The organism is Bradyrhizobium sp., assembly GCF_035309285.1.
Taxonomy (GTDB): Bacteria; Pseudomonadota; Alphaproteobacteria; order Rhizobiales; family Xanthobacteraceae; genus Bradyrhizobium.
Window position 1 is genome coordinate 1 of record NZ_DATGFH010000069.1, and the last position, 57,671, is coordinate 57,671.

46 protein-coding genes, 1 tRNA gene, 2 pseudogenes and 1 riboswitch (1 of these 50 running past the window's edge) are annotated in these 57,671 nt (G+C 63.0%); of the genes and pseudogenes, 12 read left to right on the forward strand and 37 right to left on the reverse strand.

All coding sequences use genetic code 11. The features are described 5' to 3' along the window. Together kdpA and VKR55_RS13155 are read right to left on the reverse strand one after the other, a co-directional pair. Nucleotides 1–1,450 (reverse strand): potassium-transporting ATPase subunit KdpA (gene kdpA, locus VKR55_RS13150; RefSeq protein WP_324403866.1); only part of this gene is annotated, 1,450 nt, incomplete at its 3' end. A gap of 47 nt (nt 1,451–1,497) precedes the next feature. Continuing rightward, on the reverse strand, nt 1,498–1,587 hold the full coding sequence (locus tag VKR55_RS13155) for a K(+)-transporting ATPase subunit F (RefSeq protein WP_324403868.1): 90 nt from the start codon (nt 1,585–1,587) through the stop codon (nt 1,498–1,500). Between the two features lie 545 nt (nt 1,588–2,132). On the opposite strand from VKR55_RS13155, the gene VKR55_RS13160 reads away from it, so the two are divergent. After that, a complete protein-coding gene (locus VKR55_RS13160) occupies nt 2,133–2,939 on the forward strand; it encodes a Crp/Fnr family transcriptional regulator (protein ID WP_324403870.1) in 807 nt (268 codons plus the stop codon). 34 nt (nt 2,940–2,973) lie between these two features. Here VKR55_RS13160 and fdhF read toward each other — a convergent pair whose 3' ends face one another. From fdhF to mobB, 10 genes are all read right to left on the reverse strand, one after another. After that, nucleotides 2,974–5,739, reverse strand: coding sequence for a formate dehydrogenase subunit alpha (fdhF, locus tag VKR55_RS13165; protein ID WP_324403872.1), 2,766 nt, complete (start codon nt 5,737–5,739; stop codon nt 2,974–2,976). Continuing rightward, entirely contained in the window at nt 5,736–7,439 is a 1,704-nt protein-coding gene (locus tag VKR55_RS13170; RefSeq protein WP_324403874.1) for an NADH-ubiquinone oxidoreductase-F iron-sulfur binding region domain-containing protein, read from the reverse strand. The genes fdhF and VKR55_RS13170 overlap by 4 nt, the downstream gene beginning before the upstream one ends. Nucleotides 7,440–7,673: 234 nt before the next feature. Beyond that, nucleotides 7,674–7,949: a hypothetical protein gene (locus VKR55_RS13175; protein ID WP_324403876.1), complete on the reverse strand. Its 276-nt coding sequence runs from the start codon at nt 7,947–7,949 to the stop codon at nt 7,674–7,676. A 96-nt stretch (nt 7,950–8,045) separates the two neighbouring features. Then, the gene (locus VKR55_RS13180; protein ID WP_324403878.1) at nt 8,046–9,704 is read right to left on the reverse strand and encodes an OFA family MFS transporter; all 1,659 of its coding nucleotides are present in this window, start codon (nt 9,702–9,704) and stop codon (nt 8,046–8,048) included. Nucleotides 9,705–10,699: 995 nt separating this feature from the next. Beyond that, entirely contained in the window at nt 10,700–11,041 is a 342-nt protein-coding gene (locus tag VKR55_RS13185) for a DUF190 domain-containing protein (protein WP_324403879.1), read from the reverse strand. Between the two features lie 2 nt (nt 11,042–11,043). Next, a complete protein-coding gene (gene crcB / locus VKR55_RS13190; RefSeq protein ID WP_324403880.1) occupies nt 11,044–11,475 on the reverse strand; it encodes a fluoride efflux transporter CrcB in 432 nt (143 codons plus the stop codon). 5 nt (nt 11,476–11,480) lie between these two features. Next, nucleotides 11,481–11,894: a fluoride efflux transporter CrcB gene (crcB, locus tag VKR55_RS13195; protein ID WP_324403882.1), complete on the reverse strand. Its 414-nt coding sequence runs from the start codon at nt 11,892–11,894 to the stop codon at nt 11,481–11,483. Between the two features lie 230 nt (nt 11,895–12,124). After that, nucleotides 12,125–12,185, reverse strand: a riboswitch (Fluoride riboswitch). Nucleotides 12,186–12,397: 212 nt separating this feature from the next. Continuing rightward, a complete protein-coding gene (locus VKR55_RS13200; protein WP_324403884.1) occupies nt 12,398–12,652 on the reverse strand; it encodes a sulfurtransferase TusA family protein in 255 nt (84 codons plus the stop codon). A gap of 12 nt (nt 12,653–12,664) precedes the next feature. Next, on the reverse strand, nt 12,665–13,918 hold the full coding sequence (locus tag VKR55_RS13205; RefSeq protein WP_324403886.1) for a molybdopterin molybdotransferase MoeA: 1,254 nt from the start codon (nt 13,916–13,918) through the stop codon (nt 12,665–12,667). 4 nt (nt 13,919–13,922) lie between these two features. Continuing rightward, nucleotides 13,923–14,444: a molybdopterin-guanine dinucleotide biosynthesis protein B gene (gene mobB / locus VKR55_RS13210; protein WP_324403888.1), complete on the reverse strand. Its 522-nt coding sequence runs from the start codon at nt 14,442–14,444 to the stop codon at nt 13,923–13,925. Between the two features lie 192 nt (nt 14,445–14,636). On the opposite strand from mobB, the gene VKR55_RS13215 reads away from it, so the two are divergent. From VKR55_RS13215 to VKR55_RS13230, 4 genes are all read left to right on the forward strand, one after another. Next, the gene (locus VKR55_RS13215) at nt 14,637–15,527 is read left to right on the forward strand and encodes a formate dehydrogenase accessory sulfurtransferase FdhD (protein ID WP_324403890.1); all 891 of its coding nucleotides are present in this window, start codon (nt 14,637–14,639) and stop codon (nt 15,525–15,527) included. Then, complete coding sequence (gene mobA / locus VKR55_RS13220; protein ID WP_324403891.1) at nt 15,517–16,137, forward strand: molybdenum cofactor guanylyltransferase MobA; 621 nt, start codon at nt 15,517–15,519, stop codon at nt 16,135–16,137. The genes VKR55_RS13215 and mobA overlap by 11 nt, the downstream gene beginning before the upstream one ends. A gap of 16 nt (nt 16,138–16,153) precedes the next feature. Beyond that, on the forward strand, nt 16,154–16,891 hold the full coding sequence (locus tag VKR55_RS13225; RefSeq protein WP_414642357.1) for an SDR family NAD(P)-dependent oxidoreductase: 738 nt from the start codon (nt 16,154–16,156) through the stop codon (nt 16,889–16,891). A gap of 92 nt (nt 16,892–16,983) precedes the next feature. Continuing rightward, nucleotides 16,984–17,877 carry a helix-turn-helix transcriptional regulator gene (locus VKR55_RS13230; RefSeq protein ID WP_324403892.1) on the forward strand — a complete coding sequence of 298 codons (894 nt, stop codon included), beginning with the start codon at nt 16,984–16,986 and terminating at the stop codon, nt 17,875–17,877. Between the two features lies 1 nt (nt 17,878). On the opposite strand, the gene VKR55_RS13235 is transcribed toward VKR55_RS13230, so the two are convergent. Next, complete coding sequence (locus VKR55_RS13235) at nt 17,879–19,828, reverse strand: molybdopterin biosynthesis protein (protein ID WP_324403893.1); 1,950 nt, start codon at nt 19,826–19,828, stop codon at nt 17,879–17,881. A gap of 8 nt (nt 19,829–19,836) precedes the next feature. After that, nucleotides 19,837–20,910 (reverse strand): molybdopterin-binding protein, encoded by a 1,074-nt coding sequence (locus VKR55_RS13240; protein ID WP_324403895.1) that lies wholly within the window; start codon nt 20,908–20,910, stop codon nt 19,837–19,839. A 175-nt stretch (nt 20,911–21,085) separates the two neighbouring features. Here VKR55_RS13240 and VKR55_RS13245 point away from each other — a divergent pair, with 175 nt between their 5' ends. Further along, entirely contained in the window at nt 21,086–22,297 is a 1,212-nt protein-coding gene (locus VKR55_RS13245; RefSeq protein WP_324403897.1) for an ABC transporter substrate-binding protein, read from the forward strand. 134 nt (nt 22,298–22,431) lie between these two features. On the opposite strand, the gene VKR55_RS13250 is transcribed toward VKR55_RS13245, so the two are convergent. Continuing rightward, nucleotides 22,432–23,376 (reverse strand): TAXI family TRAP transporter solute-binding subunit, encoded by a 945-nt coding sequence (locus VKR55_RS13250; RefSeq protein ID WP_324403900.1) that lies wholly within the window; start codon nt 23,374–23,376, stop codon nt 22,432–22,434. Between the two features lie 148 nt (nt 23,377–23,524). Between VKR55_RS13250 and VKR55_RS13255 the strand changes: the two genes are divergently transcribed. The 3 genes from VKR55_RS13255 to VKR55_RS13265 all read left to right on the forward strand — a co-directional run bounded on the left by VKR55_RS13255 (nt 23,525) and on the right by VKR55_RS13265 (nt 26,643). Beyond that, nucleotides 23,525–24,499 (forward strand): Bug family tripartite tricarboxylate transporter substrate binding protein, encoded by a 975-nt coding sequence (locus VKR55_RS13255; RefSeq protein ID WP_324403902.1) that lies wholly within the window; start codon nt 23,525–23,527, stop codon nt 24,497–24,499. A 99-nt stretch (nt 24,500–24,598) separates the two neighbouring features. Continuing rightward, nucleotides 24,599–24,674: transfer RNA gene (locus VKR55_RS13260), tRNA-Ile, on the forward strand. A gap of 451 nt (nt 24,675–25,125) precedes the next feature. Beyond that, a complete protein-coding gene (locus VKR55_RS13265; RefSeq protein ID WP_324403904.1) occupies nt 25,126–26,643 on the forward strand; it encodes an FAD-dependent monooxygenase in 1,518 nt (505 codons plus the stop codon). Between the two features lie 79 nt (nt 26,644–26,722). Here VKR55_RS13265 and VKR55_RS13270 read toward each other — a convergent pair whose 3' ends face one another. The 10 genes and pseudogenes from VKR55_RS13270 to VKR55_RS13315 all read right to left on the reverse strand — a co-directional run bounded on the left by VKR55_RS13270 (nt 26,723) and on the right by VKR55_RS13315 (nt 39,535). Then, a complete protein-coding gene (locus VKR55_RS13270; RefSeq protein ID WP_324403906.1) occupies nt 26,723–28,051 on the reverse strand; it encodes a tetratricopeptide repeat protein in 1,329 nt (442 codons plus the stop codon). Nucleotides 28,052–28,066: 15 nt separating this feature from the next. Then, nucleotides 28,067–28,504: pseudogene (locus VKR55_RS33080) on the reverse strand (adenylate/guanylate cyclase domain-containing protein); the annotation flags it as partial. A 323-nt stretch (nt 28,505–28,827) separates the two neighbouring features. Continuing rightward, complete coding sequence (locus VKR55_RS13280; RefSeq protein ID WP_324403910.1) at nt 28,828–30,210, reverse strand: FAD-binding oxidoreductase; 1,383 nt, start codon at nt 30,208–30,210, stop codon at nt 28,828–28,830. 190 nt (nt 30,211–30,400) lie between these two features. After that, complete coding sequence (locus VKR55_RS13285) at nt 30,401–30,694, reverse strand: SAM domain-containing protein (RefSeq protein WP_324403912.1); 294 nt, start codon at nt 30,692–30,694, stop codon at nt 30,401–30,403. A 411-nt stretch (nt 30,695–31,105) separates the two neighbouring features. Next, nucleotides 31,106–34,246, reverse strand: a complete 3,141-nt coding sequence (locus tag VKR55_RS13290) for an efflux RND transporter permease subunit (RefSeq protein ID WP_324403914.1) — start codon at nt 34,244–34,246, stop codon at nt 31,106–31,108. Continuing rightward, nucleotides 34,243–35,376: an efflux RND transporter periplasmic adaptor subunit gene (locus VKR55_RS13295; protein WP_324403916.1), complete on the reverse strand. Its 1,134-nt coding sequence runs from the start codon at nt 35,374–35,376 to the stop codon at nt 34,243–34,245. Before VKR55_RS13295 ends, VKR55_RS13290 begins: the two co-directional genes overlap by 4 nt. 404 nt (nt 35,377–35,780) lie before the next feature. Further along, the gene (locus tag VKR55_RS13300; protein ID WP_324403918.1) at nt 35,781–36,980 is read right to left on the reverse strand and encodes an adenylate/guanylate cyclase domain-containing protein; all 1,200 of its coding nucleotides are present in this window, start codon (nt 36,978–36,980) and stop codon (nt 35,781–35,783) included. Nucleotides 36,981–37,125: 145 nt separating this feature from the next. Then, a complete protein-coding gene (locus VKR55_RS13305) occupies nt 37,126–37,506 on the reverse strand; it encodes a cupin (RefSeq protein ID WP_324403920.1) in 381 nt (126 codons plus the stop codon). Nucleotides 37,507–37,522: 16 nt separating this feature from the next. Next, nucleotides 37,523–38,995, reverse strand: coding sequence for a 4-hydroxyphenylacetate 3-hydroxylase family protein (locus VKR55_RS13310; RefSeq protein WP_324403922.1), 1,473 nt, complete (start codon nt 38,993–38,995; stop codon nt 37,523–37,525). 21 nt (nt 38,996–39,016) lie between these two features. Beyond that, entirely contained in the window at nt 39,017–39,535 is a 519-nt protein-coding gene (locus VKR55_RS13315) for a flavin reductase family protein (protein ID WP_324403924.1), read from the reverse strand. A gap of 151 nt (nt 39,536–39,686) precedes the next feature. On the opposite strand from VKR55_RS13315, the gene VKR55_RS13320 reads away from it, so the two are divergent. Beyond that, nucleotides 39,687–40,295 carry a MarR family winged helix-turn-helix transcriptional regulator gene (locus tag VKR55_RS13320; RefSeq protein ID WP_324403926.1) on the forward strand — a complete coding sequence of 203 codons (609 nt, stop codon included), beginning with the start codon at nt 39,687–39,689 and terminating at the stop codon, nt 40,293–40,295. A 6-nt stretch (nt 40,296–40,301) separates the two neighbouring features. Here VKR55_RS13320 and VKR55_RS13325 read toward each other — a convergent pair whose 3' ends face one another. From VKR55_RS13325 to VKR55_RS13360, 8 genes and pseudogenes are all read right to left on the reverse strand, one after another. Further along, entirely contained in the window at nt 40,302–41,561 is a 1,260-nt protein-coding gene (locus VKR55_RS13325) for a Glu/Leu/Phe/Val family dehydrogenase (protein WP_324403928.1), read from the reverse strand. Nucleotides 41,562–41,604: 43 nt separating this feature from the next. Continuing rightward, nucleotides 41,605–45,247: pseudogene (locus VKR55_RS13330) on the reverse strand (hydantoinase B/oxoprolinase family protein). Between the two features lie 111 nt (nt 45,248–45,358). Continuing rightward, nucleotides 45,359–46,063 carry an ABC transporter ATP-binding protein gene (locus VKR55_RS13335; RefSeq protein ID WP_324403971.1) on the reverse strand — a complete coding sequence of 235 codons (705 nt, stop codon included), beginning with the start codon at nt 46,061–46,063 and terminating at the stop codon, nt 45,359–45,361. After that, nucleotides 46,056–46,790 carry an ABC transporter ATP-binding protein gene (locus tag VKR55_RS13340; protein ID WP_324403930.1) on the reverse strand — a complete coding sequence of 245 codons (735 nt, stop codon included), beginning with the start codon at nt 46,788–46,790 and terminating at the stop codon, nt 46,056–46,058. Before VKR55_RS13340 ends, VKR55_RS13335 begins: the two co-directional genes overlap by 8 nt. Further along, a complete protein-coding gene (locus VKR55_RS13345) occupies nt 46,787–47,797 on the reverse strand; it encodes a branched-chain amino acid ABC transporter permease (RefSeq protein ID WP_324403932.1) in 1,011 nt (336 codons plus the stop codon). Before VKR55_RS13345 ends, VKR55_RS13340 begins: the two co-directional genes overlap by 4 nt. After that, nucleotides 47,797–48,678: a branched-chain amino acid ABC transporter permease gene (locus VKR55_RS13350; RefSeq protein WP_324403934.1), complete on the reverse strand. Its 882-nt coding sequence runs from the start codon at nt 48,676–48,678 to the stop codon at nt 47,797–47,799. The genes VKR55_RS13345 and VKR55_RS13350 overlap by 1 nt, the downstream gene beginning before the upstream one ends. 57 nt (nt 48,679–48,735) lie before the next feature. Next, nucleotides 48,736–49,980, reverse strand: a complete 1,245-nt coding sequence (locus VKR55_RS13355) for an ABC transporter substrate-binding protein (RefSeq protein ID WP_414642358.1) — start codon at nt 49,978–49,980, stop codon at nt 48,736–48,738. A 53-nt stretch (nt 49,981–50,033) separates the two neighbouring features. Beyond that, a complete protein-coding gene (locus tag VKR55_RS13360) occupies nt 50,034–50,837 on the reverse strand; it encodes a putative hydro-lyase (RefSeq protein WP_324403936.1) in 804 nt (267 codons plus the stop codon). Nucleotides 50,838–50,971: 134 nt separating this feature from the next. Between VKR55_RS13360 and VKR55_RS13365 the strand changes: the two genes are divergently transcribed. Further along, a complete protein-coding gene (locus VKR55_RS13365) occupies nt 50,972–51,874 on the forward strand; it encodes a LysR family transcriptional regulator (RefSeq protein ID WP_324403938.1) in 903 nt (300 codons plus the stop codon). A 194-nt stretch (nt 51,875–52,068) separates the two neighbouring features. Here VKR55_RS13365 and VKR55_RS13370 read toward each other — a convergent pair whose 3' ends face one another. Both VKR55_RS13370 and VKR55_RS13375 read right to left on the reverse strand, forming a co-directional pair. Next, the gene (locus VKR55_RS13370) at nt 52,069–54,105 is read right to left on the reverse strand and encodes a methyl-accepting chemotaxis protein (RefSeq protein ID WP_324403940.1); all 2,037 of its coding nucleotides are present in this window, start codon (nt 54,103–54,105) and stop codon (nt 52,069–52,071) included. 195 nt (nt 54,106–54,300) lie between these two features. Continuing rightward, nucleotides 54,301–54,558, reverse strand: coding sequence for a helix-turn-helix domain-containing protein (locus VKR55_RS13375; RefSeq protein ID WP_324403942.1), 258 nt, complete (start codon nt 54,556–54,558; stop codon nt 54,301–54,303). Nucleotides 54,559–54,866: 308 nt separating this feature from the next. On the opposite strand from VKR55_RS13375, the gene VKR55_RS13380 reads away from it, so the two are divergent. Next, nucleotides 54,867–56,165 carry a diguanylate cyclase domain-containing protein gene (locus VKR55_RS13380; protein WP_324403944.1) on the forward strand — a complete coding sequence of 433 codons (1,299 nt, stop codon included), beginning with the start codon at nt 54,867–54,869 and terminating at the stop codon, nt 56,163–56,165. A gap of 160 nt (nt 56,166–56,325) precedes the next feature. On the opposite strand, the gene VKR55_RS13385 is transcribed toward VKR55_RS13380, so the two are convergent. Together VKR55_RS13385 and VKR55_RS13390 are read right to left on the reverse strand one after the other, a co-directional pair. After that, nucleotides 56,326–57,420: a J domain-containing protein gene (locus tag VKR55_RS13385; RefSeq protein WP_324403946.1), complete on the reverse strand. Its 1,095-nt coding sequence runs from the start codon at nt 57,418–57,420 to the stop codon at nt 56,326–56,328. A 14-nt stretch (nt 57,421–57,434) separates the two neighbouring features. Then, nucleotides 57,435–57,671 carry the 3' end of an Hsp70 family protein gene (locus VKR55_RS13390; protein WP_324403948.1) on the reverse strand. The gene runs 1,452 nt beyond the window's last position, so only the last 237 of its 1,689 coding nucleotides appear in the window; its start codon lies off the right edge, out of view — the gene reads right to left on this strand; the stop codon is at nt 57,435–57,437.

The window sequence follows — 57,671 nt, forward strand, 5'->3', positions numbered from 1 at the left end:
AGAAGAAGGTGTTGCCGGACAGGCCGCCAAACGCCGAGCCGTTATTGCCGGTGGCCGACGTGTAGGCGTAGAGCACTTCGGTGAAGCCATGCGGCCCGGCATTGTTCATCGCCGCAACCGTCGAGGGCAGCGCCACCGCAACGGCGGTCCAGCCGAGATACATCAAGGGCAGCACCAGAATGGCAAGCATCGCCATCTTGACCTCGCGCGCCTCGATCTTCTTGCCAACATATTCCGGCGTGCGGCCAACCATCAGGCCTGCCACGAAGATCGAGAGCACGACGAACAACAGCATGCCGTAGAGACCGGAGCCGACGCCACCGACGATAATTTCGCCGAGCTGGATGTTGATCAGCGGGATCATGCCGCCGAGTGCGGTGAAGCTGTCATGCATCGCGTTCACCGCGCCGCAGGAGGCGGCCGTGGTGATGACGGCGAACAGCGACGACCCCACGATACCGAAACGGACTTCCTTGCCTTCCATGTTGCCGCCAGTCAGCCCGAGCGCATCGAGCGCAGTGGTGCCGTTGGCCTCAGCCCAGTAGGCGATAGTGACGCCAGCGAGGAACAGCACGCCCATGACCGCGAGGATCGCCCAGCCCTGGCGCTGGTTGCCGACCATGCGACCGAACACGTTGGTCAGCGCCGCGCCGATCGCGAAGATCGAGATCATCTGCACGAAGTTTGACAGCGCGGTCGGGTTCTCGAAGGGATGCGCGGCGTTGGCGTTGAAGAAGCCGCCGCCATTGGTGCCGAGCATCTTGATCGCGACCTGCGAGGCGACCGGGCCGACGGCGATGGTCTGCCTGCCGCCCTCGAGTGTGGTGGCGTCGACATAAGCGCCGAGCGTCTGCGGCATGCCCTGCCAGACGAGGAAGAGAGCGTAGACGATGCAGATCGGCAGCAGCACATAGAGCGTGCAGCGGGTGACGTCGACCCAGAAATTGCCGATGGTGCGCATCGAGGACCGGGCAAAGCCGCGGATCAGCGCGACCGCCAGCGCGATACCCGTTGCCGCCGACAAGAAGTTCTGGTGCGTCAGGCCGAGCATCTGCACGAGATAGGAAACGGTGCTCTCGCCGCCGTAGTTCTGCCAGTTGGTGTTGGTGATGAAGGAGATTGCCGTATTGAAGGAGAGATCTTCCGATACCGCCGTTTGTCCGGCGGGATTGAACGGCAGCATCGCCTGCAGGCGCATCACGCCGTAGATGATGAAGAAGCCACCGACGTGGAACAGCAGCATCGAGATCGTGTAGGTCAGCCAATGCTGCTCGCGCCTGTCGTCGATGCCGCTGATCCAGTAAAGGCCGGCCTCCACCGGGCGCAGGACCGGTGACAGGAAAGTCCGCTCGCCGTTGAACACGCGCGTCATGTACCAGCCGAGCGGTTTCACCAGCGCGACCACGATCGCGCAGTAAAGAATAATTTGAATCCAGCCGATGACGGTCATGGGATTTTCGCCTTTGAGATGATGCGCGAGGCGTGAGAAGGGCGCGGTCAGAACCGCTCGGGCCGCAGCAGGGCGTAGGTGAGGTAGAAGAGAAGGCCGAGCGAGACGAGGCCGGCGAGCGAATAGTCGAAGGTCATGGCTCCCTCCTGCTCAAAGCCGTTCGCAAGCGTAGGTGTAGCCGATCGCGGCCGCGAAGAAGGCCAGCGCAAGCGCCGACATAAAGATGTCCATCATGGGATGCTCCTATGCGCGATGGCCGCGGGGCCTTAAGGCCGCGCGGTGCTCCGCTTCTGGTTCGGGCGCAGAAGTGCCACCCGATGCATAGGTTTTCGAGAAGATCGCTATGCCAAAGTTATAGGAATCTCATAAAGACCGACGTCATCATGGTGCAAGTGAAAGAAGGTCATCGCTCGTCTTCCCTGAATCAGGCGTTAGCCTTTAACTCAGGAAGATGGGCGCAAAGGCCATCGGAAATCGAGACATGCCGCCGGGCCGAAGCATAAGAGCGGTATAGGCGTTCATGCCACCTTTGTGATTTCTGGTGGTGCTGCCGACGGTCGCCGGATTCCTGTTTGCGCCCTATCCTGCGCTCGCCGAGTCTTTCGTTTGACTTGACGAACGCTATAGTCTCAACCGGAATTGATGTCCGGTATTGGGATACACAACACTTTGGCGAAACCAAATGATCCTCAGCGCAGACATGTCCAGCATTCTGGATCGCATTCTCGACGCGGCAACCAACAACCTCAGGTTCGCGGAGATCCTGATTCAGATGGGTCTCGATCCGAACGACGTGACCTGGCAGGCCATCTTCAACCGCCTGCTGGAAATCTTTCTGCACAACATCACGCTTGCCAACATGTTCGCCCTGATCGGCGCGGTCTTCTTTGTCGCCACCTTGCTGACGCACACGATGGTGCCGCTACGGGTCGCGAACATGATCGGTTGCGCATTCTTCGCCATCTTCGGCGCGCTTACCGGAGCCGTCACGACCTTTCTCCTTTATCTCCTGATGATTCCCATCAATGCCTACCGCCTTCGTCAAATGCTCGCTCTGGTGAAGAAGGCGCGCACCGCAACAGAGGGCGACATGTCGATGGAGTGGCTCAAGCCGTTCATGACCCAGCGCAGGTATCGCAAGGGCGATATCCTGATGAAGAAAGGCGACGCAGCCGACGAAATGCTGTTGACTGTCACCGGCAGATTCCGGGTTATCGAAATCAACCTCGATGTTCCGCCGGGGCGGCTGATGGGCGAGCTCGGTTTCCTCACGCCCGACAACCGCCGGACCGCGACGATCGAATGTATCGAGGATGGCCAAGTTCTGACCATCACCTATGAAAAGCTCCTCGAGATCTACTTCCAGAACCCGCAGTTCGGCTATTACTTCCTTGTCTTGACCAGCCAGCGCCTGCTGGAAAACCTCGCGCGGGCCGAAGCCATCATCGCGCAGAACAAGATCGCGGCGCAGACGATCTCCGCCAACTGAAGGCCGTCCGGATCGATTGATCCCGGCCGTCGCCCTATTCCGCCGCCGTCCTGATCCCGATCGGCTCCGCGCGCACCGCGCAGAACTTGAACTCGGGGATCTTCCCGAACGGGTCGAGCGTCGGATTGGTCAGCAAATTGGCGGCGGCCTCCGCGTAGCAGAACGGCATGAACACCATGTTCTCCGGCACATCGCTATCGGCGCGGACCTTGACCTCGATCGCGCCGCGGCGCGTCTCCAGGCGAATGAAATCGCCGGGCACGAGCCTCTTGCGCCGCATGTCCTTGGGCGACATGAACGCCACCGCCTCTGGCTCAATGGCATCGAGCACGCTCGCTCGCCGCGTCATCGCCCCGGTGTGCCAGTGCTCGAGCACGCGCCCCGTCGACAGCACCATCGGATAGTCGTCGTCAGGCAATTCGTCCGGCGGCTGCACCTTCGCCGGCACGATCTTGCCGCGGCCGCTCTCGGTCGGGAAACCCGCGGTGAAGATGATCTCGTTGCCGGGCTTGTGCGGATCATCGGCCGGATAGGTCACAGCGCCCTCGCGCACCACCCGTTCCCACGAGATGTTATCCAGCGACGGCATCAACTGCGCCATTTCGGTATAGACCTCGCCGGGGCCGGAATAGTTCCAGGGCAGTCCCATCCGCTTGCCGATCTCCTGGATGATCCAGAGATCCTGGCGCGCATCGCCCGGCGGCTTGATGATCTCGCGCGCGAGCTGCACGCGACGGTCGGTGTTGGTGAAGGTGCCGGTCTTCTCCGCAAAAGCCGATGCCGGCAGGATCACATCGGCATGGAACGCCGTCTCGGTGACGAACAGGTCCTGCACCACGAGATGCTCGAGTTTCGCCAGCGCCTCGCGCGCGTGCTGCAGATCGGGGTCCGACATCGCGGGATTCTCGCCCTCGATATACATGCCGGTGATCTCGCCGGCGTGGATCGCGTTCATGATCTCGACCACGGTGAGCCCGCGCTCGGGATCGAGCTTCTGACCCCACAGCTTCTCGAAGGCGCCGCGCATGTCGTCGCGGCCGACCGGCTGATAGTCAGGGAAGAACATCGGGATCAAGCCGGCATCGGACGCGCCCTGGACGTTGTTCTGGCCGCGCAGCGGATGCAGGCCGGTGCCGGGACGGCCGACCTGGCCCGTGATCAGCGCGAGCGCGATCAGGCAGCGCGCATTATCCGTCCCGTGCACGTGCTGGCTGATGCCCATGCCCCAGAAGATGATCGAGGCCTTGGCGCGCGCATAGAGGCGCGCGACCTCGCGCAGGGTTTCCGCGGGGATACCGCAGATCGGCGCCATCTTCTCCGGCGTGAACTCCTTGATCTTGGCCTTCAGCTCGTCATAGCCCTCGGTGTAGCCGGCGATATATTGCTCGTCGGTGAGCCCCTCGGTGATGATCGTGTTGATCATCGCATTCAGCAGCGCCACGTCGCTGCCGGGCTTGAACGCGAGATGCTTGAAGGCGTGGCGCGACAGCGCCTGCTTGCGTGGGTCCATCACGATCAGCCTGGCGCCGCGCTTGGCCGCGTTCTTGATGAAGGTGGCCGCGACCGGATGGTTCACGGTCGGGTTGGCGCCGATCACGATGATCACATCGGCGTCTTCCGCGGCGGCAAACGGCGCCGAGACCGCGCCCGAGCTCAAGCCCTCGAACAGCGCCGCGACCGAGGAGGCGTGGCACAGCCGCGTGCAGTGATCGACATTGTTGGAGCCGAAGCCGGTGCGCACCAGCTTCTGGAACAGATAGGCTTCTTCGTTCGAGCCCTTGGCCGAGCCGAAGCCCGCCAGCGCCTTCGCGCCCTTCTCGTCGCGAATCCTCTTCAGACCATTGGCCGCGATGTCGAGCGCCTCTTCCCAGCTTGCCTCGCGGAAATGCGTGTACGGATTGGCGGGATCGACCTGATCGTTGGCGTCCTTCGCCACGTTCGGCAGCCTCACCAGCGGCTTGGTCAGGCGGTTGGGATGATGGATGTAGTCGAAGCCGAAGCGGCCCTTGACGCAGAGGCGATTGTGGTTCGCGGGTCCATCGCGGCCTTCGGCATAGATCAGCTTCTCGTCCTTGACCTGATAGGTGACCTGGCAGCCGACCCCGCAATAGGGGCAGAGTGAATCCACCTTGCGGTCGGGATAGGTGACGCGCGTCTGCTTGTCGTCGAGCATCACCGCCGGCATCAGCGCACCGGTGGGACAGGCCTGCACGCACTCGCCGCAGGCGACGCAGGTGGACTCGCCCATGGGATCGTCGAAGTCGAACACGATCTTGGCGCCGTGATTGCGATAGGCCATGCCGATCACGTCGTTGACTTGCACCTCGCGACAAGCGCGAACACAGAGGCCGCACTGGATGCAGGCATCGAGATTGACGCGCATCGCCGGATGGCTCGCATCGGTCTGCCAGCGCTCGGCGGCGGGGAAGCGACTTTCGGTGACGCCGGTCTTCTCCGCCCAGCGCCAGAACTTCGACTCCGGGTCGTGCGAGGTCGCACGCGCGGGCTGATCGGCGACCAGAAGCTCCATCACCATTTTCTGCGCGGCGACGGCGCGGTCGCTTGCGGTCTTGACCTTCATGCCGACGGTCGGCGTGCGCTTGCAGGAGGCGGCGAGCACGCGCTCGCCCTCGATCTCGACCATGCAGGCGCGGCAATTGCCATCGGGCCGGTAGTCCGGCGCAGGCGAATAACAGAGATGCGGAATCTCCTGTCCCTGGCGCTTGGCCACCTGCCAGATGGTCTCGCCGGGCTTGGCTTCGACTTGCTTGCCGTCGAGTTCGAACTTGATCTTCGTCATTCGGCTGCGTCCTTGAACTCGTCGGGGAAATATTTAATCACCGAGGACAGCGGATTCGAGGCTGCCTGGCCCAATCCGCAGATCGACGCATCGCGCATGGCCTGGCTCAATTCGTCGAGCAATTGCCGGTTCCAGACCGGCTTCTCCATCAGGATCGCCGCCTTCTGGGTTCCGACGCGACACGGCGTGCACTGACCGCAACTCTCGTCCTCGAAGAAGCGCATCAGATTGAGCGCAGCACCACGAACACTGTCCTTTTGCGACAGGATCACGATCGCGGCCGAACCGATGAAGCAGCCGTATTTTTCCAGCGTGCCGAAATCCAGCGGGATGTCGTCCATCGAGGCCGGCAGGATGCCGCCGGAAGCCCCGCCGGGAAGATAGGCGTAGAATTGGTGGCCGTCGGCCATGCCGCCGCAATATTCGTCGATCAACTCGCGCACGGTGATGCCGGCGGGTGCGAGCTTCATGCCGGGATTCCTGACACGTCCGGATACCGAGAAGCTGCGCAAGCCCTGGCGCTCGTTGCGGCCATGGCTCTTCCACCAATCGGCTCCCTTCTCGACGATGTCGCGCACCCACCACAACGTCTCGACATTGTTGATCAGCGTCGGCAGACCGAAGAGGCCAACCTGGAACGGATAAGGCGGCTTGTGCCGCGGCAGCCCGCGCTTGCCTTCGATGCTCTCGAGCAGCGACGATTCTTCGCCGCAGATATAGGCGCCGGCGCCGCGGCGCATATGCAGTGTTGGACCACCGGCTGGAAGCCTGGCGATCTCGTGCTCGAGGATGTCGCGGCAGGCCGGATATTCGTCGCGCATGTAGATGTAGACGTCGGCTGCCTCCACAACGTGAGCGCCGATCAGGGTGCCCTCCAGGAAGCGATGTGGATCGGTTTCGAGATAGTAGCGGTCCTTGAAGGTGCCGGGCTCGCCCTCGTCGCCATTGACCGCCATCAGCCGCGGACCGGGCTCGCCGAGCACCGCGCGCCATTTTCGTCCCGTCGGAAAGCCGGCGCCGCCGAGCCCGCGCAGGCTCGCATCGTCCAGCGCCTTGAGGAGATTTTCTTTCGGCAATTCGCCCGAGCGCAGCCGCTGCAATAGCCTGTAGCCGCCGTCCGCGACATATTTGTCGTAACCGATATAGTCGGGCAAATGCGAATGGGTGTCGCCGGCCTTCGCCGCGGCGAGCACGTTCGACACGGTCGCATGGTCCACGAAGTTGTGGCCGACCTCGGCCGCCGGCGCAGTATCGCAGCGGCCGACGCAGGGCGCGCGCACCACGCGGATGCCGGGACCGGCCTTGCTTTGCAGATCCTTGAGCAGTTGCTCGCCACCGAGCATCGCGCAAGTGAGCGAGTCGCAGACGCGGATGGTGAGCGGGGCGATGCTGGGCTCACCCTCTTTGACGATGTCGAAATGCGCGTAGAAGGTCGCGGTCTCGAACACCTCGGCAAAGGACAGCTTCATCTCGTCGGCGAGGGCTGCAAGATGCGCCGCGGAAATCTGGTGATATTTGTCCTGGATCAGGTGCAGGTGCTCGATCAAGAGGTCGCGCCGTCGCGGCCGGTCGCCCAGCAACGCCTCGATCTCGTACGCGGCGGTCGGATCGACTTGGCGGCCCTTGGGCGTGGCCTTCGCCCGCCTCTTGCCCTCACCGGGATGCTCGAACGCGCGAACCTTGTGAATGTCATGACTCATGGAAGCGTCTCACCCGCGCGGACAAGCCTCCGAACGACCGAACCGCGCTCTAGTCTGTTGTTATGCATGAGTTTTTTTTGGGTCGCAGCTCCCGTCCTCACGCTCACTTTCCTCGACTCTAATCTCTGGCATGCCAGATGCCAAGAAGAAACTAGAGCCCCTCTATCAGCATTAAAGGGGCATGCAGCGCCGCTGTCATGCCCCCTTTTCCAATCACCTGATCGGATTGTTCGATCAACTCTTGTTCATGCAGTCCTCGATGTAGAACCAGCGGTCGTCGCCGGTGAGCCCCTTGGCCTTCACCTCCGCGCGGCAGGTCTTGAGCTTGGGTTTGTTGGCGGCCCAACTGGCCTTCATTTCTTTCAGTTTCTTCATCGTCAGCTTCATCTTCGACGGCTTGGCCTGGGTGGTAGCGGGTGCAGCGGCCGGTGCGGTCGCGGTCTGGGCTGCAGCAGCATGGAGGCCGGCAACGAGCAGCGTGGCTGCAAGAATAACGCGGATGCGAAACATGTGGTCTCCCCCTTTAAGTCCGTTTGCTTTGATCGTTTTTGAAAAATGCAGACGCCGCGGGACGCCGGTTGTCAGCGTCCCGCGGCCTGTGAGCAATCAGAAGATACTGGCCGCGCTTTGCAGCGTTTTCCAGACGCCCCAGGCGAGCGGCACGCCGACGAACAGCCAGAACAACGCCGCCTTGAGGTCGAGCCCGCCCCTGCCGATGCCGAACGAGCCGTGCTCGATCGTTCCACCGTTCTTGAGGTGAGCCGCCTGCAGCTTCGCGACTTCGGCCTCGCTCATGTGCCATTTGGGATTCACCGGCTTGACCAAAAAGTTGCAGATCAGGCCGGCGACCAGCATCGCGCAGAGCACGTACATCGTGCTGTCGTAGAGCTTGTCACGGGGAACGCCGGCCGCAAGCTGGAACTCGCGGAGGTAGTTCACCACCACGGGGCCGATGATGCCGGCGGTCGACCAGGCCGTGAGCAACCGGCCGTGGATGGCGCCGACGAACTGCGTGCCGAACATGTCGGCGAGGTATGCCGGCACGGTGGAAAAGCCACCGCCATACATCGACAGGATGATGCCGAAGCCGAGCACGAACAGCGCTTTCGCACCGAGGCTGGCAAAGGTCGGCGCCAGGGCATAGAGCGCGATGCCAAGCAGGAAGAAGCAATAGTAGGTCGGCTTGCGCCCGATATAATCCGACAGCGAGGCCCAGAAGAACCGGCCACCGATGTTGAACAGCGACAGCAGTCCGGCGAAGCCTGCCGCGATTCCGGCGATCAACACCTTCTGGTCAGCCGCGAGTTGACTGAAGCTCAGTTCGGGGTGCCCGATCAGCTTGCCTGCGAAAATCTCCTGCAGCATCGGCGAGGCCATGCCGATCACGCCGATACCGGCCGACACGTTCAAGCACAACACCCACCAGATCAGCCAGAACTGCGGCGTCTTGTGCGCGTTGTCGAGATGGACGTTGTGCTCGGTGATCATCGTCTTCCTTTCGCTCGGCGGCGTCCAACCGTCGGGCTGCCAGCCGGCCGGCGTCACGCGATAGGCAAAGGCGCCGATCATCATGAACACGAAATAGATCACACCCAAGGTGGCATATGTCTGCCAGACGCCGACATCGGTCGGAGTCTTGAAGTAATTGATCAGGTTGTTGGCAAGCGGCGCGCCGATCATGGCGCCGCCGCCGAAGCCCATGATGGCCATGCCGGTCGCCATGCCGCGATGGTCCGGGAACCATTTGATCAGCGTCGAGACCGGCGAGATGTAGCCGAGGCCAAGCCCGACGCCTCCGATCACGCCGGCGCCTAGCCACATGATCCAGAGCTGATGCACATAGATGCCGAACGCGCCGATGATGAGGCCGCCGCCCCAGCACACCGCGGCCACCGCGCCGGCCTTGCGGGGACCGGCACGCTCGAGCCAGCCGCCCCAGATCGCGGCCGAGACGCCAAGGAACACGAAGAACAGCGTGAACATCCAGCCCATGCTTGCGACCTTCCAGTCGCAAGTGGTGGTGAACAGCTCCTGGAACAGCGAGATGTTGGGGCAGGCCTTCGCTGCCCCCGACGGCTGGAGCGCGTGCGACAGCGGCAGCCAGAACACCGAGAAGCCATAGGCCATGCCGATGCACAGATGGATGCAGAGCGCGGCCGGCGGTACCAGCCAGCGATTGAAGCCGGCCTTCGCTATCGTGTGCTCGCGGTCAAAGATTCCCCCTGTGGCGCCTTTCACAGCGCCGGCAGTATCTGCTGTAGCCATTCGTCCCTCCCTGCAGCAATCCGTCGTGGATCAGCCTGCCCTGATCGATCCCTGCTTCCAGCGCAGACCAACAACGCCCATTGTTGCTCCGCAGCACGCCCGAATGCGCCGGGATCGCCAAGCGCATGCGAAGCGTCAACACCAGCTTAGGCGCAACATTGCCGACACGCCATTGTGCGGCGCGAAAGTGAAATTTGCAAAAGCCCCCACGCCACGCGTGCGCAAGACACGACTCGGCATCCGCCCTCTCGCGGAGATAACGGATTGGGGCAGAAGCGGTCGGGCATGTCGATAGGCAAAAGGTAGCGCCCACCGGTTTTGCAACTCGCCGGCCTGAACCACGCTGACATCGATTACTTTCCCCAATTGAGCGATTGATCTTTTCTATCAGAACCATCGCCTGCCTGAGGCGCAGGCTCGCGTTGAAGAACGGCCCTTATAAGGCGCAGCCGTCTGTTCCGACACATACGGCCTCGTTCCCGCGGCTCGCGTCGCCCGGGTTTTGGATCAGGCTTTGCCCCCAAGAAGTGAGGGCGCAGGGAATGCCGGGTGCCGTTGCACCCGCAGGCCTCGTGTGCAGCAAATGCGCTAGGAACGCACACGAGTCAGCTACAGGTACAACCGAACACACTCCGGCATTCCCTGCGCGATGGTTTACGGCTTATACGTGGTCTCCTCGGAGTGCCGGGCTTGTTAGCCTCCGTCCCCCCGGGCTTATGACCCGGGGGTTGACGCCAGCGTCGGGGCGTCGGGACCGCACGATTTCGCTCGTCCGCGAGAGACATCACTCGTCAGCTGATGCCGCCCGCGTCCATCGCATCCCGCACCCAACGTTCGTGACGATCGCGAAGCGCCCCTCTTTTCGGAGGCGGGATGCGCAGAGACAATCATGTATTTCCGGAAAACGGAAGCGGAATATTTTTGCTCACAGAGCTTGACATTACTTCTGATAAAGCAAAGTGACGCAAGGTGATTTGCCCGTCGCCTGGCCGGAATCAACCCCCGGCCTGGGTCCCGTATTGGAGGACCTGCACCTTTTCCAGGGTGATCAGGCCGCTTGTCATCATGCCGTCCAGCGTCGGCAGGAACGCGTTGATCTTCTCCTCGCTGTCGACGATCTCGATCACGAGCGGCAAATCCTCGGAGAGGCGAAGGATCTTGGCGGTGTGAAGCCGGCTGGAAGCGCCGAAGCCCATGGGTCCGCGCAGGACCGTGGCTCCGGCGAGATGCTGCTCGCGCGCCTTCAGCACGATCGCCTCATAGAGCGGCTTTCCGTGGGAGCGGTCGTTCTCGCCAATGAAAATGCGGAGCAGCACAGCCTGTTTCGGGATTTGCATCGCTAGTCCCCCTTCAAACGATTGAGCCGGCTCGCCACCACGTGTCCGAGCCAGACGGCGAGCAGCCAGGTCACGACCGAGACGCCTATGTTCAAGAGCGCCGTCTGCGTTAGGCCGGCGCGCAACAGCCTCACCGTTTCGAGGCTGAAGGACGAGAACGTGGTGTAGCCTCCACAAAATCCGGTCATGACGAACTGGCGCTGCTCTGCGCTCGCAAACCATCGGCCGTCGGGTCCACTGATGGTACCGTAAAACCCGATAATGAAGGAACCCGTGACATTCACGAACAGCGTTGCCAGCGGGAATCCCGAAACCGAAGGGATCACCAGGGATGCGAGCCAGCGCGCCAGCCCACCCAGCACGGCGCCGATCGCAACGTGGGTGTACAGGATCGCCGTTTTCGAATGGGTGGCGTTGGTCTTCTTGCCGCTCATCGAGATCAGCTCATTTTCATCCAATCGACCAGGGCGAAGCCTGCGGCAGCGGCCGCAAGCGAGAAAGCGACCGAAATGACGACATAGCCCAGCGCACGGCTACTCTGTCCGTCTCGTGCCAGGGACAGCGTTTGCAGGCTGAAGGAGGAGACCGTGGTGTAGCAGCCAAGGAAGCCCGTCACGGCGAAGAGCCAAGGATCCGGCGAAGCCATCAGCGAGGCCTTGTCTTCTGCCATGTCGCCGAGGATTCCAATCAGGAAAGCTCCGCTGACATTGATGAAAAGCGTGCCCCACGGAAACGTCTCGCCGACCCGTCTCGCGACGACACCGGAGATGAAGTAGCGCGCGATGCCGCCGAGAATACTGCCCAGGACAACGGAAATCAGACTGGTCATGGGTACTGAGATCAGACTGGTCATGGGTTCAGAAATGTCCCTTTGGTTCGCCAAAAAAAGCGGAAACATCTTTCATCGCCGCTGTGGACTTTACGTCCGCCTCCTTCTTTAGCCCGCAGACGCATGTCCACGGGCCGGGGCCACGCCCCGTCATGTCGCAACACCCGATCATGCGTCACCTTTCGCGCAGCGCACGACGGGCGAACCAGTTGCTTATCGCGGAGGAATTTGGACAGCCTCCTACCGACGCAAAGCGCCTGGCAGGAGTCATCAGCCTTGCGGCGGTTATCGGGGGACCCCATCCCCATCCGCTCAAAGCGTAGTGCATCCTCCGCAGGCGCGCAATAGCGTCACTTTCTCCAGGCCACCTGGCCTCGTCATTCCGGGGCAGCCCGCAAGGGCTGCGCCCGCAATCCATGACCACGGCTTTTCGTGATTTGAAATGCTCGTTGGCCAACGTGTCCATCTTGACGGCCTGTGGTTATGGATTCCGGGCTCGCGCTGACGCGCGCCCCGGAATGACGACCTCAAGACGGAACATCTTTTTTCTCCGACCCTTTCAGCTTCTCGATCAGGAACACGATCTTCTTTTCATCGCGCGCGGTGATCTCGACCTTGTCGCCGGTCTCGCGGATCAGGTTCGGGATGTCGATTACCGACAGGGGATCGGTGCAATGCACTTCGAGACGATCGCCAGGGGGCACTGATTTCAGCGCCTTGCGCGTCTTGAGCGCCGGCAGCGGACATTTGAGGCCGGTGAGGTCGAGCTTGGTCGTGGTCATGCGTGTGCGACTTTACAGGAGGTTGGCATAGCCGAGAAAGCCGACGCGCTCGCCGGGCTCGACCCTGGTCACGGTCTCGCCGAGCTCGACCAGGCCGTCGGTATCGACCAGCGACGACAACAGCCCGGCGCCCTCGCGCGGAAATTTCAACGCCTCCAGCGCGCCATCCTCGGCGCGGCGGAGCACGGCGCGAACATATTCGCGCCGGCCGCTCTTCTTCTTGTAAGTGAAGGCCGCACGCACCGGCATCGGCACGAATGGCGAAGGCGCAGCCCCCGAAAGCGCAAGCACGGTCGGACGAACGACATGGACGAAGGTGACGAAGCTCGCCACCGGATTGCCGGGAAGGCCGATGAACGGCGTGCCGCCGATGATGCCCATCGCTACCGGGCGGCCCGGCTTGATGGCCATCCGCCACAGCACAAGTGATCCCGCGCTCTCGACACCGGCCTTGACATGATCCTCCTCGCCGGTCGAGACGCCGCCTGTGGTGAGGATCAGATCGTGACGGCTCGCGACCTCTTTCAAGGCTGCCGCCAGCGGCTCGCGCGCATCGCGCATAATGCCGAGATCACCGACCTCGCAGCCGAGCCGCCGAAGCATCGCCATCAGCATGAAGCGGTTGGAGTCGAAGAGCTGCGCGGCGCCGCGTGGTTTGCCTGGTGAAGCCAGCTCATCGCCGGTCGAAAATACGACGACGCGAATGCGTCTCGTCACGTCCAGCTCGGTCAGGCCGAAGGCAGCGGCGAGCGCGATATCCTGCGGCCGCAGACGCTGGCCGGCCCTCAGCGCAACGTGGCCTTCCGGAATATCCTCGCCCGCGGGCCGTACATTGGCGCCCGCCTTCAGCCCCGCCGGCAGCACGACGTTGCCCGATGCATCAATCCGCACGTCTTCCTGCATGAACACGGTGTCGGTGCCCTGAGGCATCGGCGCGCCGGTGAAGATGCGCACCGCCTGCCCGGGCCGCGCCGCAGTCGCCGAAGCGCCCGCCGGCACGCGGCCTGCAACCGGAAACGCCTGCTCCTTGCCGCGCGGCAAGTCGCTCGCCTGAACGGCATAGCCGTCGACCGCGGAATTGGTGAAGGGCGGCAGCGGCAAGGGGGCCACGACCTCGCGCGCGAGAATGCGGCCATCGGCCTCGACCAGCGCCACGCGCTCGGTCTCGCCGACCGCTGTCACGCGCGCGGTGATGAGACCGACGGCCTCATCCACCGACATCATCGGCCCGCCAAAGGCAAAGCAATCGTCGGAGAGTTGCGCCATTCTCTTACATCTCGGCCATCGCCAACGCATCGTCGATGGGAATCGCAAACCGCCGCATCATCGCGGCAATAGCAGGGATGTCGTCGAGATGGGCGGTCGGCAGGCTCGTTTCAACCGCGACGTCGGCGGCGATGCCGACGATGTCGGGGTCGGTCGGAAACAGGAACGGTTTCTCGTTTGCCGCGCGAAAGATCTCGATCTTGCGATGCGGCTCGGTCTTGTAGCCTTCGATCACGACGAGATCGACCGGCGACAGTCTTCGCAAGAGTTCCGGAAGCCGCGGCTCGCGCTCGCCACGCAGCTCATGCATCAAGGCCCAGCGATTGGCGGATGACACCAGCACCTCCTCGGCGCCCGCCTCGCGATGGCGCCAGGAATCCTTGCCGGGCCTATCGACGTCGAACTTGTGATGGGCGTGCTTGATCACGGAGACGCGAAGGCCGTCGGCGCGCAGCAGCGGGATCACCCGCGTCAGCAGGGTGGTCTTGCCGGCACCGCTCCAGCCTGCGAGGCCTATCACTTTCATGCTCAAATCGATCTCCGGAACCCACCGTTTTTCGTCATTGCGAGCGAAGCGAAGCAATCCATTTCTCCGCTTGCTGAAACATGGATTGCTTCGTCGCTTCGCTCCTCGCAATGACGAGTCAGGGGATAGATTTCTCGCTGTTCAGCCATACTTATATCGGCTGGAAGCCGCTGTCATGCTAGCCTGCACGCCATGATGAAGATCGAGAAAGCCCCCATCCCCCTGATCGTGCCGAACCCGGACGATCCCAGGCTGACCGAGCGCGTGACCGGCGTCGACCAGACGGGGGCAAAGACCGAGATCAAGGTGCCGGTCGAGCGGCCGCTGACGCTTTATCTGAATGCGCAGGAGATCGTCACCATGATGACGATCGGCGACTATCCGGAATATCTCGCGCTCGGCTACCTGCTCAATCAGAACATGCTGAAATACAGCGACGTCGTCACCGAGGTCGAATATGACGACGATCTTCAGGTCGTCGTGGTCCGCACCGGGCATCACACCAATTTCGAGGCGAAGCTGAAGAAGCGGACGCAGACGTCCGGCTGCGCTCAGGGCACCGCGTTCGGCGATCTCCTGGAAGCGGTCGGGAGCGTAGCGCTGCCGAAAGCGGAGCTGCGCACCTCCTGGCTCTACCAGATGACGCACGCGATCAACACCATGCCCTCGCTGTATCTCGAGGCCGGCGCGATCCATGGCTGCGTGCTGTGCAAGCAAGGCACACCCATCTGCTACACCGAGGATGTCGGTCGCCACAACGCCGTCGACAAGATCGCGGGCTGGATGTTCCGTCATGGCGTCGATGCGGGCGACAAGATCCTCTACACGACCGGGCGGCTCACCTCGGAGATGGTGATCAAGACGGTGCGGATGGGCATTCCCATTCTGGTCTCGCGCTCGGGCTTTACCGCCTGGGGCGTCGATCTGGCCCGGCAGGTGGGGCTGACCCTGGTCGGGCGCACGCGCGGCAAGCGCTTCATCGCGCTCTCGGGCGAAGAGCGCATCGTCCACGACCAGAACCTCGATTACGTCGAGGAAGAATCGGCGCGGCACAAGCGCAAGGGCGAGAGCCGTGACGAGTAAAATTCCTGCCGTGCTGCTCGCTGGCGGGCTGGCGCGGCGGATGGGCGGCGGCGACAAACCGATGCGCACCATCGCGGGTAAGACGATCCTCGCGCGTGTCATCGCGCGGCTCGGACCCCAATGCGATGGCCTGATCCTCAACGCCAACGGCGATCCCGCGCGCTTTGCAGCGTTTGGGCTGCCTGTGATCGCCGACACGATTGCCGATTTTCCAGGGCCGCTCGCCGGAATCCTTACGGCACTCGACTGGATGGCCGCGCATCGGACCGAGGTGAAATTCGTGCTGAGCGCCGCGGCCGATTGCCCGTTCCTGCCGCGCGATCTGGTGGCGAGGCTCGATGCGGCGCGCATCGCGGTAAATGCCGAGCTCGCGGTCGCGGCCTCCGATGGACAGACGCATCCGGTGATCGGGCTGTGGAGCGTGCGCTTGCGCGGCGAGCTTCGCCACGCGCTGGTCGAGGAAGACATCCGCAAGATCGACCGCTGGACCGCCCGCTATCGGCTTGCAACCGTGACCTGGCCGACAAGCCCGGTCGATCCCTTCTTCAACGCCAACACCATTGACGACATTGCGGAAGCGGATCGGCTCGCGGCCCTCGACGGCGGTTAACAATAGAGGACAGTCGATGATCATCACCCCGGATCTCAAGGACAAGGTCGCGCTGGTGACCGGTGCCTCGCGCGGCATTGGGGCCGCGATCGCAGTGGCGCTCGCCGAGGCGGGAGCTGCGGTTGCGGTGAATTATCGCGAGCGCGCAGATGCGGCCGATGCGCTGGTCGCCGATCTCAACAAGGCCGGCCACCGTGCGATCGCGGTCGCCGCCGACGTGTCGCAGGCCGCCTCCGTCGCCAGGATGATCGAGCACATCAGGTCGACGCTTGGTCCGGTCGACATCCTCGTCAACAATGCGGGCATCGCAATCGTGCGCGGCGTCGATGATCTCACCGAGGATGACTTCGACCGGACCATCACGGTCAACCTGAAATCGGCGTTTTTGTGCACGCAGGCGGTGGTGCCATCGATGCGCGCGAAGAAGTGGGGCCGCATCGTCAATATCTCCTCGGGTGCGGCGCGCGGAGCCGGCGCGATCGGCCCGCATTACAATGCCTCGAAGGCCGCCATGGAAGGTCTCACCCGCGGCTATGCAGCGCGGCTGGTGAAGGACGGCATCACCGTCAATGCCGTCGCGCCGTCGCTGATCGCGACCGACATGATGAGCGGTCGGACGGAGCTTGCCGCACGGATCCCGCTCGGCCGCCTCGGCCATCCGGAGGAGGTAGCGCAAGCCGTGCTGATGGCGCTCGGTAACGACTACATGACCGGCCAAACCATTGTGCTGAATGGCGGAATGGCGTTCGTCTAGTCATAGCTGAGTCACTTCTGCGCATGGCCGCAATGATTCCCGGCCATAGGGAATCCATTGAGCCCAATCAGGAATATGCATAGAAATGCAGGATGGAGTTCCTGACCACGAGCGAGGCGGCGGACTATCTGCGGCTCGGTGAGCGCAAGCTCTACGAGTTGGTGACCGCGGGCGCGATCCCCTGCAGCAAGGTAACGGGCAAGTGGCTGTTTCCGCGTCACGAGCTGGATCTCTGGGTGCTGTCGGGACTGGCGCGTCCGCAAGGGATGATTGCTGCGGATCCACCGCCGATTGTCGGCGGCAGCCAGGACGATCTGCTCGAGTGGAGCTTGCGCGAATCCGGCTCGGGCCTGGCTTCGCTGAACGAAGGCACGATGCGCGGCGTCGAGCGGCTGCAGCGCGGCGAGGTGATCGCGGCTGCGATCCACTTCCACGGAGCCGAGGTCTCCAACCATGCCGCCGAGGACGCCAATATCGCGGCGCTGAAGGGAATCCCGAGCCTGCATGACGCCGTGCTGGTCGGCGTCGCGCGGCGCGAGCAGGGATTGCTGCTCGCCCCCGGCAATCCCAGACACCTGAACAGCCTGTCGGACGTGCTGGTCTCCGGCGCGCTGATAGCGATGCGCCAGCCCGGCGCCGGCGCGCAATTGCTGCTGGAGGCGCTGCTCGCGCGCCTCGGCACGAGCACGAAGAGTCTCAGGCGGCGCGAGCCGCCCTGTCTGACGGGTCCCGACCTCGCCGCCACCATCCGCGCCGGGCAGGCCGATTGCGGCATCGCCACGCGCGCGGCGGCGAAAGCGGCGGGGCTCGATTTCGTGCCACTGCTCTGGGAGAGTTTTGATCTGTTGATGCGCCAGCGCAGCTATTTTCGCCCCTCGATGCAGGCGCTGGTCACCTTCCTGCGCGAGGATCGCTCAAAGGTACGCGCCACGCAGCTTTCCGGCTATGACGCGGAAGGCGCCGGGCAAATCCGATTTGCCGCGTAAGTCATGCCGGCCGGAAGCCGGCTTTTGCAAGCGCGGCGCGCGCGTCTTCAGAGGCGAGTGCATCGAGGAAGGCCTGCACCGCCGGCCGCTGCTTGCGGGCCTTGACCAGCGCGAAGTCGTAGTGCTCTTCCGCGAGCGGAATGAAGCCGAGGCCGGAGGCGTGCGCCACCGGCGCAATCGTCAGCCCCCAGTCGGCGCGATGCTGGCTGACTGCGGCGGCGACCGCATTGTGCGAGCGCGGCTGGTTCCAGTAGCCGTCAGGCCGCGCCTCTCCAAGCAGGCGATCGATCAGGATGCGCGTGCCGGCGCCCTGGTTGCGGTTCACCATGACGCAGGCGGGATCGGCCAGCGCGGATCGCATCGCCTCCTGCACCGTCTTGCCTTCGAAACGCGCATCGCCCTTGCGGAACACGATGCCCTGCATGCGCCGCCAGCCCGGCACCAGCTCGAGTCCATCGGAGAGGAACGGCGTGTTGTAGGTCTCGCTCTTGTCGTCGAACAGATGGATCGGCGCGAGATCGCACTCGCCGCGCTTGGCGGCGGCGAGGCCTCCGAGGCTGCCGACAGCGATCGAGCGCACCGTCAAACCTGCATGCGAAAGCGATGCGGTAACGAGGTCGAGCCCGGTGCAGTGGCTGCCGACGATGACGAGATCAGGCACGCGCACATGCGGCGTGAACAGCGTCACCTCGGCTTCGGTCCCGGCAGGCATCTGCTCGGCGAGCGCATCGATCCTCACGAAGCCGTCGGCCTGCGCAAAGGACGTGATCGCGCCCGAGCCCTTGCCGGAGGGATAGGCGATCAGGCCATCGGCGCCCTCGACCAGCGACACCATCACGAACTCGGTGCGGCCGAGCTCGGAGGCGATACGCACGGGGACTTTTGCTGTCACCTTCGCGTCCGCGCGCGGCGGCAGAGCAGCCAAGCGCCGCAGCACCGGCACGATCATGTCGTGGAAGGTGAACATCGCCGAGGTCGGGAAGCCCGGCAGGATCACGACCGGCTTGCCGTCGCAGACTGCAAGGCACAGCGGCTTGCCGGGTTTGAGCGCTATGCCGTGTGCAATGATGCCGGGTTGTCCGAGCCGGGCAATGATCCGGTGCGAGACGTCGCCCGCGCCCTTGGAGGTGCCGCCCGACAGCACCAGCATGTCGCTGTCGGCAAGCGCCCTGCGCATCGCCGCTTCGAGGGCAGCTTCATCGTCCTTGATCGCGCCGATGAAGCACGCCTCGCCGCCGTTCTCGGTGATCGCCGCGGCGACGATCGCGCCATTGGTGTCGTAGATCGCGGCGGCTCGAAGCGCCTCTCCTGGCTGCACCAGCTCGTCGCCGGTCGAGATCACCGCAACGCGCGGCTTCCGCGCCACCATCACTTCGGCGATGCCACAGGCGGCCAGCATGCCGATCTCGCGCGAGCCGATGATGGTGCCTGCACGCAGCAGCGCTTCGCCGCGCGCGATATCGGAGCCGGCATAAGACACGAATTGCCCGGGCGAGGCCGCGCGACGAACCTCGATCGCCCGCGCCCCCGATGGTTGCGTGTGCTCGACCATGACGATGGCGTCGGCGCCGCGCGGCAGCGGGCCGCCGGTTGCGATCGGCGTTGCCGTGCCCGACAACACCGGCCGGGTTGGCGCGACACCGCAGGCGATCACCTCGTCATTGAGTTTCAACCGCACCGGTGCGGCTTCGCTGGCGGAAGCGAGATCGGCGGAGCGCACCGCAAAGCCGTCGACATTGGAACGGTCGAAGGGCGGCACGTCGATCGGCGCGGTGATGTCCTCGGAAAGCGCAGCGCCGAGCGCATCGGCGAGCGGGCGCGGCTCGCTCGCGATCGCGCGTGGGAACAACGCGGCTTCGAAGCGCGCCAGCGCCTCCTCACGCGACAGGATGGTCAGGAACTGGTCCTGATCGAGGTTTTCGCTTTGCTTCGGCGCGGGTATCTTGGTCATCACATCCTTCATTCCCGCAACAAATAGGCATCGACCGGCGTTCCCGCAGCATAGCCTTCGCTGCCGCCGGGAACCAACAACCAGGCGCCGGCCCGCGCGATCGCGCCAAACGGGAGATCGCCAACCGCAAGCGGCAGCCAGGCGCCGTCCTGCTCTTCGAGCAGGACCACTTCCGCGATCCCCACGCTGGAGGCGATCTTTCGTGCGAGCGGCCGGGTCACGGCTTTATGCTGCCATCCCGCCAATCGATCGAGCGCGGGCAGCACCAACGTCCACCACACGGCAAGCGCTTGATCCGGAGCGCCCGGCATGACGACGACCGGCGTGCGGCCGATCCGCCCCACCGCAGCCGTGCGCCCGGGCTGCAGCGCAAGACCGTGCGCGATCACCTCGCCGCGTTCGGTCAGCGCGATCACCGCGGCATCGGTGCGCCCGACGCCACTGCCGCCAATGGTGAGGATGAGATCGCAATCGCTACCCGCGAGCAGCGGGGCAATGGAAGCCGCATCGCGCGCGCTGGCTTCAACGAACACGATTTCGACGCCCGCTTCGCGCAAGCTCTTCGCGATCAGTTTCGCCGTGATCGCGCCGCCCGGACTATTCACGACGCGCAGCCGCGGCCGGCAGGCGGCATCGCAAAGGCTACTCAGCCGCCACGCGGCGACGATCCGGCCGGGATCAGCAATCTTGCCGCTCTTGCGACGGATGCCCTGCCCCGGGATCGCCTCCGCCAGCACTTGCGCGATCGGTCCTGTGCGCTCGATGGAATCCTCGTCGAGCACGCAGTCGCAGCCATCGGGAATTTTATCGCCCGCTTCGACCCAGACAGGCGATCTGCTCAACGGCAGCGGCGTGTAGCTGGACGCGCCAACGAGATCGGAGGCGCGTAACGCCCAACCGTCGCTTGCTGCGATGTCATGCGGCGGCCAGGCCGCGAGCTCGGGAATTTCGGAAGACTCCCTGCCATGCGCATCGTGACGCGCTTGTTTGCTTGCGGAGACCGGTGCGACATCGCGCAGCAGGGCGGCGAGCGCGACGTCGAGCGGCGTGAGCGAGGCCGGCAGGCGTTGGGTGGCATCCATGACGGCCGTATGAACCGGATCGCGCCTGGAATCCACAGCCGGATGCGTCGATCATTGCCTTTCGGACGCGTTGACGCGGCCCCCAAAATAGTTGCAAAAGAAACCAATTCACCGGCCGGCAGGGCCGGCAAATGCGACAACGGCCAAAGCGCCGGCGATATCAGGAGGAGACACAATGATATCAAGACTACTGCCGATGCTCGGAGCGCTTGCAGCCGCGATGCTGGCTTCGACCGCGGCGCTCGCGCAGATTTCCGACAACGTCGTCAAGATCGGTGTGCTCACCGACATGAACGGCCCGGCTTCGACGCCGACCGGCCAGGGCTCGGTGACGGCCGCGCAGATGGCGATCGACGATTTCGGCGGCAAGGTACTGGGCAAGCCGATCAGCCTCGTGGTCGGCGATCACCAGCTCAAGCCTGATATCGGCGCCGCCATCGCACGGCGCTGGTACGATGTCGAGCAGGTCGACCTGATCGTCGACGTGCCGGTCTCCGCCGTAGGCCTTGCCGTGCAGCGCGTCGCCGACGAGAAGAAGAAGCTCTTGATCGTGCATTCGACGGGAGCGGCCGACTTCCACGGCAAGCTGTGCTCGCCCTATGCGATCCAGTGGGTGTTCGACACCCATGCGCTCGCCGTCGGCACCGCGCAGGAGGTCGTCAAGCGCGGCGGCGACTCCTGGTTCTTCATCACCGATGACTATGCCTTCGGCCATTCGCTGGAGCGCGACGCTTCGGTGGTGATCACCGCCAACGGCGGCAAAGTGGTCGGCGCGGTGCGCCCGCCCTTTGCGACGCCGGACGTGTCGTCGTTCATCCTGCAGGCGCAGGCCTCGAAGGCCAAGATCATCGGCATTGCCGCCGGGCCTCCCAACAACACCAACGAGATCAAGACCGCCGGCGAGTTCGGCATCTCCAAGGGCGGCCAGCAGATGGCGGGGCTGTTGGTGCTGATCACCGATATTCACGCGCTGGGCCTGCAAGCATCCCAGGGCTTGTTGCTGACGACCTCGTTCTACTGGGACATGGACGACAGGACCCGCGAATGGTCGAAGCGCTACTTCGCGAAGATGAACCGGATGCCGACGATGTGGCAGGCCGGCGTCTATTCCTCGGTGATGCATTATCTGGAGGCTGTGCGGGATTCCGGCACCGACGATCCGCTGAAGGTCGCGGCGAAAATGCGCGAGAAGCCGATCGAGGATTTCTTCGCCCGCCATGGCAGGTTGCGCGAGGATAATCTCATGGTGCACGACCTGATGCTGGCGCAGGTCAAGTCGCCGGAGGAGAGCAAGTATCCGTGGGACTATTACAAGATCCTCACCACGATCCCCGGCGAGCAGGCGTTCGGGCCGCCGAATCCGGAGTGTAAGTTGGTGAAGAAGTGACGGGTAGCCGTCATTCCGGGACGGTCCGACAGGACCGGACCCGGAATCTCGAGATTCTCAGGTGCGCAACTGCGCACCATAGTTCGGTGCTTTCGCACCGCCCCGGAATGACGCGATGATTTTCCATCACCGCGTTATTTCGCCACGCCGATCTCGCGCAAATATTTCAGCACCCCCGGATGGATCAGCTTCACATCCGGTGCGGCGGCGACTGTGTTCGCGGCCGTGGTTTCGCAGGCCTGCGCCAGCTTTTGGCAAAACGTCGCCTCCACGCCGTGCAGCGTGCGCGCGAGGTGATAGGCGACGTCGTCCGGCAGGGTCTCGCGCACCAGAACAAAGCTCCAGGAGCCGACGGAATTGATCGGCGCGGTCTGGCCGGGATAACTGCTTGCGGGCACCGTCAAAGGCTTCAGGAACGAGTGTTTCGCGCGGATGCGCGCGATCTCGTTCGCATCGGGCGCGATGAAGCGCGCGCCGCCCTCACTCTTGGCCACCGCGGTGAAGCCCGGCCAGCCGATGCCGGCGCCCCAGAGTGCGGCGGCGCGGCCGTCCTGCACCATCGCCGGTCCATCCCCGGCGCGTTCGAGATAGATCGACTTGAAATCCTCGTCCTGCCTCAGGCCGAGGCCGTCGAGGATGTAACGCGACAGGATCGGAAGGCCCGAGCCCTTGGCGCCGAACGCGACCGGGTGATCAACGAGATCACCGATGGTGTTGTAGGGACTGTCGGCGCGCACCACGAACATGCCGGGCGAGGAATACATCGCGGTGAGGATCTTGGCCGATGTCTTCGCCCGCCCGCCGAGCCCCATGAAGGCTTCGTAGGAAGGCTCGCCGGCGACGAGCGCAATATCGACCTGGCCGCTCTCGAGCAGCGGGATGTTTTCGTTTGAGCCCTTGGTGTTGCGCGGCTCGATCGACAGGCTCGGATCGGCCCCGTTCATGATCTCGGAAAAGGCGTTGCCATAGAGCGGAAAGCCGCCGCCGGGAGTCGCCGTAGCCAAGCTGATAGTGGTCCTGGAAATGGTGTTGCCTCCCTTTTCCGCCCAGGGCGCTCGAGGCTGGCGGCAAGATGCCAACCGAGGCGAACAGGGCGAGTTTCCTTGTCGTACTCATTGTTGCGCCGCTTCACGCGCGACAACGCGAGCAGTTTTGCCGTGCCGCGCCATGTAGGCAAGCCCCGGATTTTATGAAAGCATGGGCCAAAACGAGATGACGGGAGGAAACATGCCCCGCTTCCTGCGCGCCGCCCTGCTCGGCTTCTTCGTATTCCTCGTTGCCGGCGGAGCAACTCCGTCACAAGCGGGTGGCTATCCGGACCGCCCGGTGCGCTTCATCAACGGCTTTGCCCCCGGCGGACCGGTCGACACCGTGGCGCGCATCATGGCGCAAGCGCTGTCGGATCATCTCGGCCAGCAATTTGTGGTCGAGAACCGCACCGGCTCCGGCGGCAATATCGCGACCGCAGCCGTCATCGCATCCGCACCCGACGGCTACACCGTGCTGTTCAGCGGCTCCAACAACGCGATCTCGGCTTCGCTCTACAAGCACCTCGCCTTCGACTTCATCCGCGACACCGTGCCGGTCGGACTGTTCACGGAAGTGCCCAACCTGATGATCATGGCGAACGCGATGCCGGTGAAGACCGTCCAGGAGTTCATCGACTACTGCAAGGCCAATCCCGGAAAGATCTCCTACGCCTCGGCCGGCTACGGCACCACCGTGCACATGTCGGCCGAGCTGTTCAAGGCGATGACCAAATGCGACATGGTGCACGTGCCCTATCGCGGCTCGGCACTGGCGATGCCCGACGTCATCTCCAACAAGGTGCAGCTCATCTTCGACAATCTGCCGACGGCAGCGAAACAGGCGCACAGCGGCAACGTGCGCGCGCTCGGCGTCACCTCGGCCAAGCGGTGGCCGAGCGAGCCCGACGTGCCGGCGATCGCCGAGACCGTGCCGGGATTTGAGGCCACCGTGTTTTACGGCATGTCGGCGCCGAAGGGCACGCCGCCCGAGATCGTCGCGACGTTGAACAAGGCGATCAGCGAGGTGCTCAGGGACCCGAAAATCGTCGCGCGCTTTGCCCAGCTCGGCGGCGTGCCGAAACCGCTCTCGCCGGAGGACTACGGCAAGTATATCGCCAGCGAGACCGAGAAGTGGCGCAAGGTGGTCGCGTTCGCGGGGGCATCGGTGGATTGACCCGAAGGCCGCGCGGCGGCATTGCGGGAAGCCCGCGCCCCCTGTAAACGGGGGCCGCACCGTTGCCTCGCCGCCTCAAGCCGGCGGCAGTCCGCGGCGGGGCCTGTAGCTCAATGGTTAGAGCCGGCCGCTCATAACGGTCTGGTTGCAGGTTCGAGTCCTGCCGGGCCCACCACGCTTCGCCTTCGGGCTACGCGTGGCGCAGCCACGCAAGACCGAAGGGTGAAGCGTGTCCGGCGTGGTTGAAGCGCAGCGAAAGCGAAGACGGACCGGGGACGCTCGCTTCGCGAGCTACGACTCGGCAAGCCACGGCCGTCACCGCGCCAGAAACGCCCCGCCTGGTTGCTCGTTGCCGTACGTCAGCGGTCCACAGACGACTGCTCCCATTTGAGCTGGCTACGGTCTCCGCTTCACCAGTGCAGATTCCGCGGCGTTATCGCGCGAACCGGACGAAGAATCCTGTCAAGCTGCGTGTGACTGCTCGACAACATGTGACCGAAGAATGGGGCTGTCTCCGGGTTTCGGTCGGGAAAATTCTCGATGATCCTCGATTGACGGCGGTGGACTTTCGGGAATGCTCGACCACATCAAGCCGCAGCAAAGATTCACACCGGGAGGCGTCAGCGATGAATGAAGTGACTGACCAGTCAGTGATGAATGAGTTGACCGATCACGAAAGGGAGGCGGCGACCGATACCGATGTCCTGATCGCCGGGGCCGGACCGGTCGGATTGTTCCTCGCCAACGAATGCGCCCGCCGGGGCCTGAGATGGCGCCTCGTCGAAGCGCGCGCGGCGCAATCGCAACACTCGAAGGCACTCGCGATCTTTCCGCGCACGCTCGAGATCTTCGACATGGCGGGGATCGCCGCGCCCTTTCTCGAGAAGGCCAACCGCGTCACATGGGTCACGGCGATCACATCGGGACGAACGCTCGCCCGCGTCAGGTTCGAGCCGGCCGCAAGCCCCTATCGGTTCGTGGCGATGGTCCCGCAGGACCTCACCGAGCGGCTGCTCGCCGAGGAGTTGCCGCGCAAGGGCGGCGCTGTCGAATACGATACCGCACTGGTCGCGGCCGAACAGAAGGACGGTCGTGTCGAAGTCACTCTGGATCGCAAGGGCGAGACGATCAGGCTGAGGGCATCCTATGTGGTCGGCTGCGACGGCGCACACAGCAAGGTGCGCCATCTTCTCAATCTGCCCTTCGCCGGCGAGGCGTACCAGGACTCCTTTCTGCTGGCCGATGTCGAGACCAACGACGCGCTGCCGGCCGACGAGATGCAGCTCTGCCCGAGCGAGTTCGGGCCGCTCGCCATATTCCCGATGAGCGCGACGCGGCGGCGGATCGTGGCGATGATCGATCAGGTGGAGGGAGATGCGCCGTCCCTTGAACTCGTGCGCAAGCTACTGGTCGAGCGGGGTCCGCGCGGCATCGAAGCACGCAGCCTCCACTGGAGCAGCTACTTTCGTATTCATCACCGCCAGGTCGCGCGCCTGCGCGAGGGGCGGATCTTCGTGGCGGGCGACGCGGCCCATATCCACAGTCCGTTCGGCGGCCAGGGCATGAATACGGGGCTGCAGGACGCCTGGAATCTGGTCTGGAAACTCGATCTCGCCGTGCGCGGACGCGGCAGCGCGCAATTGCTCGAGAGCTACACCGCCGAACGCCGTCCGGTCATCAGCGGTGTGATTGCGCTGACCCACGCCATGACCAGGGCGCTTGGCACCAGGAGCAGGGTTGCCATGGTTCTGCGCAACGCTCTCTTCCCGTTGATATCGCGCCTGCCGCCCGTGCAGCGCGCGTTCGTCCGCAGGCTGTCCCAGCTCGGGATTGACTATCGCGGCAGCCCGATCGTCGAAGGCAACGGAGAGCGATATTTCGACGATTCGCTTCGCGGCGGCAGCGGCATCAAAAGTCGATTCCTGGTGCTCACAGGCGACGATCTGGATGCCGCAACAGTTCAGGCCGCCAAGTCGCTCTGCAACGAGTTCGCCGACATTGTCGAGCAGCATTCGGCACGGCGTCCCGGCCTGACGCTGGTCCGCCCGGATGGCTATATCGCTTATGCCGGCAACGCCGGCCTTGGGGTGGCTGCAGTGACATCGCTTCGCGCGGCTCTGGCGCGGATGACAGGTTCGCCCTGATGCGCGGTGCGAAGGACAGATGCGGTAGGAGCGCATGATTTCATTTGCGCATGGCCGAAACTTGCGCTTCGGAGAAAGCTCACCCCTTCCACCCGGCCTTGCGCAAACCCTCAACGAGGTGCGCGTGGTCTTCTGGCCGAAACCACGGAGCTCTCTTGCGGACATACATGTCGAGTGCCCCCGGTGCGCGCGAAATGGCCTTTTTCAATTCTTCCTCTGCTTCCGTTGTGCGGCCAAGCTGGCCCAGCGCCGCCGCGGACCAGCGGTAGATCATCGGAAAATCGGGATACGATCGGATCAAACGTTTTGCGGCCTCGATCGACGCTTCGTATTCGCCGCATAAATAAAGACCGCCAGCAATGTGCAACAAGCGGACCGCCAGATAGGGGTCGCGGGGATCGAGCCTGAGACATGCGTTAAGGGCCGTGACCCCCTCCTTGGGCCGTCCACCAAAAATCAGCGTCGCGCCTCTATGGCCATGTGCGATCGCGAGATTTGGGCTCATGGAGAGAGCGCGCTCGATCTCGGCCAACGCATCGTCAGCCTCACCGCGTGCTTGCAACGCCCAGCCGAGGCACGATCGGGCTTCCGCATCGGCTCCGTCGAGCGCGACCGCGCGGCGGGCCAGGGCTTCGGCCGAGCGTTGCGCGTCGCGCAGGTCAATCTTCTGGTAGAGCGCGGCAGCCTGCAACTGGTACAAGGCGAGCGCGCTGTAACTGCCGCCGAAGGTCGGATCGAGCTCGATTGCCTGTCTGAAGAATTTCTCTGCAGTCTCATCGTCGTCTGCGGTTGCCTTGCTCAGGTGCCAAAGGCCGCGCTGATAGGCTGCCCAGGCATCAAGGCTCCCCGGCGGCCTGCGCATGGCGCGTCGAAGCTCAGCGTCCGCAATGGCGGGGGCCAGCGCGGTCGTCAGCGCTTCGGTAAGCTCGTCTTGCACGGCGAAGATATCGGCGAGGTCGCGGTCGTAGCGCTCGGCCCACACATGATTGCTGGTCGCCGCCTCTATCAGCTGCGCAGTAACGCGGATCCGGTTGCCGGCCTTGCGCATGCTGCCTTCAAGCACATAGCGGACGCCGAGCTCGCGCCCGACCTGTCTCACGTCAACCGCCCGCCCCTTGTAGGTGAACGACGAGTTCCTCGCGATGACGAACAACGAGGGATAGCGCGATAGCGCGGTGATCACATCCTCCGCGATTCCGTCGGAGACAAATTCCTGGTCGGGGTCGCCGCTCATGTTGGTGAGTGGCAGCACGGCGACGGACGGTTTGTCTGGCAAGGCGAGCGCCGGCTCCTCAGGTTTCGGCATCGCGGTCCGCCGGCCGGGATCGACGATGATGCGGTAAACGTGGACAGGTCGGGCGATATTCTTCAGAACTTGCTCGCCCGCTTCCTCGACCTCGAAATTCACCTTGTCGCGCGCGTGATTGAAGACCGTCTGAGAGATGCATATGCCTCCGGGCTCGGCAATGGCCTCGAGGCGCGCCGCGATGTTGACGCCGTCGCCAAAGATGTCATGGGCTTCGACGATGATGTCGCCGATATTGAGCCCCACACGGAAGAGAATGCGGCTGCCTTCGGCGTCGCCGCGGGTCAGTTCATTGACACGGGACTGGAACTGCATGGCAGCCCGGACCGCTTCGACCGCGCTGGGAAACTCCGCCAGGAAGCCGTCGCCGGTGTGCTTGACAATGCGGCCGCCGTGCTCCGCAATCGCGGGCTCGATACCTCCGGCGAGGAGCGCGGTCAGTTTGGCGTGCGTAGCCTCTTCGTCATTGTGCATGAGCCGGGAATAGCCGGCTACGTCGGCGGCCAGGATCGCCGATAGCCTACGCTCGACTCGGACTGGCCGCTCCTGCACCATGGCTCGCAATCCAACCCATTGAAATTGTACGATGGATCAGATCGCAGCGCCAACACGATTTGACGCCATCCATCGGCGTGAACGTCGTTGTTGGCCTCGACGCGGCTCAAGCGACCAGCGGCCAACGCGTCCGGTTCCAGAGGTCGGGGATTTGAGGCCTGGCCGAACGCATCGATCTCGCCATCAGAGATGCACGATGAATGAGTATCATGAAACCAATGTTGATGTGCATGTTCGACCAGCCGCAAGGCGGCGCATGGTCGTAGCTGGGGCCCTGCGCCGCGGCGGCCCGTGAACAGAAATTCGCCGGGCCCTTTTTGCCCTCAGGCCGCGGGCCTGATGTTCTGGTTCACCCGGAAAAAGTTGGCTGGGTCGTATTTCTTCTTGAGTGTGGCCAGGCGCGGGTAGTTGTCCCCATATGCCGACTTGAGCCTTGCGTCACCCTCGTCGTCCATCATGAAATTCGGGTAGGCGCCGCTGAGGTCGAAGGGATGCACTGCCTCCCAATACGCCTTGGTCCAGCGCGTCACCGGTCCTGCCTTCTGCGGGTTCGGATCGATTCCAGCGATGACCATCGACCACGTGGCATCGCGGCAGTTCCAGGCCGTCTCCTTCTTGCCCACGCGATGGACAGCACCGTCGATCGGATAAAGGTGCATTAACGACAGCTCGCTCGGCGTTTTGGCAGCTTGCTCAAGGTGCGCATCGATCGCCGCGTCGGGCAGCGTCTTGACGAAGTCCCCTCGCCAGTACCATTGCATCCCCTTCGGATAGAGCGCGTCGAACATGGATTGCACAGCGGGATAGGGCATCGTTCCCATCCAGTTGAGCCACGGATCGGGCAGCGCGTCGAGCAGCGGAGCCATGGCCTTTCTGCCCTCCTGCTCCGGCCCGTCGTAGCACGACATCAGAAGGCATATGCGCTTTCCCCAGAACTGCTCCGGAAACGGCGCACTTGAGAGGATTGTCTTCAGCCCGAGGAAGATCCCGAGTTCCTCCGGCACAGTCGGCAGAAAGTCGCGATAGAGCTGCATGATCGTGCGGGCGTGCTTTTGATCCCAGGCAATTGGCCCTGCAAAGACGATGCTGACCGGATGTAGCTGGAACAGGAAGCTGGTGACGACGCCGAAATTGCCGCCACCCCCACGGAGCGCCCAGAGCAGGTCGGGGTTATTTTCCTTGCTGGCGGTAACGAAGCTGCCGTCTGCAAGCACAACGTCCGCCCCAATCAAATTGTCGATGGTCAGTCCGTATTTGCGCGACAGGTAGCCGTGGCCGCCGCTCAGCGTCAGTCCAGCTATGCCAGTGGTCGAGATGATACCTGCCGGTACGGCGAGCCCGAAGGCGTGAGTGGCGTGATCGACGTCTCCTTGGGTGCAGCCTGCGCCGACCCGCGCAGTCCGGACAGCAGGGTCGACCCGCACGCCCTTCATCATCGATAAGTCGATGACCAAGCCATCATTGACGCTGGAAAGACCAGGCCCATTGTGGGCGCCGCTTCGGATGGCGACGACCAGGCCGCTCTCGCGGCCGAAATTGACCGCAGCGATCACATCGGCAACGTCAGCGCAGCGGGCAATGATCAAGGGCATCTTATCGATCATTCCGTTGTAAAGCGCGCGGGCTTCGTCGTAGTTGGGGTCGCTTCGTTCGATGACGGTACCGCGCAGGCTCTGCTTCAACTTGTCAATCGCAGTGTTCTGCATGACTCCCTCCCGACTTTTCAAAGAGTGATGCGTGCCCGCGATGGCAGGGCTCCGCATCGTGATCTCGACCCAGATAGCCGACGAGAGGTGCGGCCGAGCATGGCTGTGCCTGCCGTCGACAGCCTCACTGCCTATTCGCCCGGGCGAAGACACTGGCACGTCCCGCTCGAGCCAGCTCCTTGCACAAGCCTTACTTCGCCAGGGCTGCGTCGACCCTTGGCAAGAACGCTGCCAAACCTGCGCTCTCAAACGCGCTGCGAACGCGAAGAAGTTCGGCCGTCGGCGACACGTGCGACGGCGATGCAGATTGTAGTTCGCTTATTGCAGCGAGCAGCCGCCTGCGGTGACCCAGCGAGGCCACGCCAAGTTCTTTGAGATCTGCTTCAGTGAGCCCGCTGAGAACGTCGAAATCGATATCGTTTTCGGCAAACACCTTGGCATACTGGGCCAATCCCAAATTTCGCAGCCACTGCTCGACCGCCATGTCAAACAGGATCCTCGCGCCACTTGGAAAGCGCAGGGTACTCCCTATCGAAGTGGAATCAAAGGCAGGCGCGGCCAAATGTCCCCGCGGACCGCACCAGTTTCGCGCCAGAAATGATCTCACCGAAACACAACAAACGCGATCGAATTCAACCGAAAACGCTGCAAAATCAATGATCGCGTTTTATCCCGTTGCTGACAACCGCCCGGTTGCAGGTTCGAGTCCTGCCAGGTCCACCAGCCTTCGCTCGCGAAGCGAATGAAGGCTGCCGCGCCGGAGCCCAAAGGGCGAAGGCGGGCGCTCGGAGCCCGGGAGCTACGGCTCGGCAAGCGTGTGCGGCGGAGCTCGGAGCGCAGCGACAGCGAAGACGGGCTGGGCCCCGTTCTTTCACCGCACCAGAGGCGCGGGGTGTCATTCCGCCGCCTGCTGTTCCTCCGCCGGTTTCCCGCTCCCCAGCGCGTCCGCCACGCGCGACGGCCGGTAGGCGCCGCCCAGCCAGCGGGACAGCCGTTCGAGGTAGAGATAGATGACCGGCGTCGTGTACAGCGTCAGCCATTGCGACACCAAAAGGCCGCCGATGATCGCGACACCGAGCGGCTGGCGCAGTTCCGCGCCTCCGCCGGTGCCGAAAGCGATGGGCACTGCGCCGAACAGCGCCGCAAACGTGGTCATCATGATCGGGCGGAAACGCAACAGGCACGCCTGGTGGATCGCCTCCTGCGGAGCCTTGCCTTCGATACGCGCGGCCTGCAACGCGAAGTCGATGATCATGATCGCGTTCTTTTTGACGATGCCGATCAACAGGACGATACCGACGATCGCGATCACCGACAGGTCGTAATGCAGCAGCATCAACAGCAACAGAGCGCCGACGCCGGCCGACGGCAGCGCCGACAAGATCGTGATCGGGTGGACGTAGCTTTCATACAGGACACCGAGAACGATGTAGACGACGAGGATCGCAGCAGCCAGCAACAGCGGCATCGACGATAGCGAATCCTGGAAGGCCTGTGCCGTCCCCGAGAAAGAGGAATTCAACGTCGGCGGTACGTGCAAGCGTTCGGTCATGGCCTGGATGGCGCTGACCGCCTGTCCGAGCGCGACTCCCGGCGTCAAATTGAACGACAGCGTCACGGCCGGGAAAATGCCCTGATGGCTGAGCAGCAGCGGCTCGCTCTTGCGGGCGAAGTGGGCGAAAGTGCTCAGCGGCACCTGCGCACCAGAGGGACTCGACACATAAATTTCCGACAGCAGGTTCGGATCGTGCTGGAACTGCGGTTGCACTTCGAGCACGACTTTGTATTGATTGGTCGCGGTATAGATCGTCGCGACCTGCCGCTGACCGAACGCGTCGTAAAGGGTCTGGTCTATCTGATCGGCCGACAACCCGAGACGATAGGCAGCGTCGCGGTCGACGTCGATGGCCAGGTGCGCCGCGGCAATCTGCTGATCGGATGCGACTTGCTGCAATTCCGGCAGCTTTTTCATGCCGGATTCGATGACTGGCGCCCAATGGTTGAGTTCATCGACATTGGTGTCGGTCAGCGTATACTGATACTGGGTGCGGGAGAGCCGGCCGCCGACGGTAATGTTCTGCGGCACCTGCATATAGAATCTGGCGCCCTCGATGCCGGCCACCTTCTTGTTTAACCGCTGGATAATCTGCTCGGCAGTGTCAGCGCGTTCGTCATAGGGCTTCAATCCCCAAAAGATGCGCGCCGTGTTCTCGGCGGGATTGTATGGCGTGGCGCCGGCGTAGGAGAAGACACCCTGGACGTCGGGGTCATGCATCACGATATCGACGACCTGCCGCCGGATCTTGTCGGTGTTGGCAACCGACGAGTCCTGGCGAACGTCGAGCTCACCGAAAATGAACCCGGTATCCTGCTCGGGGAAAAAGCCCTTTGGCATCTTGACGTAAAGGTAACCGGTCGCGACCATCAGCAGGAGTGTCGCCAGCAGCGCCGAAAATTGGTGGCGGAAGATGAAAATGAGGCCGCGGTCGTAGGCGCGCAGCGCCGCCTCGAAGACGCGCTCGCAGCCGCGGTTGAAGCGGCCTTTGGCGTGCAGCCCCTCCGGTCTCAGAAACAGCGAGCACATCACCGGCGTCAGGGTCAGCGATATCACCGCCGACGCGACGACGGCGACCGAGATCGTCACGGCGAATTCGCGGAACAGCCGGCCGATGATGCCGCCCATGAACAGCAGCGGTATGAACACCGCGATCAGCGAAAAGGTGATCGAGATGATCGTAAAGCCGATCTGCCCGGCGCCCTTGAGCGCGGCATCGAACGGCCGCATGCCCTGTTCGATATAGCGCACGATGTTTTCGATCATGACGATCGCATCATCGACGATAAAGCCGACCGAAATCGTCAAGCCCATCAACGAAATGTTGTCGATGCTGTAACCGCCGACGTACATGAAGGCAAAAGTGGCGACCAGCGACAGCGGCACCGCCAGGCTCGGGATCACCGTCGCCCACATGGTCCGCAAGAACAGGAAGATCACGACGATGACAAGGCCGATCGTCACCATCATCGTCAATTGCACGTCGCGGATGGACGCGCGGGTGGTCTCCGAGCGGTCCGACATCAGATCGATGTGAACCGCCGGCGGCAGCGATTGCCGGAGCTTGGGCATCAATGCCTTGACCCGGTTCACCACGGCGATGGTGTTGGCGCCCGGCTTCTTCTGGATCGCGATACCCTCGGCACGGTGGGCGCCGAACCATGAGACCAGTCGGTTGTTCTGCACCGAGTTGATGACGTCGCCGACATCCTTGATGCGTACCGGCGCGCCGTTCCTGTAGGCAATGATGACGTTGCCGTATTGTGCGGCGTCGTAGAGCTGGTCGTTGGTATCGAGAGAGATCGACTGATCCGAGCCCTCGATTGCGCCCTTCGGCCGGTTGACACTTGCCGCGGCGAGCGCGTTGTGGACGTCCTCAAGCCCCAGCCCCTTGGCGGCGAGGGATGGCGGATTGATTTGGACGCGGGCGGCGTAAGGCATCGACCCGAAGACAAAGACCTGGCCGACCCCGGGCTCGGTCGACAGGCGATCTGCGATGATGTTGGTGGCGTATTCGTCGACCTTGTAACGCGGCAGTGCGTCGGAATGGATCGCGTAGATCAGGATGGGGAAGTCCGCCGGGTTCACCTTGCGGTAGGTCGGAGGAGTCGGCATGTCCTTGGGCAGCAACCCGCTGGCCGCATTGATCGCCTGCTGCACGTCGCCCGCAGCGGCATCAATATTGCGGTTCAGCTCGAATTGCAGCGTGATCGACGTGACGCCGACGCCGCTCCACGACGTCATCTCGCTCAGATCCGGGATCGAGATGAATTGCTGTTCGAGTGGCGTCGCGATCGACGAGGCCATCGTGCTGGGATTGGCCCCCGGATATTGCGCGGTGACGGTGATCGTCGGAAAATCGACATTGGGCACTGCTGCCACCGGCAACAGATTATAGGCCCCGACCCCGAATACCAGCAGCCCCACCATCAGCAGCGAGGTCGCGATCGGGCGGCGGATGAAGGGTTCGGAAATGTTCATTGGGGCGCGCCGTTCGGCCGCTCGCCGCCGCTTTGCGGGCGGGCCTGGCTTCTTATCCGGGCGCCGTTGTTGAGCCGGTACTGGCCCTCGACGACGACCGGCTCGCCGGGCTTAAGGCCTTTGGTGATGACCGCCTTGCCGTCTTGCACCGCAGCGACCTCGACGGCACGTCGCTCGACGGTGTCGTCCGGCTTGATGACATAGACGAAGTGGCCGTCAGCCCCTTCGAGAACGGTCTGCTGCGGAACCGTGGGAACCTGTTGGCGCACCGACAGCACAACCCTGACGTTGACGAATTCACCGGGCCACAACCGCTCGTCCTGGTTGTCGAACTGCGCCTTCAGGTGGATCGTGCCGGTGCTCGGGTCGACCATGTTGTCGACCAACGTCAGCTTTCCCTCGGCGAGTGTGGTCTCGTTGTCGCCCGCTACCGCATCGACCGCAAGCGGCCGCCTGTCCTGCTGACGGCGAAGCTCGTCGAGCGTGTTCTGCGGCAACGTGAAGCTGACGAAAATCGGCTTGATCTGTGTGATATTGACGAGCGTCGCGTTCCCGGTGCTCTGCACCAGATTGCCCTTGTCGATGAGCCGCGCGCCGAGCCGGCCGTCGATCGGCGCGGTGATCGTGCAATAGCTGAGGTTGAGCCGCGCTACCTCGGCCTGTGCCTTGTCACTGTCGAGAGCCGCCTGGTCGGCCGCGACGGTCGCCTTGTCGGTGTCGTATTGCTGCTGCGAGATGGCGAGGTGACTCTCGATCAGCTTGGCATCGCGGTTGAAGTTGAGCTGCGCATTGGCGAGCGTCGCATGGTCCTTTTCGATGTTGGCCGTCGCCTGGTCGAGCGCCGCCTGATATGGCCGCGGGTCAATCTGGAACAGGACGGCGCCCTCCTTGACCTCCTGACCCTCCTTGAAATCGACGCTGACAATGTGGCCGTCGACGCGGCTCTTGACCGCCACGGTGTTATAGGCCTGCACCGTGCCGAGGCCGCGCAACACGATCGGCACGTCGGCGGCGGCGACGCTGCCAGCGGTGACCGGGACGCCCGGGAGCGCCGTTGGCGCTGCCGCCGGCGGCGCGTGGGCCGCAGCGCTCAGCCGCCACACCATGACGACCGCACCGAGGAGAAGCATGGCAGCAACGGCTGCCCCGAAAGCAAATTTCCGCAACCGAACGCCTCCAGTCGCGAGCCCAGTCTAACGCGGTCTACGCAGACTATGTCTATGCAGAATGATGTCTATGCATACTATGTCTATGCAACCTATAGACCCACTTGTCTATCATACATTCTTCCGTTTGTTCTGGTCGCCTTCAAACGAGCAGGGTGACGTAGGAGGACTTGCGGCAAGGGCTAACAGGGAGGTGCCCTGAACCCTGGCTGCGCGTACCCGGTGATGGCGTTGGCGCGTACCCGGTGATGGCGTTGGCGCGCGCCCTGCGAGCCGCGCGCTATGCACCTTCACCAGGAGTTGAACGACGGGATCAAAATGCAACGAATGCGGTCGAACCGAAGCGAGACCTGGCGATAGATCGAGACTCAGCCGTGATACGCAAACAGCTCGATGGGGTCGCTAAAGCCGCGCACCGGATATTCGCCGACGCGCTCGAGAGCGAAATCGCGGTCGACAAAGTCGGCGAACGCGCGGGACAGCAACACCGGTCTTCCCAGCTGCTTCGTGAGAGCTTCGAGACGCGAAGCCATGTTGACAGCTGGACCGATGACGGTGAAGTCGAGCCGGGTGCGCGACCCGATATTGCCGTACATGACGTCTCCGACGTGGACGCCGATTCCATAATTCAGCGGCGCACGACCGGTTTGGCCATTGCTCTCGTTCAGGGCGGCCATGGCCTGACGGGCTTCGGCCACGGCCTGCAGCAGATTTGCGCAGGCCGTGGGCTGGCTAAGCGGAAAAATCGCAAGCAGCCCGTCGCCCATGAATTTCAGGATTTCCCCGCCATGTCGCGCGATCGGCTCCGATATCGCGTCGAAATAATCGTTCAGAAGGTCGATGACGTCATCGCGCGGCCAGTTGTCGGAGATCCGGGTGAAATCACGCAGATCGCAGATCATGATCGCGGCGCGTACCGTCGTCCCGCTTCCTCGCCTCGTCGCGCCGGCCAGGATGAGCTCGCCGGCATGCGACCCGACATAGGTTTCGAGCAGCGTCCGCGCCAGCCGGTTCTTCATGCGGATTTCGCTGACCAGCGCCAGAACCGGCAACAGTTTCGACAGGCCGGAGACATGGGCGTCCTCGAAACCTCCGGACCGGTCGGTTGCAAAGGTCACCATGTGCCGCTTGCCCAGCGTATGATACAGCGGCCACGCCACATAGTCGGTCAGGCCCTTCGCCCGCATCTCGTCATAGAGGGCGTGCTTACGGCCCAGCGACGGATCGCGTTCGAGATTTTCCCGCACCTCGGTGGCACCGTCAAAAAGTTCGTTGGCTGGACTGCCGATGAATTCGGATCGTTCCCTGACATCATAGTCCACCCTTCCTATCTCAGCCTCGCGCATCCCGTCGGCCCACATGATCCGGGCGCCAAGCCATTGCGGATGGTAGATCAGGAGATGAAGCGTCGCCCGCTTGACGGGAATGCCGGCTTGCCGGACCCGCACACACAGCTCGGAGAAAATATTGTCAAGGAAGCGCTCGTCGCGCGTGTCGTTGGTCAGCCAGTGCGCAACGTCGCTGTCGGAATGCGTGATGACGGAATTGATGTTTGACGGCGCGTCCATATCGTGCTCCTGAGCGGTGAACCGCATCCCACGATATAGGATATGTCGCGTCTCCCCGCCACGCGCTCCGAACGACGACCTTCAACCTCACGACGTCATCCCTGGCGTCCGATCTTTGCTGATTTGAGCAAATGCGTCGGATGGCTCACACCGGATCGAAATAGTGCATTTCGAGCAGCAGGCAGCCGTTGACGGATTTGAACGGTCCATGAGCCGCATGCGGCGGTCGGCAGGCATAGGTGTTGGGCTTGAAGCTCGTGCCGCCTTCGCCTTTTTCGTTGTTGCCGACGATCAGGTCGCCCGAGATCAGATAGACCTCTTCCCAATACTCATGGGAAAACGGCGTGGTGGTATAGACACCCGGCGCGAAGCGCAGCAGGCGCGTGCGTGTTCCGCGCCGGTTCCGCTCGTCCAGCCCTCCCGAGATGATCTTTTGCTGGATTCCGGCCGGATAGCCGGCCGGGACTTCCCAGCCGCTGTTCATGTCCAGCGTGTAGAATTCGTCGTGCTTCTTGTTGACTGGCATTGTTCGTCTCCTCGGTTCAAGCAGCCTTGCTGGATGGTGCCGCGACGCCGTTCAGATCATATGAATCGAGCATGCCCTGGACCAGCCTGTCGGCCCCGGCCCAGTCGTAGGTGCGGTAGGAATGTCCCTTGGTGACAAAGGTCGCGCCGGCGTAGAACATCTCGTACTGCTGATGGCGCGAGCCGAACTCGGAGCCGACCGCGTCCCAGGCGAGTTTGTAGAACTTCACCCGGTCATGCGAATTCGCCTTCGGCGACTGCTGGGTCTTCTCGATGAGGGTGGCTGCCTGCGGATTGGCAAAGTCCGCGACCGACGAAGGCAGCATGATCATGCCGCCGCCGGCGAGCTCCCGCAGCGTGTTGACGATGTGCGGGTAAAGCTGCTGGGTCAGCACCTGGGCGGAATAGAGCGTGTGACGATCCGGGACGAAATAGGGGCCGACCTGCCGGCCTTTCGCCTCCATCGCCACGACCAGCGCGTCCACCATTCCGCTTTCGGCCGCGAGTTGCCCCAGCGTCTCGCGCACCTGCGGAAACTGTGTGATGCCATTCATCTCGGCAATCCGATGCGCGAGCCCGGTCAGGAATTTCAGTTTCACGCTCAGCCGCACCATCGACTGATAGTTTTGATAGACGTGACAGGCCGTCGTGTGGAACTGCTTCTGGCACATCTCGACATTGCCGTCGATGAAGACGCGATCCCACGGGACCTTCACATCGTCGAAATAGAGGACCGAGTCGTTTTCGTCGAACCGGCTGGACAGCGGATTGTCGAACACCGAGCCGGCTGCGGCCTCGTAAGACTTCCGCGACAACATGCTCAAGCCCCTCGCATTCATCGGAATAGCGAAGGATATCGCGTAACGCTCTTCGCCCGCGCGCAGCGGCTGGATCGTCGTGACGAACACCTCGTCGGCGACGACGCCACCGGTTGCCAGCATCTTCGCACCGCGGATGGTGATGCCCTCAGCGTCGCGATCGACGATGCCAGCGGTGAGGAAGGGATCCGCCTGCTCGCTTGCCGACTTTGAGCGATCCGCCTGCGGATTGATGATGACATAGGTGAGGTAGAGATCCTTGTCGCGGGCATAGCGGTAGTAACCCTCGAGCGCGGCGGCGCGGGCCGGATCGTAGGCCTTGAACACGTCGAGCCCCATGTACAGCCCGGAAATGCAGGACGCGACGTGGTCGGGCGCCCGGCCCATGAAGCCCGCATGCAGCGCCGCCCAGGCCTCCAGCGCCTTGCGCCGTTCAACGAGTTCAGCATGGGAGGTGGGAAGCTGCCAGATGCGGTTCGCGCGCCCGGCTCCGGCATCGAACGTCATCAGCTCGCGGTTGGCCGGCTCGCTGGCGAAGTCGAACAGTCCGGCCATCGATGTCGCCACGTTGCGGAAGCCATGATGGGCCGTCACGTCGCCGACCTGCTCGCCATTGATGTAGATGATGCGGCCGTCCTGCAGGCCCGACAGATAGTCCTTGGCTGAGCGCATCGTGCTTCCTCCGGCTCGAGATTAGTAGTGGATGGGCAGCGGCCAGGTCGGCTCGCGCTGGGCTTCGTCGACGAGGTCGCAATAGCGGCCGCGAAAGAAGATCAGTGGCGCGGCCGCCTCGGTGCGGGTCGTGTAACGGACGACCCGCACGACGAAGATGACATGGTCGCCGCCGTCATAGTTCGCGTATGGCGCGCATTCGAAATGGGCCATCGCGCCCGAGATCAGCGGCGCCTCGGCATGCCCGACCGAGGTCTTCACCTGGTCCCATTTGTTGGAGAGCGTGCGCGCGAACTGATTGGAAATGTGTTCCTGGTCGCGCGCCAGAATGTTCACGGCAAAGCCCCTGGCTTCGAGCATCGCGGGCAGGCTGCGCGCGTTGCGGTCGACGCTGAAAAGAACGAGCGGCGGATCGAGCGAGACGGAATTGAACGAACTCATGGTCAGGCCGATGAGCCCGTCGCCCTTGCCGCGCGCGGTCACCACCGCAACGCCGGTCGCGAATTCCCCGAGAGCGCGCCTGAATGCACGGTCCTGCATTGGACACTTGCCTTACCGTTCCGCCCCGAATTGTAATTCTTACCTAGCTTCTTTACAAAGCTATTTGGAAATGTCAAGCTCCTGCTGTCTTGCGCGGGCATGCATGTTTAGGCGAAGCCCGGAACCTATGCCATTCGCGGGGAGGACGACCGTGATCGATGCGCTGTTGACTGCGTCAAAGCCCGAGCTGCTCGACAAGGATGGCGACCGCACGCTTCGTGGCCTCCTCTATGACTATTTCGCTTTCGGTCGCGGCCTGGAATCCGCCCGTGAAACGTTCGCGAGCTTTGCCGGCCTGTCGGCTACCCAGTATTTGATCCTGATCGCGATCAAGAATTCGACGGCGGAGGAACCGATGGGGGTCAACCAGGTCGCCGAACGACTGTATCTCAGCGGCGCCTTCGTCACCAACGAGATCAACAAGCTGGTTTCCGACGGGCTGATCGAGAAAAATCCGCATCCGGGCGACGGAAGGCGGGTCCAACTGTCCCTGACTCAACACGGTGTAAACCGATTGATCCGCCTTGCCGCCTTGCAACGCCCGGTCAACGACGCGTTGTTTGGGATGTTGACCCGCGAGGAGTTCAGAGTGTTGTCCGGGCTGCTGTCTCGTCTCGCTTCCAACGCCGATAGCGCGTTGAAGCTCGCCGAGCATGTGCAAGCGAAGCTCAAGTCTCGGGAGAATCAGCGGCCTTCCGCGGCAAACTTGCCGGACTCTGGCAAGAAACGACGGGCGACGCCGCTTCGCAATACCCGGTAACGCCGGTCAGGGGAATAGACCTCTGGTGTTCTTTCCCGCGCGCACCCGCTCGACGCCGATGGCCATGGCTGCGGTGCGGTTGAAGACCTGATCTTGCCTGGCGCGCGACACCATCTGCGCGAAGGCGCGATCGAGGATTTCGTATTCGCGCCGCGTGACCTCCTCTTCCGTCCAGAACAGTTGTTGCAGGTCCTGCACCCACTCGAAATAGCTGACCACGACGCCTCCCGAATTGCAGAGAATGTCCGGAATCAGGAAGATCTCCTGCTCGCGATCGGCGAGAACGAGATCGGCCGCGGGCGTCGTCGGGCCGTTGGCGCCTTCCGCCAAGATCCGGCATTGCAGCCTCTCCGCCGTCGTCGCGTCGATGACCTGTTCCATCGCCGCGGGGACCAGAATGTCGCAGGGCATGGTGAGGATGCTGTCGGGATCGCAGCAAAGCTCGGACGAAAATCCGGCAATACTTCCGTGCTGCTGCGCGTGACGCATCAGCGTGGGAATGTCCAGGCCGGAGCGGCAGGTCAGCGCTCCGGAATGATCGCTGACGGCAATGATCTTCACGCCGAAGCGATGCAGCTCGGATGCGGCATAGGATCCGACATTGCCGAAACCCTGGATCACCGCGGTCGCCCCCTCGGCGGCGATTCCCAATTCGTCCAGAACCTTGCGCGCGAGATGCGCGACGCCGCGTCCAGTCGCTTCGCGCCGGCCGAGCGTTCCTCCCGAAGCAACAGGCTTGCCGGTCACGATCTCGGTGACCGTGCGGCCCTGATACATGGAATAGGTGTCCATGAACCACGCCATGACCTGCTCATTCGTTCCCATATCGGGCGCCATGACGTCCGTATGCGGCCCGACGAATGGAATCATCTCCTGCATGTAGCGCCGCGACAGTGCCTCAAGCTCGAGGCGCGAGATCGAGGAGGGATCGACGCAGATGCCACCCTTGGCGCCGCCGTAGGGAAGCCCGACGAGAGCGCATTTCCAGCTCATCCAGATCGCCAGCGCCGCGACCTCGCCGAGGTCGACGCTCGCCGCAAAGCGCGTTCCGCCCTTGGTCGGGCCGAGCGTCAGATGATGCTGCACGCGGTAGCCTTCAAAGACCGCGATCGATCCGTCGTCGCGGTGGATCGGGCAGGACACCGTGACGGCGCGCTTCGGCATCAACAGGCGGCCGCGCTCGTCTTCGGGAATGTCCAGATGATCGGCGATGACGCCGAACTGCTTGACGGCCATGTCGAACACCGGCCCGCTGAATACGGTCATGAGTGGCTTCCTTGTTGGCGCAGGCGTTACTAAAGCGGCGGTTTCAGGATGCGGCGGACTGCAGGCTCGGCTCGCGTTTTCCGAAGCCGCCGCCTGTTGGAGTCACGATGATCACGGCATCGCCCGCTTTCACGGTCGTGCGCGCGCATCCCTCCAATGTCTCGAAGGCGGTGCCGCGGCGAATAATATTCGCGCCGAGCTCGCCCGGTTCGCCGCCGTTCAGCCCGAAGGGGCGCACCTGCCGGTGTCCCGATAGGATCGAGCATTCCATCGCTTCGAGGAAGCGGATGGTTCGCTTCGTCCCGTCGCCTGAGCTGTGCCGTCCCTTCCCACCGGATCCGCGCCGTATTGAAAATTCCTCCAGCACCACGGGAAAGCGGCTCTCCAGCACTTCCGGATCGGTCAGGCGCGAATTGGTCATGTGGGTGTGCACGCCCGGCGCACCGCTGAAGTCAGGCCCCGCGGGTGCTCCCGAGCAGATCGTTTCGTAATACTGCACGCGCTCATTGCCGAAAGTCAGGTTGTTCATGGTGCCTTGCGCTGCCGCCATGGCTCGAAGCGCCCCGAACAGGCAGTTCGTCACCTCCTGGCTGACCTCGACATTCCCGGCCACGACGGCGGCGGGGATAGCGCGGGGCCAGCATCGAGCCTTCGGGAATGATCAGACGAATCGGCCGCAGGCATCCGGCATTCATGGGAATGTCGTCGTCGACCATGACGCGGAACACGTAGAGCACGACCGCGCGCGTCACCGGCGCCGGGGCGTTGAAATTGTCGGGACGTTGCGGGCTCGTGCCGGTAAAATCCACCGCGGCCTCCCGCTTTGTCCGATCGATGGTGATCCGGACCTTGATGGCCGACCCTTGATCGAGCTCATAGGTGAACTCGCCATCGGAGAGCCTGTCGATCACGCGCCTGACGCTTTCTTCGGCGTTGTCCTGCACGTGCCCCATATAGGCCTTGACGACGTCCAGACCGAAATAGTCGATCATCTTGTTCAGCTCGGCCGTCCCCTTCTTGTTGGCCGCCACCTGAGCTTTCAGATCGTTGAGGTTCTGGACCACATTGCGCACGGGATATTTTGCCGTGGTCAGGAGGTCGACAAGCTCCTTCTCCCGGAACACGCCCTCGTCCACCAGCTTGAAGTTGTCGATATAGACGCCTTCCTCTTCGATCGTGGTTGCGGCCGGCGACATCGATCCCGGGGCGATGCCGCCGATATCGGCGTGATGCCCGCGGCTCGCTACCCAGAACACGATTTCTGCGTTGTCGCTGTCGAACACCGGCGTGCAGACCGTGATGTCGGGCAGATGCGTCCCGCCGTTGTAGGGCGCGTTGATGGCAAAGACATCGCCCGGCCGGATCTCTGCGTTTTGCGACTGGATCGCCTCAACCGATTTGTCCATCGAGCCCAGATGCACCGGCATGTGCGGCGCATTGGCGACCAGCGCGCCGGTGGCGTCGAACACGGCGCAGGAGAAATCGAGCCGTTCCTTGATGTTCACCGAATAGGCGGTGTTCTGCAGGGTGACACCCATCTGTTCCGCAATGGACATGAACAGGTTGTTGAAGATTTCCAGCATGACCGGATTGGCGGTGGTGCCGACCGCGACCCGTGCCGGCAGCGCGCGAACGCGTTGCAGCACGAGATGGTCGAGCCCGGTCAGCCTGGCCTCCCATCCGTCCTCGACGATCACCGTCTGGTTGGGTTCGATGATGATCGCAGGGCCCGCGATCTTGTGCCCCGGTAGCAGGTCCTTGCGCAGATGCACCTTGGCCTCGTGCCAAGCGCCGTTAGAGAAGAAGTTGGTGGTTTTGATGCTTTTGGCGTGATCCGCCGCGACGGCCTGTTTCTCGGCGTCGCCGAAATCCGCCGCACCGCCGACCCCCTCCGCACTCACGGCATCGATGACGAGCGCCTTGCCGGGATCGACGAAGCCAAATCGCTTGCGATGCACATTGAGGAAGTTGTCGCGCAAATCCGCACGAAGATCGGAGGTCAGCCTTTCACAGGAAAAGGAGAGCGCGGGCACTTCGAGCGTGGTGTCCGTTCCGGCATAGCGAATATGTGCGCTCAACGTCGTCGTGACATCGGCACGCGCAACACCCTGCCCGGCAATCTCGTCGACACAGTCCGTGCTCAACGCCCGGCCGATCTCCACCAGCCGCTGCATCGCGTCTTCGAGCGGCAGCTCAAGCGCCCTCACCCGGCTGGCGCGGATGTCCGCGAGCCCAATGCCATAGGCCGAGAGCAGCCCGGACAGAGGATGGATCAGCACCTTCTCCATTCCGAGCGCGTCCGCCACCAGGCAGGCATGCTGGCCGCCGGCGCCACCGAAGCAATTCAGGGCATAGGCCGTGACATCATGACCGCGCTGCACGGAGATCTTCTTGATCGCCTCGGCCATGTTGGCGACCGCGATCCGGATGAAGCCGTCAGCCACCTGCTCCGGCGAATTGCCGTCGCCGATCTCGCGGCAAAGCGCTTCGAATTTCTCGCGAACGACGGCGGCATCGAGCGCCTGGTCCTGTGCCGGGCCAAATATCTTCGGAAAGAATTCCGGCAACAGCTTCCCCGTCATCACGTTGGCGTCGGTGACCGCGAGAGGGCCGCCGCGGCGATAACAGGCAGGACCCGGATTGGCCCCGGCAGATTCCGGTCCGACACGGAAGCGCGAGCCGTCGAATTGCAGCAGCGATCCGCCTCCGGCGGCGACCGTATGGATCAGCATCATCGGCGCGCGGATGCGCACGCCTGCGACCTCGGTCTCAAAGGAGCGCTCGTAGCTGCCGTTGAAGTGGGCGACATCCGTGGACGTGCCGCCCATGTCGAACCCGATGACCTTGTGAAGCCCTGCGGATTGCGCAGTCTTCGCCAGGCCGACGACGCCGCCAGCAGGACCGGACAGGATGGCGTCGCGCCCCTGGAACATGTCGGCGCGCGTGAGCCCGCCCGATGATGTCATGAACATCAGCCGGATGCCCGTGCGCGGAATATCCAGCTCCTCCGCGACTTGGGCGGCGTAGCGGCGCAGGATCGGTGACAGATAGGCATCGACCACGGTCGTGTCGCCACGCCCCACGATCTTGATCAGCGGCGACACTTCGTGGCTGACCGATATCTGCGTAAAGCCGATGCGCCTTGCCGCTGCGGCCAGCCGCTTCTCATGGGCCGGATAGCGGTAGCCATGCAGCAGCGCGATCGCAATGGCGCGGATGTCGGCGTCGAAGGCTTTCTTCATCTCGCGCGTCGCCTTCGCCTCGTCGAGCGCGCATTCGACCGTGCCGTCGGCAAGCACGCGCTCGTCGACTTCGATCACTTGCGCGTAAAGCTGATCCGGTTTCTCGATCTTGCGCGCAAAAATATTGCGGCGGTCCTGATAGCCGAGCTCGAGCACGTCGCGAAAGCCTCGGGTGGTTACAAAAACTGTCCGATCGCCCTTGCGCTCGAGCAGCGCATTGGTCGCAACCGTGGTTCCCATCCGCACTTCCGAGACGAGTTTCGACGGGACCGGATCACCGGGCTCCAGTCCGAGCAGGGCCTTGATGCCGGCGACTGCGGCATCCCGATACGCGTCCGGATTCTCCGACAGCATCTTCTTCGAGTGCAGGCGACCCTGTGGATCCTTGCCGATCACGTCGGTGAAGGTGCCGCCACGGTCGATCCAGAACTTCCACGAAGCCATCGCTCCTCTCCAATTCCTTCAACTTGCCAATAGAAGACCGTCCGCGTGCGGAGCACCGCATCGCGTCCGGACCGTCTCAAACGTGATTTGTCTTCGGACGAACCGCTGCTGCTACATGCCGAGATAGGCTCGTCTGATCTCAGGGTTGTCGCGAATGTCGGCAGCCGCTCCGTTCATGAGAACCCGGCCGGTCTGCAGAACGTAGGCGCGATCGGAGATTTCGAGGCTTTCGGAGAGCCGCTGCTCGACGAGCAGGATCGTCACGCCGGTATCGCGAATCCGCTTGATGGCGTCGAAGATCTCGTCGACGAGTTTCGGCATGATGCCCTGCGAAGGTTCATCCAGCATCAGCAAGGCCGGGCGTGTCATCAGCGCGCGCGAGATGGCGAGCATCTGTTGTTCGCCCCCCGACAGCGTCTCGGCGCGCTGGGCAAGCCGCTCCTGCATCCGCGGAAACAGCTTGAACACGAATTCGAGCGGGGCTTCCCGGTCGCCGGATTTCCGATGCAGGTAACTGCCGAGCCGGAGATTGTCTCTGACCGTGAGGCGCGGAAACAGCCGCTTGTTTTCGGGCACGTAGGCAAGGCCCTTCGCGGTGATCAGATGCGCGTGGAGATGGCCGATGTCGGCGCCAGCAAAATTGACGGAGCCGGAGCGCGCGCGCTCGAGGCCGGCGATGGTCTTGAGCAAGGTCGACTTGCCGGCGCCGTTGGCTCCCGCCACCGCCACGATCTCGTTGCGGCTTACGGAAAGCGAGACGCCCGAGATGGCCGTGAGGCCGCCATAGGCCGTGGTGAGATCGGTGACTTCAAGCAGCACGATGGCGATCCCCGAGATAGGCGGTGATGACGCTCTCGTCCCTCACCACATCCTTCGGCTTTCCCTCGGCGAGCACCTTGCCGAGGTTGAGGACGACGGCGCGGTCGACGAGCGGCATCACGATCTCCATGACGTGCTCCACCATGACGATGGTCACGCCGCTGTCGCGGATCGTGCGGATCAGTTCGACACCGGCGCGGGCCTCGCTCGGCGTGAGCCCAGTCAGGACCTCGTCCAGCAGCAGGAGTGTCGGCTCGGTCGCAAGCGCCCGTGCGATCTCCAGGCGCCGCTTCAGGGGCGGCGAAAGATCGGCGGCCGCCACGGTCGCATGCTCAACCAGCCCGACATATTCGAGGGTGCGATAGGCCTTCTCCAGCGCAGCGCTCACGCGGCGCTGCCTGACGAAGGCGCCGACCGTGACGTTTTCGATCACGGTCATGGACTCAAATGAGCGCGGGACCTGGTAGGTTCGTGCGACACCGAGCTTGCAGCGCTGCTGCGCGGACAGCGCGGTGATCTCCCGATCTCCCAGCATGATCGTGCCGGAGGAAACCGGAAAGGCGCCCGCAATGAGGTTGAACAGCGTCGACTTGCCCGCCCCGTTCGGACCGATCAGTCCGAGGATCTCGCCCCTTGCAATCGTGAGGTCGATGCCATCGTTCGCGAGCAAACCGCCAAACCGCTTGCTCACGCCACGACAGGTGACGATCGTGGGACTGCTCACGCTGCCGCTCCCGATCTCAACCGCCGGTACAGGCCCGTAATGCCATCGGGGCTGATCAGCGCTACGATCATAATGAGGCCGCCATAGATCGCGAGATCGATCCCGGATCCCGAGCCGCCGAGATACGACCTCGAGAATTCCGCGAGCGGAATCAGGATGAGCGCGCCGATCGCGGGCCCCCACAGCGAGCCGATGCCGCCCAGCACCGCCGGCAGCGCCATCAGGAGCGATATCTGAAACTGCATCACGCTCTCGGGGTCGATATAGGAGACGAAGGCCGCAAAGAAGCCGCCGCCGAGCGCTGTGAAGAAGGCAGAGATCGCGGCCGCCGCCATCTTGGTGTGAAAGACGGTCACGCCGAGGCTCTCGGCGGCTTCCGGCGAATCCTTGACCGCGCGCCAGGCATAGCCCCATTTCGAGTCCACGATCCAGAACGTCACAAGCCAGGTCGCCGCGAACATCGCGAGCGCGACGTAGAAGTAGGGAATCTTGGTGCGCGCGAATTGCAGCGTCCACCAGCTATCGGGGGAGACGGGCCACTGCACGCCAAGCGCCGCGCCGACGAAATTCCAGTTGTTGACCAGCAACAGCCCGATCTCCGCGATCACGATCGTGGCGATCGAGAAGTAATGGCCCTTGAGCCGGAAGCAGGGATAGCCGAGCGCCAGGGCTATGACGGAGGCGATCGCTCCGCCGAGAAACATTCCTGCCCACGGCAGGATTCCGAATTTGACGAACGTCACGCTCGTGGCATAGGCGCCGACGCCGAAGTACAGGGCATGGCCGAGCGAGATCTGGCCACAATAACCGCCCAGAAGATTCCAACTCTGCGACAGCGCCGCATACAGCAGCGTGAGCACCAGCACGTTCATGAGGTAGACGTCCGAGACCATCCAGGGCAGGAGCGCAATAGCGGCGAACACCGCCAGCGCGACCAGCAATTGCCGCCGTTGCTGTGCGGCATGCTCCGCGACGAATCTGGAAGACCTCGAAATGGAGTAATGCATCAGAGTTTTCCGAACAATCCGGTCGGACGAATGAAGAGTACTGCGAGGTAGAGCGAATAAACTCCGACCGACTTCAGAGCGGGCGGAAGGATCATGGCGGTTACCGACTCGGTGAGCCCCACGATCAGACCGGCAATCAGCGCGCCGAAGATGCTGCCAAAACCTCCCAGCGCGACGGTTACGTAGGAGATCAGCGCGAATGTTGCTCCGACCTGGGGATGGATGTAGTAGAAGATGGCGAGCACCGAGCCGGCGAGACCGACCAGTGCGGCGCCAAGCCCCCATCCAAGCGCAAAGATCCGGTTTCGATCGATTCCAACGAGCGCGACCCCACCCTTGTCCTCTCGCGTAGCCTCGAGCGCGCGTCCGAAATCGGTTCGCGTCATCAACAGATGCAGGCCGGCGAACACCGCAATCGAGAGCAATCCGCCGTAGATCTGCGGGCACGGCAGGAAAATTCCTGCAACGCTCAGCGTTCGGCCACCGAGCCAGCTTGCGCCGATGTTCCGATAGTCCGGCGTGAAGTAGTATTGCACGAGGCCCTGGATCAATAGCGCGAGTCCGAAGGTTGCGAAGATCTGCACCATTCCCGCATTGGCGCGCGAGCGCAGCGCGTGCCGAATGACGCCTGCGTAAACCGCAACACCGATTGTGAACATGATCGCGACCACGAGCGGAGCGGCGATGACCGGATCCAGGCCGGTCGCAAACACAAAGCCGAAGGTCGCGTACATGGCGAGCATCAGAAACTCGCCATGGGCGAAATTGACGACGTCCATGAGGCCGAAGATGAGCGAAAGCCCCACGGCAATGAGCGCGTAAATCAGCCCCATCATCAGGCCGCTGGCGACGACCTGGACGATATCCAGCGCTTGGCTCATCTTGATCAGGGAGTCCCTGGTTGGGAATTGAGATCGACGTCGGACTTCGCTCGACAGCTAGCTGTTCATCGGCCAGATCGGTTCGGAGACCGCGACCGATGGCGGTGAAACCGTGACGAACTCGCCGCCGACATACTGGATCAGCACCGGATCGGCGTCGTTGTTCTGACCGTCCGGCCCGAACTTCACCCTCTTCCAGGGCATGATGGTCCGATCGCCGGGGACGTCGGTCGCGGCGAGTGAGTCGCGGATTTTCTGGCCCTCTGTCGACTTTGCGCGATCGATTGCATCAGCGAGGATCAATATCGCCATCAACTGCCGCGAGGTGTTGTCGTTGAGGTCGCGTCCCGCGCGGGCCTTGAACATATCGTTGACCTTCAGGATCGACGGCCGTTTGCGCGCGAGATCGAGCGAGAAGCTGGCGCGCGAGATCAGTCCGACGGCCTTGTCGCCGATCGCATCGAAGAAGGCCTGGTCGGAGAACCCGGCGGCTTGGGCAACGATGTTCTTTGGCTTGTAGCCGAGTTCGCCCATTGTCTTCATCAGAAGGATCGCGTCGGTCGTGTAGCTCGACGGCAGCAGGACGTCGGGGTTGGCGGCCTTGATCTGCTGCACTTCGGCTGTAAGCGAAGGCGAGTTCGACTTGTACTTGATATCGACGGCCACCTTGTATCCGCGCTCGCCGGCAAGCTTGCGCTGAACGTTGGAGGAGTCGGTGCCGAAGATGGTGTCCTCGAAGAACAGGCCGACGCTGTCGATTTTCTTGCCGGCCTTGCGCTGGTCGTCGAGGAAATCGAACATCGCCTTCGAAAACATCTCGTCATGGGCGGCCGGGCGGAAAAAGTATTTCAGGCCTCGCGTCGTGAGGCTGGGGGACGAGGAATCCGCGCACATATAGGGGACGCCGTAGCGTTCGCAGGCGACGCTCGCGGTCGCCGAAACCGAGGAATGGAACGCGCCGGCGATCGCGACGACTTTCTCCTGGGTAATCAGGCGCTCGGCTTCGGCGCGCCCCTTTTGCGGATCGCCCTGGTGGTCCGCAAACACCACCTTGATCTTGGCTTTGCCGAGACCGACGAGCCCGGCGTTCTTCGCGGTCGGAAGATCGAGATCATAGGCGCCGTTGACGATGTCGACGGCGGTTTCGATGGCGTGGCGCGCATCGGTGCCGACTTGAGCATTCGCACCGGTCAATGGCCACAGCGCACCAATGGCGATGTCACCGCCGCCCTGAGCAAATGCCCGTGAACCAAAAACGGAAACGGCCAAACCCGATAGAATCACTTCGCGACGGTTGATCATTGCAGCAACCCCTCCTCATGAATTTTGCGCATCAACGGTGAGCCCAATCGGGCTTAGAGAATCGCCAGCTCCGTATTTCGCCGGTCGGTCACGAGCATCGCGCCCGGCGCGTGCGTGATGGCGAACTCGGGCCGCGAGGCCAGGATGACCGCCTGCGGCGTCACCCCGCAGGCCCAGAACACAGGCACTTCCCCATCCTCGATCCGCACCGGATCGCCGAAATCGGGCTGGTCGAGAGTCTTGATTCCGATCCGGGACGGATCTCCGAAATGGATCGGGGCACCGTGGACAGCGGGAAACCGGCTGGTGATCTGGATCGCGCGAATGGCATCCATCGCCTTGAAGGGGCGCATGGTGACCACCATCGGCCCGGCGAACGGTCCCGCGACGGCGCAGTCGATGTTGGTGCGATACATCGGCACGTTGCAGCGCTGCTCGATGTGCCGGATGCGCAGGCCATCGGCGATCAAGGCCTCCTCGAATGAAAACGAGCAGCCGATCACGAAGGCGACGAGATCCTTGCGCCAGTAGTCCAGGATATCGGTCGGCTCGTCCACCAACTCGCCGTTGCGCCAGACGCGATAGCGCGGCAGGTCGGTGCGGACATCGAGGTCGAAGCCAAGCTCGGGAATGAAGGGATCGCCGACCCTGGACACGCCGACGATCGGACACGGCTTCGGATTGAGCCGGCAGAAGCTTTCGAACTGTGCAGCAAGCCGCTCGGGCAGGATGGCGAGATTGCCCTGGATGTACCCGGGCGCGAGATCTGCGGTCGGTCCCGCAAGCTCGCCGGCGCGACAATCCCTCCGCACCGCAAGACTGATCGGATGTGGACCGGGTCCGAGACGATCGTTCATGTTTCCTTACCCTTCGGGTCGCGTGAAAGCCCGCGACGCGATGGACAAATCGCCGAAGCCTGCGATAATGTCTAATCGTATTATTTGATCTCCTGTGATAAATCTCCCTTATCCTACGGTTGATGCCATCCAAAATGGTGGATTTCAAAAACCTCGAAACGTTCATCTGGGTCGTGACGCTCGGCAGCTTCCGGGGCGCCGCGAACAAGCTCAACACCACGCAACCGGCGATCTCGCAGCGCATCGCGCAGCTTGAGGGTGAGCTTGGCGTGCAGCTCCTGCAGCGAGACCGCCGCAAGGTGTTTCCGACCTCCGAAGGCCGCGAGATGCTGCTCTATGCCGAGAAGCTGATCGGCCTGCGCTCCGAAATGATCGCAGCCGTCGGCGATCCCTCCGCCATGCGCGGCGTGTTGCGGCTCGGCGTGTCGGAGACCATCGTCCACACCCTGCTGTCGCGGCTGATCAAGAGTGTCGACAACCTCTATCCAAGCCTCTCGATCGAGATCGAGGTCGACATCAGCCGCAACTTGCGCAGCCGCCTGCTCGCTCAGGAAATCGACCTCGCCCTGTTGCTCGGACCGCTCGCCGAGCCCGATATCGAAAACCTGATCCTGCGCGACTATCCGAACGGATTCCTGGCGAGCCCAGCCCTTAAGCTCGGCAAAGGTCCGTTGTCGCTGCACGATCTGGCGCGCCATCCCATCATCACGTTCGGACGGAGGACGCAGCCCTACGAGACCGTGAAATCGCTGTTCAATCGACCGGACATGCAGAACACCAAGATTCATGCCAGCGCCTCGCTCGCCACCACCGTACACATGGCGCTTGAAGGGCTCGGGATCGCCGTCATCCCGACCGCGATCGTGGAGAAGGAAATCGCAAGCAGGAAATTGCAACTGCTCAACACCAGCGTTCGCGTACCCTCGCTCACATTTTCGGCAAGCTGGCTCGCGCGTCCGTCCGCGATCGCGGTCAAGCTCGTCGCGGAGCTTGCCGTCAAGCTGGCGCAGCGATCCGGCGCCGACTCTGATGATTAGCGCTTTCGGTAAAAAAAGCCGGCGCCAAATCGGCGCCGGCCAAGGTCCAGGGCATCCGCTGCCCATCTCCCGGGAGCAAGGGAGGACGAAGAGCGCGTCATCAACGCATGCGGCGAACTAACACGACGTCATCACGCGGCGTCCAATCGAATGTTCTGATTACCGGTGATAGATCGGGCTAATGCGCAAATCGGCTAGGCCGCTTTCAGGTTGGCCATGAAGCGCTCCAGCTCCTGGCGCAGGAGACCGCTGTCGCGGGAAAGCATCTGCGCCGAATTCAGGACTTCGCCCGAGGCGATGCCGGTGGCGTTCGCTTCGCGGTTGACTTCGCCGATACTGCCAGCGACTTCCTCGGTGCCCTGCGCAACGCCCTGCACGCTGGTCACGATCTGCTGCGTGGCGTCGCCCTGCAATTCGACGGAGGCGGTGATGCTGCCCGAAATGCGCGAAACCTCGGAGATCGTCTTCCCGATCTCTTTGATGGCGCCGACGGAATGCTCGGTGGCCTCCTGGATCGCCGCGATATGGGCGGACACCTCCGCCGTTGCTGCAGCGGTCTGGCTCGCGAGTGTCTTGACCTCGGAGGCGACCACCGCAAAACCCTTTCCCGACGCACCGGCGCGCGCCGCCTCGATCGTCGCGTTGAGCGCGAGCAGATTGGTCTGACTGGCAATCGCCGTGATCAGCTTCACGACGTCTCCGATCTTCTGCGCGGCCGCGGCCAGCCTTGCCATGCCCTCGTCGGTGCGTTCGGCCTGCACGACGGCAGCCGCGGCGATCCGGCTCGATGCCCTGGCTTGCTGCCTGATCTCGTCCACTGACATCGATAGCTGCTCCGCCGCCCGCGCAACCGACCTCACCTCGATCGACGCGCCTTCGGAGGCGCCCGCAACGTGGCCGGACAGCTCCTGCGTCCTGTCGGCGGTACGCGCCAGCGTGGCCGCGGCCGTCTCGAGCTGATCGGCGGAGGTCGATACATTGACAACGATGGCGCCAACGGCATCTTCAAAATTCCTGGCAAACGTCTGGATCTCGATCCGGCGCGCCGCGCTTTCCTGCCTCGCCTGCGCCTCGCGTCCGGCGGCGTCAGCCTCGGCCTTGGCGACGGCCTGCAGCTTGAACTCCTCGACCGCGCAAGCCATCGCGCCGATCTCGTCCTTCCGCCCAAGACCGGGCAGCACCATGTCGAACCGTCCGTTCGCAAGCTCCCGCATCGCCGCACACATCGCCGTCATCGACCGCGCGATGGTGGCTCCGAGGACCCAGGCAAGAAGGCCGCCGAGCAGCAGGCCTCCTAACCCCATATAGGTCACGAAGCGCGCCGTGTCGCGCGCAACCTCGTTGGATTTGGCCGAAAGCCGGTCCTGCTGCGTCAGCAGCCTCTTCTTCAGGCCCCGGGCTTCGCCGGCGATCTCTGCGGCCGCATCATTCATTTTAGCCACGAGCCCGGTGACCGCATCCGAGTTTTGGATGAATTTCCCGAATGCGCCCTGGTAGACATTGAGCTGCGCCGTGATCTCGGCGACCGTCTTGGCCAGCTTGGGATCACCCACGTCGAGGGCGGCGAGCTCGCTTGCGAGCAGATGAATGCGCGTGTTCGCGTTGTTGGCAACAGTTTGGTCCGCACGCACGGCATAGTTCGCAACCAGCGCCGAGATCGCCGCCGACTGGTTCGACAACTCCTTGATCTTGGTCTGCAGCGCCGGCGGCGCCGAGGAAGAGGCCGAGCGGGACAATTCGTCCAATCGATAACGGAAGAAGTTCGCCAGCCGCAGCAGCTCGCTGGATTTGATCCGGGTATTCTCGGTCTTGATGCGGACGATCTCCGCAAACAGGTGCGAAAAGCCGGTAAAATGCTCGGACAGTGCAGCGACGCTCGCTTTGTCTGTTTCGGCCGCCGTCTGGAACGCGCGATCGATGGTCTTTGCGAAGATGGCCTCGGCATCCTTTGCTGCGGTCTCATCGGCTGGAGCGCCGGACAGCACATAGTAGCGCGCCAAAAGCGCATAGACGGCGATGTCGCGGTCGATGTCTCGCGCCACATCCGTCTCTGCAGAAATGTCATGATAGGCACTCACGCCGGACATGATGCGATTGAAGCCGAGATAAGACGAGCTCGTGCTGACCGCCGACAGTGCGAGCACGGTGGCAAACCCAATCATGATCTTGGTCCTGAACCTGAGGTTGGTCAGCGCACCCGTGACGCCAATCCTCGATCCGAACATCTTCATGCTTACTGTCCTAAAGGGAAAATCAGATGAGCTGCATGGCAATATCAGCGCGATCGTGAATGAGATTTGATAAGGGGCCGTAAATCAGCGGTTGCTTCGCAGCCGATGCGCGGCGGGTTCGGCGATATCGAAGTTGGCTTTTCAGATCCAAAGATCGGGCTCTGCGATACCACTCTCGATATCACAAATACCGGATCAGAATTTTGCAGGCGACAGCACTCTGCTTTGGATCAGGCGCACGCCGGGATTGGATGGTCCGATGAACTCGACGCCCGCTCTTTCGAAGGCCGCCCTGATCTTCTCGACGGTGTCGACGTGCGCGCTGATTCGTCCGTTGATTCCTTCGAGCCGCCGAACCGTCGAGATTCCGATGCCGGCCTCCTGCGCGAGGTTGGCCTGCTCCCAACCTATCAAGGCGCGCGCCGCCTTGATCTGACACGTGAGTACGAGCATTGCCGCTCCCGGGAGCGCTGCTGGTTGCTGCATCAATATACGGACGCGATCGGCTTGTCGCGCCAGCGTCGAGACAGACCAGCGCGAAGTCGGGTTGTCCAATCGATAAAATTGATTGCGGCCGATAATTTCGTCTAATCAGGAGCCCAAGCCGGTTGCGACCTGCGCCGCGGAATCTCGGGCGTGTCGACCTTGCTCGCGAACGCGGCGTGCCGGCATTAGCGCCGTGTAAACTCCCTCTCTTAATTCAATTTTTTCGACTGCCTGGCTAGATCGACCGCAGGAAGCGGCGTGACAGGGAAAGCGCAATGTCGAGGGTGAAGGGTCTCTCTTCCCGGAAAGAGCCGACGGATGGCCGGCTGATTCCCGATTCCTTGCTTCAGGCGATGCCGTTCGGCTTGTGCGTCGTCGACGAACAATTCCATGTCACCTTCGTCAACTCCGCATTTCTCGCTAGCTGCCGCAAGTCCGACCTCGCCGTCACCCGTGGTATCTCACTGCTGACGCTGCTCGGCGACGCGACGCTCTACAGGCGTTTTGTCGATCTGGCGATCGAATCCAGAATAAGCCGGTCTCTTGCCCTCGGCACAGTCGAACTTGCGGATGCCGCAAGCTTCGAGGTCCGCTGCGAGTGTCGCGCCGGCACCGGCACTTTTGCGCTGACGCCGTCCGCCGCAGCGTCGAGCCGCGTGACTTCAGGCCATTACCTCAGCGACGTCGTCATGAACCTCCCGCATGGGCTTTCGATGTACGACGCCGACGAGCGGTTGATCGTGTGCAACGAGCAATATATCCAGGCCTACGCGCTCGATGGCGCCGTCGTAAAACCAGGCGCGCATTATGCCGATGTCCTCGCCCACTCGATCGCGCGAGGCAATCAGTCGGGGATGTCCGTGAAGGACTATTACCGCAAGCGCATGAATGAAAACAGGAGCGGCGGGCCTGAGAAGTCGCACTCGCTGTTGTGGAACGGCCGGGCCATGCAAGTCACCACGCGCGCGCTCGCGGATGGCGGTTGGGTCAGCCTGCACGAGGACGTGACCGAGAAGCTCACTGCCGACCGCCGCATCGCCCATCTGGCCGACCATGATTCGCTGACCGACCTTCCGAACCGCAATTCGTTTCACCGCGAGATGTCCGGCCTGCTTGCGCGGATGCGCGGCAATCAGAACACTGCGGCCATCCTGTTCATGGACCTCGATCACTTCAAGCAGGTCAATGATAGTCTCGGACACATGGTCGGTGACCGCTTGCTGTGCGCGGTGGCCAAGCGCCTGCAAGGCGCGCTCGGCGATCACGATCTTCTGGTTCGCCTTGGAGGGGACGAGTTCGTCGTGCTCCGAAGCGAAGCGTGCGACAGCGAGGCGGAGCAATTGGCGCGCGTGCTGGTCCATGCCGTGAGCCAGCCGTTTGTCATCGAGGAGCACGTGATCAGCGTGGGATTGAGCGTCGGCATCGCCATCGCGCCGCGCGACGGCGCGACATCGGATCTGCTGTTGCGCAACGCCGATCTGGCGCTCTACCACTCCAAGGCGCGAGGCGGCGCTTCGCACTCGTTTTATTCGCCGGGGCTCTCGAAGGCGAAGGGGTCGAAACGAGAGTCCTGAGTGGCGACAGATCGCGCATCGATCACCGGCGAGGTTTTGGCTGGCTCGCTATGCGCTGGTCCGCAAAAGCGCAAACGAACTCGATCGAAAAATCAAAACGAAGCGCGGCGTCCACCTCGCCTCGCCCAGTTCCGCTTCAGAGCCTTGCTCACCTTAGCGCTCAATGACCGTCGGCTCCGGGAGGATCGCGTCCGATCGGGGCTTGGCGCTGCCGGATCAAATCCAGCAGCGACCTCGTGAGAAGGGTCAGGAGCCACAACAGGAAGGCGGTCGCAAACGGCGCGATCAGAATGGCGCCGGCTGACAAGCCTCGATCGATCATCTCAGCAATGAGAATGGCCCACCAATCGATCAGGAGCGCCGCGACGAACAAGGTGAGAAGCATCGTGCGGGCGATCGCGCGACGGCGCCAGCGCCGCTCCAGGGTTTGAATCCATGCCGGGCTGATGCGATCAGAGAGCGATCGCTCATGCAGCCGAAACTCGTCGAGCAACGTCCTCAGGGCCTCCTGCTTGACGCGTGGCATCCAGTGCTTGCCGATCCGCGCGAGCACGAGGCGGGCGAGCCTTGCTCTTTTGCGCGTCGCTCTATTCCTGCGCTCGGCGGTAGCGAGCAGGGTCTCGTACCAATCCTCGGCGACAAGCCGGGCCAGCACACGCTGACGAAGCTCGCTCAACACACTTCGTTTGCTTTCGTGTTCATCCCAACCGGTTATGCGGGCGAACTCGCGGAAGGCTGCAGGCTGGACCAATGTCGGTTCGATCGCCTGGCTGAACAATCGATCGAGGAGCGGCTCGGCGTGAAGAGGAACCGCGCCGGTGGCGGCGGCGCGGTAGTAGAGCGCCAGGGCGCCTGCAGTGTTGCGCGCATGGAGCGCGGATTCGAGCTCATCCAGCAATGCGTCCTCGGACGCCGTGGCCGTGAGCGAAGCCGATGCGGCTTCGTCGGCGCCGTCAGCCGCAATTTGTTCGTGCGTGCCGGGGAAGCGATCTCCCGACGGTGGCCGGCGGATCTCCGGCCTGTCCGGCGGATCAAGGCCATCCTCCGCACTGTTCAAATCCGCAGTTGGCGCACGCGGTGCTCGAAATGCTGAAGTCGTCTCTGCAACTTCGTACAATGCCCATTCCAGCGCCTCGCGCAGTCGTGCGAAGGCGGCGGGGTCGCGATCGGGATCAAGCTTCTTCAGTCGCGCGGCATAGGCCCGGCGGATCGCCTTTGGATCCTCGCTGGGAGCAATGCCAAGTTCTTCCCACATCGAAGCAGTCGTACCTAGATGAAGAAGCTGTGATCGATCGCCTCGATCAGATCAAAAAAGCTGCGGCGGGCGCGATCGATCTCTTCGGGATTCTGGCGGTCGAGCGCTGCGACGAAGCGCGCAAGCGCGTCGCCGATGGCCGCGCGGTCGTCTCCGAGCCGCTCCTCGAACAGGCGCTCGGCCCGCGCGATCAGCGCACGGTTCTGCACATCGTCGCGCGGGTGGATCTTGAGCTTGGCGAGCGCGGCGAG

What these genes read in the sequence shown, in the direction of transcription:
- VKR55_RS13155 (WP_324403868.1), bottom strand. Translation starts at nt 1,587, where the DNA reads ATGACCTTCGACTATTCGCTCGCCGGCCTCGTCTCGCTCGGCCTTCTC.
- VKR55_RS13160 (WP_324403870.1), top strand. Translation starts at nt 2,133, where the DNA reads ATGATCCTCAGCGCAGACATGTCCAGCATTCTGGATCGCATTCTCGAC.
- fdhF (WP_324403872.1), bottom strand. Translation starts at nt 5,739, where the DNA reads ATGACGAAGATCAAGTTCGAACTCGACGGCAAGCAAGTCGAAGCCAAG.
- VKR55_RS13170 (WP_324403874.1), bottom strand. Translation starts at nt 7,439, where the DNA reads ATGAGTCATGACATTCACAAGGTTCGCGCGTTCGAGCATCCCGGTGAG.
- VKR55_RS13175 (WP_324403876.1), bottom strand. Translation starts at nt 7,949, where the DNA reads ATGTTTCGCATCCGCGTTATTCTTGCAGCCACGCTGCTCGTTGCCGGC.
- VKR55_RS13180 (WP_324403878.1), bottom strand. Translation starts at nt 9,704, where the DNA reads ATGGCTACAGCAGATACTGCCGGCGCTGTGAAAGGCGCCACAGGGGGA.
- VKR55_RS13185 (WP_324403879.1), bottom strand. Translation starts at nt 11,041, where the DNA reads ATGCAAATCCCGAAACAGGCTGTGCTGCTCCGCATTTTCATTGGCGAG.
- crcB (WP_324403880.1), bottom strand. Translation starts at nt 11,475, where the DNA reads ATGAGCGGCAAGAAGACCAACGCCACCCATTCGAAAACGGCGATCCTG.
- crcB (WP_324403882.1), bottom strand. Translation starts at nt 11,894, where the DNA reads ATGACCAGTCTGATCTCAGTACCCATGACCAGTCTGATTTCCGTTGTC.
- VKR55_RS13200 (WP_324403884.1), bottom strand. Translation starts at nt 12,652, where the DNA reads ATGACCACGACCAAGCTCGACCTCACCGGCCTCAAATGTCCGCTGCCG.
- VKR55_RS13205 (WP_324403886.1), bottom strand. Translation starts at nt 13,918, where the DNA reads ATGGCGCAACTCTCCGACGATTGCTTTGCCTTTGGCGGGCCGATGATG.
- mobB (WP_324403888.1), bottom strand. Translation starts at nt 14,444, where the DNA reads ATGAAAGTGATAGGCCTCGCAGGCTGGAGCGGTGCCGGCAAGACCACC.
- VKR55_RS13215 (WP_324403890.1), top strand. Translation starts at nt 14,637, where the DNA reads ATGATGAAGATCGAGAAAGCCCCCATCCCCCTGATCGTGCCGAACCCG.
- VKR55_RS13225 (WP_414642357.1), top strand. Translation starts at nt 16,154, where the DNA reads ATGATCATCACCCCGGATCTCAAGGACAAGGTCGCGCTGGTGACCGGT.
- VKR55_RS13230 (WP_324403892.1), top strand. Translation starts at nt 16,984, where the DNA reads ATGGAGTTCCTGACCACGAGCGAGGCGGCGGACTATCTGCGGCTCGGT.
- VKR55_RS13235 (WP_324403893.1), bottom strand. Translation starts at nt 19,828, where the DNA reads ATGACCAAGATACCCGCGCCGAAGCAAAGCGAAAACCTCGATCAGGAC.
- VKR55_RS13240 (WP_324403895.1), bottom strand. Translation starts at nt 20,910, where the DNA reads ATGGATGCCACCCAACGCCTGCCGGCCTCGCTCACGCCGCTCGACGTC.
- VKR55_RS13245 (WP_324403897.1), top strand. Translation starts at nt 21,086, where the DNA reads ATGATATCAAGACTACTGCCGATGCTCGGAGCGCTTGCAGCCGCGATG.
- VKR55_RS13255 (WP_324403902.1), top strand. Translation starts at nt 23,525, where the DNA reads ATGCCCCGCTTCCTGCGCGCCGCCCTGCTCGGCTTCTTCGTATTCCTC.
- VKR55_RS13265 (WP_324403904.1), top strand. Translation starts at nt 25,126, where the DNA reads ATGAATGAAGTGACTGACCAGTCAGTGATGAATGAGTTGACCGATCAC.
- VKR55_RS13280 (WP_324403910.1), bottom strand. Translation starts at nt 30,210, where the DNA reads ATGCAGAACACTGCGATTGACAAGTTGAAGCAGAGCCTGCGCGGTACC.
- VKR55_RS13285 (WP_324403912.1), bottom strand. Translation starts at nt 30,694, where the DNA reads ATGGCGGTCGAGCAGTGGCTGCGAAATTTGGGATTGGCCCAGTATGCC.
- VKR55_RS13290 (WP_324403914.1), bottom strand. Translation starts at nt 34,246, where the DNA reads ATGAACATTTCCGAACCCTTCATCCGCCGCCCGATCGCGACCTCGCTG.
- VKR55_RS13295 (WP_324403916.1), bottom strand. Translation starts at nt 35,376, where the DNA reads ATGCTTCTCCTCGGTGCGGTCGTCATGGTGTGGCGGCTGAGCGCTGCG.
- VKR55_RS13300 (WP_324403918.1), bottom strand. Translation starts at nt 36,980, where the DNA reads ATGGACGCGCCGTCAAACATCAATTCCGTCATCACGCATTCCGACAGC.
- VKR55_RS13305 (WP_324403920.1), bottom strand. Translation starts at nt 37,506, where the DNA reads ATGCCAGTCAACAAGAAGCACGACGAATTCTACACGCTGGACATGAAC.
- VKR55_RS13310 (WP_324403922.1), bottom strand. Translation starts at nt 38,995, where the DNA reads ATGCGCTCAGCCAAGGACTATCTGTCGGGCCTGCAGGACGGCCGCATC.
- VKR55_RS13315 (WP_324403924.1), bottom strand. Translation starts at nt 39,535, where the DNA reads ATGCAGGACCGTGCATTCAGGCGCGCTCTCGGGGAATTCGCGACCGGC.
- VKR55_RS13325 (WP_324403928.1), bottom strand. Translation starts at nt 41,561, where the DNA reads ATGACCGTATTCAGCGGGCCGGTGTTCGACATGGCCGTCAAGCAGTTC.
- VKR55_RS13345 (WP_324403932.1), bottom strand. Translation starts at nt 47,797, where the DNA reads ATGCATTACTCCATTTCGAGGTCTTCCAGATTCGTCGCGGAGCATGCC.
- VKR55_RS13350 (WP_324403934.1), bottom strand. Translation starts at nt 48,678, where the DNA reads ATGAGCCAAGCGCTGGATATCGTCCAGGTCGTCGCCAGCGGCCTGATG.
- VKR55_RS13355 (WP_414642358.1), bottom strand. Translation starts at nt 49,980, where the DNA reads ATGATCAACCGTCGCGAAGTGATTCTATCGGGTTTGGCCGTTTCCGTT.
- VKR55_RS13360 (WP_324403936.1), bottom strand. Translation starts at nt 50,837, where the DNA reads ATGAACGATCGTCTCGGACCCGGTCCACATCCGATCAGTCTTGCGGTG.
- VKR55_RS13365 (WP_324403938.1), top strand. Translation starts at nt 50,972, where the DNA reads ATGGTGGATTTCAAAAACCTCGAAACGTTCATCTGGGTCGTGACGCTC.
- VKR55_RS13370 (WP_324403940.1), bottom strand. Translation starts at nt 54,105, where the DNA reads ATGAAGATGTTCGGATCGAGGATTGGCGTCACGGGTGCGCTGACCAAC.
- VKR55_RS13375 (WP_324403942.1), bottom strand. Translation starts at nt 54,558, where the DNA reads ATGCTCGTACTCACGTGTCAGATCAAGGCGGCGCGCGCCTTGATAGGT.
- VKR55_RS13380 (WP_324403944.1), top strand. Translation starts at nt 54,867, where the DNA reads ATGTCGAGGGTGAAGGGTCTCTCTTCCCGGAAAGAGCCGACGGATGGC.
- VKR55_RS13385 (WP_324403946.1), bottom strand. Translation starts at nt 57,420, where the DNA reads ATGTGGGAAGAACTTGGCATTGCTCCCAGCGAGGATCCAAAGGCGATC.